General features: G+C 67.2%; 60 protein-coding genes (2 of these 60 running past the window's edge). 33 read left to right on the top strand and 27 right to left on the bottom strand.

The window, feature by feature from the left end; translation table 11 throughout:
* The 4 genes from H162_RS0108860 to H162_RS0108845 all read right to left on the bottom strand — a co-directional run.
* Positions 1–116 carry the 5' portion of a tripartite tricarboxylate transporter TctB family protein gene (locus H162_RS0108860; RefSeq protein WP_020653105.1) on the bottom strand. 346 nt of this gene lie to the left of the window's left edge, so 116 of the gene's 462 nt are visible here — the first part of the coding sequence; the start codon lies at positions 114–116; its stop codon lies beyond the left edge, outside the window.
* Between the two features lie 35 nt (positions 117–151).
* Entirely contained in the window at positions 152–1,288 is a 1,137-nt protein-coding gene (locus H162_RS32590; protein ID WP_020653104.1) for a porin, read from the bottom strand.
* A gap of 197 nt (positions 1,289–1,485) precedes the next feature.
* Positions 1,486–2,466, bottom strand: a complete 981-nt coding sequence (locus H162_RS0108850; RefSeq protein ID WP_020653103.1) for a Bug family tripartite tricarboxylate transporter substrate binding protein — start codon at positions 2,464–2,466, stop codon at positions 1,486–1,488.
* A 92-nt stretch (positions 2,467–2,558) separates the two neighbouring features.
* Positions 2,559–3,347, bottom strand: a complete 789-nt coding sequence (locus tag H162_RS0108845; protein ID WP_020653102.1) for an RraA family protein — start codon at positions 3,345–3,347, stop codon at positions 2,559–2,561.
* 291 nt (positions 3,348–3,638) lie between these two features.
* Between H162_RS0108845 and H162_RS0108840 the strand changes: the two genes are divergently transcribed.
* A complete protein-coding gene (locus tag H162_RS0108840; RefSeq protein WP_020653101.1) occupies positions 3,639–4,517 on the top strand; it encodes an IclR family transcriptional regulator in 879 nt (292 codons plus the stop codon).
* Between the two features lie 14 nt (positions 4,518–4,531).
* On the opposite strand, the gene H162_RS0108835 is transcribed toward H162_RS0108840, so the two are convergent.
* Positions 4,532–5,431, bottom strand: a complete 900-nt coding sequence (locus H162_RS0108835; RefSeq protein ID WP_020653100.1) for a LysR family transcriptional regulator — start codon at positions 5,429–5,431, stop codon at positions 4,532–4,534.
* Between the two features lie 228 nt (positions 5,432–5,659).
* On the opposite strand from H162_RS0108835, the gene H162_RS0108830 reads away from it, so the two are divergent.
* The 8 genes from H162_RS0108830 to H162_RS0108795 all read left to right on the top strand — a co-directional run bounded on the left by H162_RS0108830 (position 5,660) and on the right by H162_RS0108795 (position 13,589).
* The gene (locus H162_RS0108830) at positions 5,660–6,355 is read left to right on the top strand and encodes an RraA family protein (protein ID WP_020653099.1); all 696 of its coding nucleotides are present in this window, start codon (positions 5,660–5,662) and stop codon (positions 6,353–6,355) included.
* Positions 6,352–7,293 carry an NAD(P)-dependent oxidoreductase gene (locus tag H162_RS0108825; protein WP_020653098.1) on the top strand — a complete coding sequence of 314 codons (942 nt, stop codon included), beginning with the start codon at positions 6,352–6,354 and terminating at the stop codon, positions 7,291–7,293. Before H162_RS0108830 ends, H162_RS0108825 begins: the two co-directional genes overlap by 4 nt.
* 71 nt (positions 7,294–7,364) lie before the next feature.
* Positions 7,365–8,687, top strand: a complete 1,323-nt coding sequence (locus tag H162_RS0108820; RefSeq protein WP_026354423.1) for an MFS transporter — start codon at positions 7,365–7,367, stop codon at positions 8,685–8,687.
* Between the two features lie 49 nt (positions 8,688–8,736).
* Positions 8,737–9,708, top strand: a complete 972-nt coding sequence (locus H162_RS0108815) for a Bug family tripartite tricarboxylate transporter substrate binding protein (protein WP_020653096.1) — start codon at positions 8,737–8,739, stop codon at positions 9,706–9,708.
* 149 nt (positions 9,709–9,857) lie between these two features.
* Positions 9,858–10,910: a porin gene (locus tag H162_RS0108810; RefSeq protein ID WP_020653095.1), complete on the top strand. Its 1,053-nt coding sequence runs from the start codon at positions 9,858–9,860 to the stop codon at positions 10,908–10,910.
* 7 nt (positions 10,911–10,917) lie between these two features.
* Positions 10,918–11,379 (top strand): tripartite tricarboxylate transporter TctB family protein, encoded by a 462-nt coding sequence (locus tag H162_RS0108805; protein ID WP_020653094.1) that lies wholly within the window; start codon positions 10,918–10,920, stop codon positions 11,377–11,379.
* 10 nt (positions 11,380–11,389) lie between these two features.
* A complete protein-coding gene (locus tag H162_RS0108800) occupies positions 11,390–12,934 on the top strand; it encodes a tripartite tricarboxylate transporter permease (protein ID WP_020653093.1) in 1,545 nt (514 codons plus the stop codon).
* Positions 12,935–13,133: 199 nt separating this feature from the next.
* On the top strand, positions 13,134–13,589 hold the full coding sequence (locus H162_RS0108795) for a winged helix-turn-helix domain-containing protein (protein WP_020653092.1): 456 nt from the start codon (positions 13,134–13,136) through the stop codon (positions 13,587–13,589).
* A 91-nt stretch (positions 13,590–13,680) separates the two neighbouring features.
* On the opposite strand, the gene H162_RS0108790 is transcribed toward H162_RS0108795, so the two are convergent.
* Positions 13,681–14,166, bottom strand: a complete 486-nt coding sequence (locus tag H162_RS0108790) for an Lrp/AsnC ligand binding domain-containing protein (RefSeq protein WP_020653091.1) — start codon at positions 14,164–14,166, stop codon at positions 13,681–13,683.
* A gap of 101 nt (positions 14,167–14,267) precedes the next feature.
* Between H162_RS0108790 and H162_RS0108785 the strand changes: the two genes are divergently transcribed.
* Positions 14,268–15,560 carry a D-amino acid dehydrogenase gene (locus tag H162_RS0108785; RefSeq protein ID WP_020653090.1) on the top strand — a complete coding sequence of 431 codons (1,293 nt, stop codon included), beginning with the start codon at positions 14,268–14,270 and terminating at the stop codon, positions 15,558–15,560.
* Positions 15,561–15,565: 5 nt separating this feature from the next.
* Entirely contained in the window at positions 15,566–16,687 is a 1,122-nt protein-coding gene (alr, locus tag H162_RS0108780; RefSeq protein ID WP_020653089.1) for an alanine racemase, read from the top strand.
* A 16-nt stretch (positions 16,688–16,703) separates the two neighbouring features.
* On the opposite strand, the gene H162_RS0108775 is transcribed toward alr, so the two are convergent.
* The 3 genes from H162_RS0108775 to H162_RS0108765 all read right to left on the bottom strand — a co-directional run bounded on the left by H162_RS0108775 (position 16,704) and on the right by H162_RS0108765 (position 19,187).
* The gene (locus H162_RS0108775; RefSeq protein WP_020653088.1) at positions 16,704–17,669 is read right to left on the bottom strand and encodes a hypothetical protein; all 966 of its coding nucleotides are present in this window, start codon (positions 17,667–17,669) and stop codon (positions 16,704–16,706) included.
* Positions 17,670–17,770: 101 nt separating this feature from the next.
* Positions 17,771–18,844, bottom strand: a complete 1,074-nt coding sequence (locus H162_RS0108770; protein ID WP_026354421.1) for a DUF5694 domain-containing protein — start codon at positions 18,842–18,844, stop codon at positions 17,771–17,773.
* 103 nt (positions 18,845–18,947) lie between these two features.
* Positions 18,948–19,187 carry a hypothetical protein gene (locus tag H162_RS0108765; RefSeq protein ID WP_020653086.1) on the bottom strand — a complete coding sequence of 80 codons (240 nt, stop codon included), beginning with the start codon at positions 19,185–19,187 and terminating at the stop codon, positions 18,948–18,950.
* Between the two features lie 273 nt (positions 19,188–19,460).
* Here H162_RS0108765 and H162_RS35545 point away from each other — a divergent pair, with 273 nt between their 5' ends.
* Genes H162_RS35545 through H162_RS0108750 form a run of 3 tightly spaced genes read left to right on the top strand, consistent with a single transcriptional unit; the run spans position 19,461 to position 21,650 of the window.
* Entirely contained in the window at positions 19,461–19,595 is a 135-nt protein-coding gene (locus H162_RS35545; RefSeq protein ID WP_020653085.1) for a hypothetical protein, read from the top strand.
* Positions 19,582–20,322 (top strand): response regulator, encoded by a 741-nt coding sequence (locus H162_RS0108755; protein WP_020653084.1) that lies wholly within the window; start codon positions 19,582–19,584, stop codon positions 20,320–20,322. Before H162_RS35545 ends, H162_RS0108755 begins: the two co-directional genes overlap by 14 nt.
* A gap of 5 nt (positions 20,323–20,327) precedes the next feature.
* Entirely contained in the window at positions 20,328–21,650 is a 1,323-nt protein-coding gene (locus H162_RS0108750; RefSeq protein ID WP_026354419.1) for an ATP-binding protein, read from the top strand.
* A gap of 325 nt (positions 21,651–21,975) precedes the next feature.
* Here the strand turns inward: H162_RS0108750 and H162_RS0108745 are convergent, their stop codons facing one another.
* From H162_RS0108745 to H162_RS0108730, 4 genes are all read right to left on the bottom strand, one after another.
* Entirely contained in the window at positions 21,976–23,427 is a 1,452-nt protein-coding gene (locus tag H162_RS0108745) for an efflux transporter outer membrane subunit (RefSeq protein WP_020653082.1), read from the bottom strand.
* Positions 23,424–26,612, bottom strand: a complete 3,189-nt coding sequence (locus tag H162_RS0108740; RefSeq protein WP_020653081.1) for an efflux RND transporter permease subunit — start codon at positions 26,610–26,612, stop codon at positions 23,424–23,426. The genes H162_RS0108745 and H162_RS0108740 overlap by 4 nt, the downstream gene beginning before the upstream one ends.
* Positions 26,613–26,615: 3 nt before the next feature.
* Positions 26,616–27,794: an efflux RND transporter periplasmic adaptor subunit gene (locus H162_RS0108735; protein ID WP_020653080.1), complete on the bottom strand. Its 1,179-nt coding sequence runs from the start codon at positions 27,792–27,794 to the stop codon at positions 26,616–26,618.
* Between the two features lie 139 nt (positions 27,795–27,933).
* Positions 27,934–28,353 carry an Ohr family peroxiredoxin gene (locus H162_RS0108730; protein WP_020653079.1) on the bottom strand — a complete coding sequence of 140 codons (420 nt, stop codon included), beginning with the start codon at positions 28,351–28,353 and terminating at the stop codon, positions 27,934–27,936.
* Between the two features lie 155 nt (positions 28,354–28,508).
* Here H162_RS0108730 and H162_RS0108725 point away from each other — a divergent pair, with 155 nt between their 5' ends.
* The 10 genes from H162_RS0108725 to H162_RS0108680 all read left to right on the top strand — a co-directional run bounded on the left by H162_RS0108725 (position 28,509) and on the right by H162_RS0108680 (position 35,537).
* Positions 28,509–28,979 (top strand): MarR family winged helix-turn-helix transcriptional regulator, encoded by a 471-nt coding sequence (locus H162_RS0108725; RefSeq protein WP_020653078.1) that lies wholly within the window; start codon positions 28,509–28,511, stop codon positions 28,977–28,979.
* 289 nt (positions 28,980–29,268) lie between these two features.
* Positions 29,269–30,027, top strand: coding sequence for an alpha/beta fold hydrolase (locus H162_RS0108720; RefSeq protein WP_020653077.1), 759 nt, complete (start codon positions 29,269–29,271; stop codon positions 30,025–30,027).
* 203 nt (positions 30,028–30,230) lie between these two features.
* Positions 30,231–30,500 (top strand): BufA1 family periplasmic bufferin-type metallophore, encoded by a 270-nt coding sequence (locus H162_RS0108715; protein ID WP_020653076.1) that lies wholly within the window; start codon positions 30,231–30,233, stop codon positions 30,498–30,500.
* A gap of 4 nt (positions 30,501–30,504) precedes the next feature.
* Complete coding sequence (locus tag H162_RS0108710) at positions 30,505–31,287, top strand: alpha/beta hydrolase (RefSeq protein ID WP_156885523.1); 783 nt, start codon at positions 30,505–30,507, stop codon at positions 31,285–31,287.
* A gap of 71 nt (positions 31,288–31,358) precedes the next feature.
* A complete protein-coding gene (bufA2, locus tag H162_RS0108705) occupies positions 31,359–31,628 on the top strand; it encodes a BufA2 family periplasmic bufferin-type metallophore (RefSeq protein WP_020653074.1) in 270 nt (89 codons plus the stop codon).
* Between the two features lie 59 nt (positions 31,629–31,687).
* Positions 31,688–32,524 carry an MNIO family bufferin maturase gene (bufB, locus tag H162_RS0108700; protein ID WP_020653073.1) on the top strand — a complete coding sequence of 279 codons (837 nt, stop codon included), beginning with the start codon at positions 31,688–31,690 and terminating at the stop codon, positions 32,522–32,524.
* Positions 32,521–33,273, top strand: a complete 753-nt coding sequence (locus H162_RS0108695; RefSeq protein WP_020653072.1) for an HvfC/BufC N-terminal domain-containing protein — start codon at positions 32,521–32,523, stop codon at positions 33,271–33,273. Before bufB ends, H162_RS0108695 begins: the two co-directional genes overlap by 4 nt.
* Before the next feature lie 25 nt (positions 33,274–33,298).
* Positions 33,299–34,270, top strand: a complete 972-nt coding sequence (locus H162_RS0108690; RefSeq protein WP_020653071.1) for an alpha/beta fold hydrolase — start codon at positions 33,299–33,301, stop codon at positions 34,268–34,270.
* Between the two features lie 193 nt (positions 34,271–34,463).
* Positions 34,464–34,940 carry a DoxX family protein gene (locus H162_RS0108685; protein WP_020653070.1) on the top strand — a complete coding sequence of 159 codons (477 nt, stop codon included), beginning with the start codon at positions 34,464–34,466 and terminating at the stop codon, positions 34,938–34,940.
* Positions 34,941–35,144: 204 nt separating this feature from the next.
* The gene (locus tag H162_RS0108680; protein WP_020653069.1) at positions 35,145–35,537 is read left to right on the top strand and encodes a hypothetical protein; all 393 of its coding nucleotides are present in this window, start codon (positions 35,145–35,147) and stop codon (positions 35,535–35,537) included.
* Positions 35,538–35,560: 23 nt separating this feature from the next.
* Here the strand turns inward: H162_RS0108680 and H162_RS0108675 are convergent, their stop codons facing one another.
* Positions 35,561–36,085 (bottom strand): winged helix-turn-helix transcriptional regulator, encoded by a 525-nt coding sequence (locus tag H162_RS0108675; protein ID WP_026354417.1) that lies wholly within the window; start codon positions 36,083–36,085, stop codon positions 35,561–35,563.
* A gap of 110 nt (positions 36,086–36,195) precedes the next feature.
* On the opposite strand from H162_RS0108675, the gene H162_RS0108670 reads away from it, so the two are divergent.
* The 4 genes from H162_RS0108670 to H162_RS0108655 all read left to right on the top strand — a co-directional run bounded on the left by H162_RS0108670 (position 36,196) and on the right by H162_RS0108655 (position 39,995).
* Positions 36,196–37,383: an MFS transporter gene (locus H162_RS0108670; RefSeq protein ID WP_040786855.1), complete on the top strand. Its 1,188-nt coding sequence runs from the start codon at positions 36,196–36,198 to the stop codon at positions 37,381–37,383.
* Positions 37,384–37,562: 179 nt separating this feature from the next.
* A complete protein-coding gene (locus H162_RS0108665; RefSeq protein ID WP_020653066.1) occupies positions 37,563–38,306 on the top strand; it encodes an SDR family NAD(P)-dependent oxidoreductase in 744 nt (247 codons plus the stop codon).
* Positions 38,307–38,331: 25 nt separating this feature from the next.
* Positions 38,332–38,991, top strand: a complete 660-nt coding sequence (locus H162_RS0108660; protein ID WP_020653065.1) for a DsbA family protein — start codon at positions 38,332–38,334, stop codon at positions 38,989–38,991.
* Positions 38,992–39,026: 35 nt separating this feature from the next.
* A complete protein-coding gene (locus H162_RS0108655; protein WP_084676968.1) occupies positions 39,027–39,995 on the top strand; it encodes an enoyl-CoA hydratase/isomerase family protein in 969 nt (322 codons plus the stop codon).
* Between the two features lie 74 nt (positions 39,996–40,069).
* On the opposite strand, the gene H162_RS0108650 is transcribed toward H162_RS0108655, so the two are convergent.
* Positions 40,070–40,648, bottom strand: coding sequence for a CGNR zinc finger domain-containing protein (locus H162_RS0108650; protein WP_020653063.1), 579 nt, complete (start codon positions 40,646–40,648; stop codon positions 40,070–40,072).
* Between the two features lie 132 nt (positions 40,649–40,780).
* Between H162_RS0108650 and H162_RS0108645 the strand changes: the two genes are divergently transcribed.
* Positions 40,781–41,650, top strand: coding sequence for an alpha/beta fold hydrolase (locus H162_RS0108645; RefSeq protein ID WP_020653062.1), 870 nt, complete (start codon positions 40,781–40,783; stop codon positions 41,648–41,650).
* A 360-nt stretch (positions 41,651–42,010) separates the two neighbouring features.
* On the opposite strand, the gene H162_RS0108640 is transcribed toward H162_RS0108645, so the two are convergent.
* From H162_RS0108640 to H162_RS0108630, 3 genes are all read right to left on the bottom strand, one after another.
* Positions 42,011–42,403 (bottom strand): nuclear transport factor 2 family protein, encoded by a 393-nt coding sequence (locus tag H162_RS0108640; RefSeq protein ID WP_020653061.1) that lies wholly within the window; start codon positions 42,401–42,403, stop codon positions 42,011–42,013.
* A gap of 56 nt (positions 42,404–42,459) precedes the next feature.
* On the bottom strand, positions 42,460–43,014 hold the full coding sequence (locus H162_RS0108635) for a flavodoxin family protein (protein WP_020653060.1): 555 nt from the start codon (positions 43,012–43,014) through the stop codon (positions 42,460–42,462).
* 224 nt (positions 43,015–43,238) lie between these two features.
* Positions 43,239–44,192: a LysR family transcriptional regulator gene (locus tag H162_RS0108630; RefSeq protein ID WP_020653059.1), complete on the bottom strand. Its 954-nt coding sequence runs from the start codon at positions 44,190–44,192 to the stop codon at positions 43,239–43,241.
* 189 nt (positions 44,193–44,381) lie between these two features.
* Between H162_RS0108630 and H162_RS0108625 the strand changes: the two genes are divergently transcribed.
* The gene (locus H162_RS0108625) at positions 44,382–45,305 is read left to right on the top strand and encodes a LysR family transcriptional regulator (protein WP_020653058.1); all 924 of its coding nucleotides are present in this window, start codon (positions 44,382–44,384) and stop codon (positions 45,303–45,305) included.
* Here H162_RS0108625 and H162_RS0108620 read toward each other — a convergent pair whose 3' ends face one another.
* A complete protein-coding gene (locus H162_RS0108620) occupies positions 45,306–46,019 on the bottom strand; it encodes an SDR family oxidoreductase (RefSeq protein ID WP_020653057.1) in 714 nt (237 codons plus the stop codon).
* A 220-nt stretch (positions 46,020–46,239) separates the two neighbouring features.
* On the opposite strand from H162_RS0108620, the gene H162_RS0108615 reads away from it, so the two are divergent.
* A complete protein-coding gene (locus H162_RS0108615) occupies positions 46,240–46,884 on the top strand; it encodes a cysteine hydrolase family protein (RefSeq protein ID WP_020653056.1) in 645 nt (214 codons plus the stop codon).
* 75 nt (positions 46,885–46,959) lie between these two features.
* On the opposite strand, the gene H162_RS0108610 is transcribed toward H162_RS0108615, so the two are convergent.
* From H162_RS0108610 to H162_RS0108590, 5 genes are all read right to left on the bottom strand, one after another.
* Positions 46,960–47,211, bottom strand: a complete 252-nt coding sequence (locus tag H162_RS0108610) for a hypothetical protein (RefSeq protein WP_020653055.1) — start codon at positions 47,209–47,211, stop codon at positions 46,960–46,962.
* 30 nt (positions 47,212–47,241) lie between these two features.
* Positions 47,242–47,949 (bottom strand): glutamine amidotransferase-related protein, encoded by a 708-nt coding sequence (locus H162_RS0108605; protein ID WP_020653054.1) that lies wholly within the window; start codon positions 47,947–47,949, stop codon positions 47,242–47,244.
* A gap of 11 nt (positions 47,950–47,960) precedes the next feature.
* Complete coding sequence (locus H162_RS0108600) at positions 47,961–48,482, bottom strand: peroxiredoxin family protein (RefSeq protein ID WP_020653053.1); 522 nt, start codon at positions 48,480–48,482, stop codon at positions 47,961–47,963.
* Positions 48,483–48,515: 33 nt separating this feature from the next.
* A complete protein-coding gene (locus H162_RS0108595; protein WP_020653052.1) occupies positions 48,516–49,169 on the bottom strand; it encodes a MarR family winged helix-turn-helix transcriptional regulator in 654 nt (217 codons plus the stop codon).
* Positions 49,170–49,233: 64 nt separating this feature from the next.
* On the bottom strand, positions 49,234–49,713 hold the full coding sequence (locus H162_RS0108590) for a MarR family winged helix-turn-helix transcriptional regulator (RefSeq protein ID WP_020653051.1): 480 nt from the start codon (positions 49,711–49,713) through the stop codon (positions 49,234–49,236).
* 33 nt (positions 49,714–49,746) lie between these two features.
* Here H162_RS0108590 and H162_RS0108585 point away from each other — a divergent pair, with 33 nt between their 5' ends.
* Positions 49,747–50,478: a siderophore-interacting protein gene (locus H162_RS0108585; protein WP_020653050.1), complete on the top strand. Its 732-nt coding sequence runs from the start codon at positions 49,747–49,749 to the stop codon at positions 50,476–50,478.
* 25 nt (positions 50,479–50,503) lie between these two features.
* Here H162_RS0108585 and H162_RS0108580 read toward each other — a convergent pair whose 3' ends face one another.
* The 3 genes from H162_RS0108580 to H162_RS32585 form a co-directional block, all read right to left on the bottom strand.
* Positions 50,504–51,187, bottom strand: coding sequence for an SOS response-associated peptidase (locus H162_RS0108580; protein ID WP_020653049.1), 684 nt, complete (start codon positions 51,185–51,187; stop codon positions 50,504–50,506).
* Positions 51,188–51,330: 143 nt separating this feature from the next.
* A complete protein-coding gene (locus H162_RS0108575; protein ID WP_020653048.1) occupies positions 51,331–51,513 on the bottom strand; it encodes a hypothetical protein in 183 nt (60 codons plus the stop codon).
* A gap of 202 nt (positions 51,514–51,715) precedes the next feature.
* Positions 51,716–54,514, bottom strand: a complete 2,799-nt coding sequence (locus H162_RS32585) for a PAS domain-containing hybrid sensor histidine kinase/response regulator (RefSeq protein ID WP_156885522.1) — start codon at positions 54,512–54,514, stop codon at positions 51,716–51,718.
* Between the two features lie 135 nt (positions 54,515–54,649).
* Between H162_RS32585 and H162_RS0108565 the strand changes: the two genes are divergently transcribed.
* Positions 54,650–54,899, top strand: partial view of a LysR family transcriptional regulator gene (locus H162_RS0108565; RefSeq protein WP_020653046.1) — the beginning only. 674 nt of this gene lie beyond the right edge of the window; 250 of the gene's 924 nt are visible here — the first part of the coding sequence; its start codon is at positions 54,650–54,652; its stop codon lies off the right edge, out of view.

Genomic DNA, 54,899 nt, shown 5'->3' with positions numbered 1-54,899 from the left:
GCGCCCATGTCCGCGGCCGAGCCGAAGGCATACCGGGTGCCGAAGCCGGCGAACAAGAGTCCGAAGGCGGTGAACAGCAGGCCCGCCCAAAAGTCCTGTTGATTTTTGATCTGCATGATGTGATGTACGAACGAATCTCGCCCTGTGTCGCCTAGAAGGTGTGATTGATGCCGAGACGGAATTCACGCCGGTTATACGTATCCGTGGCGGCGATGCCCTCGGCAATCGACTTCCTGCCGCTGGACTCGGCCAGTTCGGTGTACAGGCGGGTGCGTTTCGACAGCGAATACAGGTAGGCAAAGCCAAGGACGCGCCGGTCGGCTTCGAAGGTCGAGGTCGCCGTCGTCCGGAACGGCTTGCCGTCGCGCAGCCGGTACGAGGCCAGGAAGCTGTGTTGCCGGATCGGGATGGTGACGCCCAGCAGGTAGGTGTCCGCATCGGGCCGCGCCGCAGGATCCACCGTGCTCACGACGCCGAGTTCCTCGGCGATCGGGGAATACACCGAGTGATCCTTCTGCTTCGCATAGGCGGCGTGGAGCTTCACGACCCCGGCGTCATAGGTGGCTCCCACCTGCAAGGTCTTCTGGGTCGGATAGGCACGACCTGCCAGCGGGCCCGTGGACAGGACCGCCGGCTTGATCATGTCAACCGTGATGACGGCATACACAGGCCCGGCCGTGTAGCTCAGGCCGGTGCTCACCGTCCGGGTGTTGTTCCGGCTGCCGGGAATTTCCGCCGTCGGCGCCAGGGCCGACTGGAACGAATACATGACGCCGGCCTGGATGCCGCCGAGCACCGGCGTCTTGTAGGCGACGGCGTTATCGAGGCGAATCGCGCCCGCGGAGAAGGTATTGTTCGAACCGGCGATGCCGAACGCCGTCTTGAACGGGTCGATCGTGCGCCACATGTCGTACACGCCCGCGCCGGCCGAGAATGGCGAGATGCGGCCCAGGGCGATGGCGCCGAGCGTCTTGCTGTCGAGGCCGACCATGGCCTGGCGGCCGAACAGCCTGCCGTTGTACAGCAAGGCGCCGGTGTCCATCCCGAAGCCGACCTCGAGCTGGTAAAAGGCCGACAGTCCGTCGCCGATGTTCTCGCTGCCACGGAAGCCGATGCGGGCCGACTGCCCGCCGCCGCTGTCCACGGCAAGCAGATGGCCGGCGGCGGCGCGCTTGTAGTCCGTGTAGTTCATGCTGGCGTCGGCAATGCCATACAGCGAAACGCTCGACTGCGCCGCGGCGCTGCCCGCGATGACCGCGCAGCCCAGGAAAGCCACTACTTTGTTCATGATGTTTGTCTCCATTATTTTATGTAAGAGAAAGCCTGTTCGTCTCGCGAGGTGTGACGCGTCCCGGTTTTCCCCGGTCCAGGCAACATTCAGGCAAAAAGCTCCCCCTGCATGCCTGTTGGCATGCATCGTGGATTCGGTCAGGAGTGAATCAGGGGTGAGCGCTACGCCGGCGACAGCGCGTTGCCGCGGGCGGCTTACTGCTCTACGGGAATTTTTCGATCACTAATGAGCTTGGCCCACTTCCTGGATTCGTCAGTGGTCATTTCCAGGAATTTTTCCGGCGTGCCCCCGTTCACGACGCCGCCGAGCGCATGGATGCGCTGCTTGACGCCTTCGTCCTTGAGGACCTCGTTGACTTCCCGGTTCAGTTTCGCGGTGATCGCGGCCGGGGTGGCGCGCGGTGCGAAGAGGCCGAACCAGCCGGTGGCGTCGAACTGCGGCAGCCCGCTTTCGGCGACGGTCGGCACGTTGGGAAGCACATCGCTCCTGTGGGAACCGGTCACCGCGAGCGCCTTCAGCTTGCCGCTCTTCACCATCGGCAGCAGGGTATTGGCGTCGCCGGACATGATGTCGACCTGTCCGCCGATGACATCGTTCGCCGCCGCGGCAGCGCCCTTATAGGGCACGTGCAGCATGTCGACGCCCGCCATCGCCTCGATCATCGCGCCGACGAGGTGGTTGGTCGTGCCATTGCCGGGGGAGGCATAGGTGATCGCACCCGGCGTCTTCCTGGCCAGCTTGACGAGCTCCGCGATGTTGTTCGCGGGCAGGGATGGATGCGCCACGATCAGGAAGGGAACCGAGGCGATGTTCGCGACCGGGACAAAGTCACGGGTCGGCGAATACGACAGCTTTCGGTACAGCGAGGGATTGATCGAAATCGGTCCATTGCTGCCGAGTAGCAAAGTGTAGCCATCGGCCTTGCTGTTGGCGACCAGGCTCGCGCCGAGCGAACCGCCGGCCCCGGGCCGGTTGTCCACGATGACCGGTTGCCCCAGCCGCTTGCTCAGGCTCTGGGCAATCACTCGGGCGATCACGTCCGTGCCGCCGCCAGGTGCGAATGGAACGACGATCTTCACGGGCATCGACGGATAGTGTGCGGCGCCTTGGGCGGAAGCCGCCGCCACAGGAACCAGGCATGCCAGGTAAAAGCCAAATTTCAAGAGATTCTTCATCGTGGTTCCACCATCAAACGTAAGGGTTCTTCAGGGTAATGCGTACTTGCGTGGCACCGGCGGCGCATGAGGACGCCGCCCGACGCCTTCGGTCAGTCGTAACGCTTGCGGAACAGCGGGCGCAGTTCGCTCAGCGGCGCCTTGCTGGCGATCAGGTCGCGCATCGTGTCTTCCGCCTTGCCGATGGCTTCGGCCTCGGTCACGACCTGCTCCGCCAGTTCGCCAGGCACCACGCAGATACCGGAGTCATCGGCCACGATCAGGTCGCCCGGATAGACGACGATATTGTGCACGGTGACCGGGCCGTTGATCTCGATCGCCTCCATCCGGAATTTTCCGGTGATCGGGGTCACGCCGGTCGCCCACACCGGATAGTCGAGTTCGCGAATCGCCGGGAGATCGCGCACCGCGCCATTCACGATGGCGCCGGCGAAGCCGGTGGTTTTCGCCACCATGCACGATTGTCCGCCCATGTTCGAGACATCCTTGTTGCCGCCGAAATCGGCGACCAGCACGTCGCCGGGTTCGGACAGGTAATAGATCTCGCGCGTCGACATCTTGATCGGCTCCTTGTCGAGATAGGCACGGGTCGGCGTCTTGCGTTCGGGGATCGAGCGCAGCGTGACGGCGGGACCGACGATCTTCTTGCCGGCCACCAGCGCCGGGATGTGGGAGCCCGCGATCACGCCGCAGATGCCCAGCGAGTCCAGCACGTCGGACACGGTGGTCGTCAGGTCCGGCAGCGCCAGGAAGCGTGCGACGGTCTCCGCGGAGGCGCGCTCGAACTTGATCTTCTTGATACGGTCAGCCGGCACCTGGCCCCAGATGCGGCCTGCCTCTGCATATTCTTCGTAGTCTTTCTTGACGTCGGATGTGCTCATGTGATTTCCATTTCGTAAGTGGAGGTTGAATTTCCGTGACCGGAACGTCAGTCCTGTCCGGCATCGTTTTTTCGAACTGGATCGATCTTAAGAGGTTTTTTCGCACATATCAAGAAAAAGTTTAATTCTCATATTTTGATAAATTGTTTGCGCAACACGGCATCCTGGTGCACACTCGGATGCGCTGGCGGTACGTTTACTGACGGAAAAATATCGATGGCCGGTGTCCCGACTCCCTGCTCCCACTACAATGGTGGCTCTGGACTAATTTTTGTAAGCACAACAAGACCGATGAAACTGGAAAAAGTCGCACTGACTGCCGACGACTCAGCCCCGCCCCTGTCGTCCGAGCCGAAATCCGCGGAACGCGAGAATTCCGCGAGTTCGTCGTCGAAGATCCTGAACATCCTCGACCTGTTCAACATCGATCGCACCACCTTGCATGTGCAGGATGTCGCCGCCCTGTTCGGCGTCAGCCAATCCACGGCCTACCGCTACCTGAAGGAGCTGTCCAGTGCGGGATTTCTTGCGCAGCTGGGCAAAGGAAATTATTCGCTGGGACCGAAGATCGTCGAGCTGGAGCGCCTGCTGCGCCTGACCGACCCCTTGTTCGTGGCGGGCACCCTGGCGATGTCGAACCTGCAGCAGTATTGTGCGAACCGCGCGCTGCTGTTGTGCACGCTGTACAACGATCGTGTCCTGTGCATCTACAAGACCGGTGCCGACGCCATCCGGACGGACAGCGAATCGATGCCGATCCTGCGCGACCGCGGCACCCCGTTTCCCTTGTTCCAGGGCGCGGGCTCCCAGGCCATCCTTGCGCATCTACCGGCGCATACGATCAAGTCGCTCTATCTCTCCAGCCAGGAAGCCATCGCCGATGCGCGACTTGGGTCGACGTGGAAAGAATTCAGGGACAAGCTGTCGCAGATACGCAAGAATGGCTACGCGATGCACACAGGGAAGATCAACACGAAGATGCTGGGCGTGGCAGTGCCCATCGTGCTGCAGTCGGGCGAGGTGACGGGAAGCCTGCTGATGTTGACGCAAAATACCAGCGAGGAAATCGACGAGCTCGGGAACATCGTGCCGCAACTGCAGGCGCAAGCCACCGCGATCAGCAAGCACATCGTCGTACTGCAGGAGGCGCAGGCCGCGCGCAATCCCTAAGTACTCGCCTGGCCCTATCCGAGCCCGCCCAATGACTCGGTCCCCTTGGCGCGCAGGATGGCCGAGATCCGTTGCATGACCGGGGAAATATAGCCCGTCTTTCGATACGTGAGCCCGAGCCGGCGCTTCATGGTCGTTTCGGGCAGTTCGACTTCGCGCAGGTTCGCCCTCTCCGAGCGCAGGTTGAAGCGCGACACGAAGCCCAGCAGATGCGTCTTCTCGATGATCGGAAGAATCATGTTCAAGACGTTCGATTCGATCTGGACGGTTGGCCGCGCCAGGCCCTTGCGGGCGAAGGCCTGGTCGAGGAACTGCCGGCTCGCCACCGTTGTCGCGGGCAATAGCCACTTGTAATCGAGCAAATCCTCCAAGGTATAGCTGCCCCTGAAAATGGGATGATCCTTGCTGGTCATGACAACGGCCTCGTCTTCGGCGAACTGTTCCGACTCCAGCTCCTCGTCGGCGTCGACCACCGGACCGACGACCAGGTCGAGCTGGCCATCCCGCAGCGCGCCGAGGATGGCATCGTTCATGGCCACCATCAGTTCCACATTCACCTCGGGCGCTTCCGCCAGGAGTTCCTGGAACACGACAGGCATCAGGTGTTCGGCGACCGTCGGGACACATCCCACGCGCAGGGTTCCCCGCAATCCATTGGCATGTTCCTGCATCTCGCGCGACGTGTCCTCGACCATGAGCGCGAGCTGGCGCGTCCGGGCAAGCAACACGGCGCCGGCCGCCGTCAGGCGCATGTTGCGTCCGCTCTTCTCGAACAGCTGCGCCCCCAGGTCCGCCTCGAGCCGGTCGATGCATTTGGTCAGCGCCGGCTGGGTCCGGAACAATCGTTCCGCGGCGCGCCCCAGGTTGGCCTCGGTCGCGATCACCTCGAAGTAGCGCAAATCCCGGAAATCCATGATCTATTCCTGAAAGTTTAAGAATTCAAAAAATAAGTGAATATTCATTATAGATCGCTCTTCCTATACTTGGCTCACATAACAAGCCGTGCCGCCGAAAGGCTGGATACGAGCGCCAGGCAGGAGACGCCATCGACCGCACACCGGGCCGCTTTTGCGCCGGTCCTCCTGTAGACGCACGTAGGCGGCACGGCAGGTTCAACCGTCCCAACTACTACAGGATCAACCATGAGTCATTCCACCCCTCCAGACGTCATCCGTGATTTCGAGCGTGTCGATTCCGGCCTGGTCAAGGCCGCCGCCCACTACCAGGCCTCGATCCTGGCCGACGTGGCCGGCCGCCGCGGCACCCTCGGCAGCAGGATCGCTCCCCTTGCTCCCGCCATGCGGATCGCCGGACCGGCGTTGACCGTCGAGGTCCGTCCCGGCGACAATCTCATGATCCATGCGGCGATGTCGCTGGCCAAGCCCGGCGACGTGCTGGTCATCGACGGCAAGGGCGATGAAACCTGTGCGCTGATGGGCGAGATCATGGTGTCCCAATGCATGGCGTTGGGAATCGCGGGCGTCGTCGTCTACGGCTCGGTGCGCGACACGGAAGCCATCCGCGAGCTGGGCTTCCCCATGTTCGCTGTGGGCGCCAACCCGAACGGTCCGACCAAGCTGGTGCCGGGACGGGTCAACCACCCGATCTCGGTCGGCGGCACGGTGGTGCACCCGGGCGACCTGATCGTCGCCGACGCCGACGGTGTCGTGGTCGTCGAAACCAGCAAGGTGCCGGCCGTGGTCGAATTGGCCGCGAAGAAAGTCGCTGACGAGACGGCCCGTATCCAGGGTATCCGCAGCGGTCAACAACTGCGCCCGAGCTGGCTCGACGACGCCCTGCGCAAGGCCGGCGTGGTGCTGGAAGGAGCCGCATCGTGAGCGCCCGACCAGCCGCCATCAACGCCAGGGACGTGATCCTGGTGACCGGGGCCGACCTCGCTCCACAGGCACTCGAGTTGCTGTCCGGCTTCGACGTCGTCTATGCCGGCAAGGAATGCGGCGAAGACCTGCTCGAATCCCTGTGCCGCCAGTTCCAGCCGGTCGCCCTGATCGTGCGCTACGGCCGCATCTCGGCCCGGGTCATCGCCGCGTCCCGGCGACTGCGGGTGATCTCGAAGCATGGCACCGGCATCGACAATATCGACGCCGCGGCCGCCAGGGCGCAGAGCATCGCGATCCGGGCCGCCGTCGGCGCCAATGCGGCGGCCGTCGCCGAACACACCTGGGCCCTGATCCTGGCCTGCGCCAAGGGCGTGGTGCACCTGGACGGTCGCATGCGCGCCGGCCATTGGGACAAGGCGGTCCACAAGAGCCTGGAACTGAAGGGACGGACGCTGGGCCTGGTCGGGCTGGGCGCCATCGGCCGGCAGGTCGCCGTCACCGGCGCCGCGCTGGGCATGCGGGTCGTGGCCTACGATCCCTGCGCCACCGCCGTCCCCGAGGGCATCGCACTGCGCGAGCTGGACGAGGTCATCGCCAGTGCCGACGTGCTGTCCCTGCACTGCCCGCTGACGCAACAGAACGCCAGGCTGATCAATGCCGGGACCCTGGCGACGATGCGCGATGGGGCCATCGTGGTCAACACGGCCCGGGGCGGCCTGATCGACGAAGCCGCGCTGGCCGAGGCACTGCGCAGCGGCAAGCTGCGCGCCGCAGGACTCGACAGCTTCCAGGTCGAACCCTTCACCGGCGGCCATGAATTCACCGGCCTGCAGAATGCGATCCTCACGCCGCACATCGCCGGCGTGACGGCGGATGCCTATGTCGGCATGGGCACCGGTGCGGCGCAAAACATCCTGGACGAGCTCGCACGTTAAGCCTGGCCGGTAGCGGAACAAGAATGCGCGCATCCGGGCGCATTCGAAGACAGGTAGTTTGGAGGAAAAGAATGAAGACAATGAAAAACGACGACGCCCTGGAAAAGGAGACCGTCAGCAGGGTCACCTGGCGCCTGATGCCCTTCCTGATCGTATGCTACCTGCTCGCGTTCATCGACCGCGGCAACATCGGCATGGCTGCCTTGCAGATGAACCACGATATCGGCGTCACCCCGCAGATGTTCGGCTTCGCCAGCAGCCTGTTCTTTATCGCCTATTTCTTTTTCGAGGTTCCCAGCAACCTCGCCCTGCAAAAGTTCGGCGCGCGCAAGTGGATCGCCAGGATCATGATCACCTGGGGCCTGATCTCGGCGAGCAACGCGCTGGTGCAGGGTCCGAACACGCTCTACGTCCTGCGCTTCCTGCTGGGCGCGGCCGAAGCAGGCTTCTTCCCTGGCGTCATGCTGTACATGACGTTCTGGATTCCCGCCGCCTACCGGGGCCGCTTCGTCGCCATGTTCATGATCGCCATCCCCATGGCCAGCTTCATCGGCTCACCCCTGTCCGCCCTGCTGCTCCAGGCCGATGGCGTGCTGGGCCTGCGCGGATGGCAATGGCTGTTCATCCTCGAAGGCTTGCCGACGGTCGCGATGGGGATCGCATGCCTGTGGTACCTCACCGACCGCCCCGAGCAGGCCACATGGTTGACGGCCGAGCAGCGCGAATGGCTGGCGGCCCGCATGCAGCGCGAACGGGCCGAGAAGAAGATGGTGGCGCATGTCTCGCTCTGGAAACTGTTCCGCAGTAAGGAAGTCATCGGGATGGCGCTGGTGTGCTCGACCGCCTCCGCCGCCGGCTCGGTACTGGGCGTGTGGCAGCCGCAGCTGATCAAATCCTTCGGCCTGAGCGTGATGGAGACCGGCCTGCTGAATTCGGTTCCCTACGCCGTGGCGGCGGTCCTGATGATCTGGTGGGGACGCCGTTCCGACCGCAAGAACGAACGCCGCTGGCATACCGTCATCCCGCTGGCGCTGATCGCCGTCGGGATGCTGAGCACCCTGGTGACCTCGTCGCTCCTGCCCACCATCGTCCTGCTGAGCTTCGTACTGATCGGTGTCTACTCGTTCAAGGGTCCGTTCTGGGCGCTGAGCACCGGCTGGCTCGCACCGGGCTCCGCCGCCGCAGGCCTGGCCGGCATCAATGCCGTCTCCAACCTGATCGGAGGCGGACTGATGGTCAACGTCTACGGCTGGATCAAGGCCTCGACCGGCAGCCACGCACTGGCCCTGTCGCCGATCGCGGTGCTGGCGGCAATGAGCATCACGGTGCTGCTGGTACTGAGCGCCAAGCCGCGCCAGGCTGCACCTGCTGTAAGCAACAAAATCGCGGCCTAAAGACCGCCCTCGGCAACACAACGTATATATATAACTTCAGGAGACAAGCATGACATTCACCGTTCGCAGCATCCTCGCCCTTGTCCTGAGCGGCATGAGCGCCCTGGCATCCGCCCAGCAAGCCTACCCGGCCAAGCCGATCCGCCTGGTGGTCCCCTTCCCGCCGGGCGGCGGCACGGACATCATCGCCCGCGTCGTCGGCAACAAGTTGACCGAAACCCTGAAATGGACGGTCATCATCGATAATCGCCCTGGCGCCGGCGGCAACATCGGCGTCGACCTGGTCGCCAAGGCGAAGCCCGACGGCTACACGATCGTCCTGGGGCAAACCAGTAACCTGGCGGTCAACCCGACCTTGTACACGAAATTGCCCTACGACCCAGTCAAGGACTTCTCCCCCATCGGCACGGTGGCCGACGCCCCGCTGGTGCTGGTCGTGGCCAGCACTTCCCGCTACAAGACGCTGGCCGATGTGGTTGCCGCAGCCCGTGCCAAACCCGGAATGGTGACCCTGGGTACGCCGGGCAACGGGACGGTGGCGCACCTGACCGGCGAACTGTTCCAGAAGGCAGCCGGCATCAGGCTGCAGCATGTTCCCTACAAGGGCTCCTCCCAGGCCATCACCGACCTGATCGGCGGCCAGATCGAGGTCTTCATGTCGTCGATACCGACCGCGCAATCGCAGATCAAGACCGGCACCATGCGCGCCCTCGCGGTCACCTCGGCGCAGCGCGCAGCCGACCTGCCCTCGGTCCCGACGATCAACGAATCGGGGTACAAGGGCTTCGACGCCCGCACCTGGTTCGGCCTGCTTGCCCCGGCCGGCACGCCGGCGCCGGTGATCGCCAGACTGAACACCGAGATCAACAAGGTGCTCGCCATGCCGGAAGTGCGCAAGAAAATCACTGTCGAAGGCGGCAATGTGCTGGGCGGCAGCCCTGACCAGTTCGGCACCCTGATCAAGGCCGAGATCCCGCGCTGGGGCCAGGTGGTCAGGGATTCGGGCGCCAAGGTCGACTAAGCCCCGCTCCATCCCCCAGGCTCCGCCGTCCGGCGGACCTCTACCCGAACACGACAACGATCCGTGCGACCGCGCGGAGGGGCCTTGCCGCGCCTGCCATCCGGCATGAGGGCCTGGCAATGCCCATGACAACAAGAGGAGACAGTGCGATGAAGAAGACCACCCTGATGTTTTGGTTGACCAGCATGGCGGCCGCAAGCGGCCACGCCCAACCCAATGTGACGGTGTACGGCTCGATCGATGCGGGCCTGCGTTACCAGACCAATGTCAACGCGGAGGGCGATGGCCTGCTGACCATGGGAACCGGCAACTATTATTCGAACCGGCTCGGATTCCGGGGATCGGAAGACATCGGCGGCGGCAACAAGCTACGCTTCACGCTCGAAAGCGGCTTCGTGAGCAAGAGCGGCGCGCTCGACAACAGCAACGGCGTCCTGTTCAACCGCACGGCATCGGTCGGGATCGGCGGCAAGTGGGGCAACATCGACCTCGGCCGCCAGTACACCATTGCCTTCCGGACGGAGAAGTTCCTGGATCCGTTCGACCATCACTACACCGGCATCGTGCCCCTGTCCTCGGGCGCCGGCACCACCCTGCCGGAAGCCGCCAGGACTGCCGGCCTGGGCGCATCGTCGTCCTCCGGCACCCGGTTCAACAACAGTGTGCTGTATTCCCGCACCAGCGGTCCGCTCACGCTGCAGGTGCAATATGCGGCCGGCGAGATCGCGGGCGATACGAGCAAGGGATCGGCCCAGGCGGCGGGCTTCATGTACGCCGGCGGGCCACTGTTGCTGGCGGCCACCTACACGCAAAAGGAAACTGCCGCCGGCTTCGACAACCATGCGTATGTCGCCGGTGGCGGATTCAAGGCCGGGAAGGCGACCGTCAAGATCGGGCAGTCGCGCGAACGGCAGGCGACGGCCAGCGCGGGTGAATACCGCAACCAGACCACCTGGGCCGGGATCAGCTACGACGTGACGCCGGCAGTCGAAGTGGCCCTGGCCGCCTACCGCTCGCGCTTCACCAGCCTGGCCGGCAACGGGCAGCGCGAACTGCTGATCCTGGGCGCCAGCCATGCATTCTCGAAGCGCACCAACCTGTATGCCGAACTGGACCTGAACCGCTACGAAGGCGCCCTGGTTCCCGCCAGCGGACAGCAGCGCCAGCGCGGCGCCTCCTTCGGCATCAATCACCTGTTCTGAGGGACTCATGAAAATACGAAACCAAAAGGATTTTTGGGCCGGCATCCTGTTCGTCGTCTTCGGCGGCGAGTTCGCGGGCATCGGCAGCAGCTACGCCTACGGCACGGCGGAACGCATGGGACCAGGCTATTTCCCGACCATCGTCGGCGTGCTGCTGGTCGCGATCGGTATCGGCGTCGCGCTGGGCGCCCTGGCCGCAAGCGCCGAGCTGGACAAGGTCAAGAAATTTTCCTGGTCAACCTTGCTGCTGATCCTGGGACCGGTGGTGCTGTTCGGCGTGCTGCTCGAGCCCCTGGGACTGGTCGCCTGCCTGTTCCTGCTGGTCTGCATTGCCAGCCATGCCAGCCACGAATTCGGCTGGAAGGCCGCACTGGGCAATGCGGCCGTGCTGATCGCGATCTCGCTCACCGTCTTCATCTACCTGCTCGACCTGCAGTTCCCGCTGTGGCCGGCAGTGTTCAACGTCTAAGGACACCAGCATGGATGCCTTCCTGTCCCATCTCTCGATCGGTTTCTCGGCCGTGCTCGCCATGGAGCCGGTCACGCTCCTGGGCGTCACCGCCAACATCCCGGTCAACCTGGTCTACTGCTTCGTCGGCGCCGTCATCGGCACCCTGATCGGCGTGCTCCCCGGCCTCGGGCCGGTCGCCACCATTGCCATGCTGCTGCCCGCCACCTATGCGCTGCCGCCGCTGGGCGGATTGATCATGCTGGCCGGGATCTACTACGGCGCCCAGTATGGCGGTTCCACCACGGCCGTGCTGGTCAACCTGCCCGGGGAAACCTCGTCGGTCGTCACCTGCCTCGACGGCTACCAGATGGCGCGGCGCGGGCGCGCCGGTGTCGCGCTCAGTACGGCGGCCATCGGATCCTTCCTGGCCGGCTGCGCGGGCATCCTGCTGCTGGCCGCCTTTGCCGTACCGATGGCGCAGATGGCCTTCAAGTTCGGTCCGGCCGAGTATTTTTCGCTGATGGTGCTGGGCCTGATCGGCGCCGTGGTGCTGGCCTCGGGCTCGCTGCTCAAGGCGATCGGCATGATCTGCCTGGGCCTGCTGGGCGGGGTGGTCGGCACGGATGTGAACTCGGGCGTATCGCGCTTCGCTTTCGATATCCCCGAACTGTCCGACGGCATCAGCTTCGTGGCGGTGGCGATGGGTGTGTTCGGTTTCGCGGAAATCATCAAGAACCTGGAACAGAAGGAAAGCCGCGAAGTCTTCACCAACAAGCTGACCACCATGTTCCCGACCAGGGAGGATTTCCGGCGCATGGTCGCGCCGATCCTGCGCGGGACCTTGCTCGGTTCGGCGCTGGGCGTGCTGCCGGGAGGCGGCGCCTCGCTGGCCGCCTTCGGCGCCTATTCGCTGGAGAAGAAAGTCAGCAAGCACAGCGCGGAATTCGGCAAGGGCGCCATCGAAGGGGTCGCGGGGCCGGAATCGGCCAACAATGCGGCCGCACAAACGTCCTTCATCCCGCTGCTGACCCTGGGCATCCCCCCGAACGCGGTGATGGCGCTGATGGTAGGAGCGATGACCATCCATAACATCCAGCCCGGCCCGCAAGTAATGACGACCAGTCCGACGCTGTTCTGGGGCCTGATCGTCTCGATGTGGTTCGGTAACCTGATGCTGGTGATCCTGAACCTGCCGCTGATCGGGATCTGGGTCAAGCTGCTGAAGGTGCCGTACAAGCTGCTGTATCCCGCCATCCTGGTATTCTGCTGCATCGGCGTCTACTCGGTGAACAGCAGCACCTTCGACGTCTTCCTGACGGCCGGCTTTGGCGTGCTGGGCTACCTGTTCACCAAGCTGGGTTGCGAAGGCGCTCCGCTCATGCTCGGATTCGTGCTCGGACCGATGATGGAGGAGAACTTCAGGCGCTCCCTGTTGCTGTCGCACGGCGACTTCACCGTGTTCTTCAGCCGCCCGCTGTCGCTGGCCCTGCTGGTCGCCACCGCATTGCTGATCGTGCTGGTCGCCCTCCCGGCGCTGAAGAAAAAGCGCGAGGAAGCGTTCCAGGAAGAATGACCATCCTCTGCGCACCTGCCGGCCGGACCGGCCGCAGGTGCGCTTGCGCATCCATGCTTGTCCGTCTGTCATGCCGATCATGCAATGACAGCAGATTTCTCCTAGTGAGACCGCCAGCCGCGTCCCATAATGAAGGAAGCGGCACTGGCGGACGACGATCCCCCGGGCCGTCTCCTGCTATTGATAGATGAGGACAATCATGGATACCGGCGCAACGGTTCCCCAAGCGATTTCATTTCTCGATTTCGACATGCGGCCAGCGCAGCGGCAGCTTTTCCGGCAGGGCGAGCGGGTCGCCATCGGCGCCCGCGCCTTCGACCTGCTCGCGCTGCTGGTCGAACACCCCGGCGAAGTGCTGAGCAAGCGCACCCTGATGGCAGGCGTGTGGCCGCGCACGGTCGTGGTCGAGGCCAACCTGCGGGTGCAGATCGCGGCCCTGCGCAGGCTGGTCGGCTGCGACGGGCCCTGCCCGCACATCGTCAACGTGGCCGGACGCGGCTATTGCTTCACCGCTCCGGTCAGGTACAGCGCGGACGAACGGGCGCTTCCTGTCGAGCCCGCGTACACCCGGGCGCCCCGCACGGCGCCCGACAGCCCCGGCAGGACCCGCCCCATGCCCGCATGGATGGCGCAGCCGGAGTTCGCCGCCCGCTGAGCGGCCGGGCGGCGATCGCGCCCGCCACGCTTGCGGCGTCGCGGGCGTGGCGCGCTGCGTTCCGCCACCGCCCTGCCGGGCGATCCGGGCGCTAGCGCTCGATCGACAGCGCCATGGTTTCCTTCAGCTCTTCCATCACCACATAGCTCTTCGACTGGCCGGCGTCGGCCACGTGCAGGATTTCGCCCAGCAGCCTGCGGTAGGCGGACATCTCGGGAATGCGCGCCTTGATCAGGTAGTCGAAGTCGCCCGACACCAGGTGGCATTCCATCACCTCGGGAATCGCGAACATGGCGCGCTTGAAGCGGTCGAAGGCCTTCTCCGACTTCTGCTGCAGCGTGATCTCGACGAACACCAGGATCTGCAGGCCCAGCGCCTGGGGCTGCACGCGCGCGTGGTAGCCCGTGATCACGCCGTCGCGCTCCATGCGCTTGACCCGTTCGATGCAGGGCGTGAGCGACAGTCCGACCTGCTCGGCCAGGTCCTTCATGACGATCCGCCCGTCCTGCTGCAGGATCGCCAGGATATGCAGGTCGATGCGGTCGAGGACGCGGTTTGACTCTTTTTGCACGCGCATAAGAAATTTCCGAAAACACGATCATTAACAGAAACAATTATGGCAGGGCTCGCGCTACGATGGAAACAATTTCTGAATCCCTAAAATAATTCGAGGAACATATGCGAGTCATCGTGCTGGGCAGCGGAGTGGTTGGAGTCACCACCGCATACTATCTGGCGAAAGCCGGGCATGCCGTCACCGTCATCGACCGCCAGCCCGGTGCGGGACTGGAGACCAGTTTCGCCAACGCCGGCCAGATCTCGCCCGGCTATGCCACGCCCTGGGCGGCGCCCGGCATCCCGCTGAAGGCGGCGAAATGGCTGTTCCAGCGCCATGCGCCGCTGGCGATCCGTCCCGACGGCAGCCTGTTCCAGCTCGAATGGATGTGGCAGATGTTCCGCAACTGTTCGAGCGACCGCTACGCGGTCAACAAGGAACGCATGGTGCGCCTGTCCGAATTCAGCCGCGACTGCATGCGCGCACTGCGCCGCGACACCGGCATCGCCTACGAAGGCCGCCAGCAGGGCACCATCCAGCTGTTCCGCACCCGGCAGCAGTTCGACAACGCCGCCAACGACATCGAAGTGCTGAAACAGGCCGGCGTCCAGTACGAACTGCTGGCCAGCGAGCAGCTGGCCCAGGCCGAGCCGGCGCTGGGCAACGTGCGCGAGAAGCTGGTCGGCGGCCTGCGCCTGCCGAACGACGAAACCGGCGACTGCCAGCTGTTCACCACGCGCCTGGCCGAGATGGCGCGCGCGCTCGGCGTGCGCTTCGAGTTCGACACCACGATCCACACCCTGACCGCGAACAGCGACCAGATCACCGGCGTGGTGACCAGCAAGGGCACCTACACGGCGGACCGCTATGTGCTGGCCCTGGGCAGCTATTCGCGCCTGCTGCTGCAGCGCTGGTTCCCGGTGCCGGTCTACCCGCTGAAGGGCTATTCGATCACGGTGCCGATCACCGACGCCAGCCGCGCGCCGGTGTCGACCATCCTCGACGAGACCTACAAGATCGCCGTCACCCGCTTCGACGACCGCATCCGCGTCGGCGGCATGGCGGAGATCGCGGGCTACAGCAAGGAACTCAACCCGCGCCGCCGCGCAACCCTGGAGCTGGTCGTCAACGACCTGTTCCCGGGCGGCGGCGACACCGCCAGGGCCAGCTTCTGGACCGGCCTGCGCCCGATGACGCCGGACAGCACCCCGGTGGTCGGCGCCACCCCGCTGGCGAACCTGTACCTGAACACCGGCCATGGCACCCTGGGCTGGACCATGGCGGCCGGCTCGGCCAGCGTGATCGCCGATCTGGTCAGCGGCAAGGCGCCGGCCATCCGCGCCGACGACCTCGCCGTGTTCCGCTACGCCGGCGTGGCCGGTTCGGCGCCGCAGGGCGAACTGGTCAAGGCGTGAATCCGATGCCCGCCTTCGCCGACGCCGCCCGCGCCGGGGCGGTCCTGACGCTCGACCTGGCCGCGGTGCGCGCCAACTACCGCCAGCTGCGCGCACTGGGCGGCAGCGCCGTCTGCGCGGCCGTCATGAAAGCCGACGCCTACGGCCTGGGCATGGAGCAGGTCGCGCCGGCGCTGGCGCTCGAGGGCTGCCGGGTGTTCTTCACCGCCCACCTGGGCGAAGGCATGCGCCTGCGCCAGCTGCTGCCGGCCGGCTGCGGCATCTACGTCCTGCACGGCCCTCCCCCCGGCACCGCGCACGACTTCCTCGAGCACGACCTGGTGCCGGTGCTGAACGATCCGGGCCAGCTGCAGGAATGGCGCGCTTGCGCCCGCCGGCTGGGCCGCGCACTGCCGGCCGCGATCCAGGCCGACACCGGCATGTCGCGCATGGGACTGGCGGCGGCCGACCTGGCCGCACTCAGCGCCGATCCTGGCTGGCTGGCCGGGGTGCGCCCGCAGCTGTTCATGAGCCACCTGGCCTGCGCCGACGAACCCGCCCATCCGATGAACGGCCTTCAGCGCCGCCGTTTCGAGCAGTTGCGCGAAGTCTTCCCCGGCGTGCCGGCGAGCCTGGCCAACTCCTCCGCCGTGTTCCTCGGGACGGACTACCACTACGACCTGCTGCGTCCCGGCGCGGCGCTGTACGGGATCAATCCGCAGCCCGGCGCGCCGAATCCGCTGCGCCAGGCGGTGTCGCTGGCCGCCCGCATCGTCCAGGTGCGCACGGTGCGCGAAGGCGACATCGTCGGCTACGGCGCGCGCTATGTGGCGGGCGGCACGCGCCGCATCGCCACCATTGCGCTCGGCTATGCCGACGGCTGGCAGCGCGCCCTCACCGGCCGCGGACAGGCCTTCGTGGATGGGATGGCGGTGCCGTTTGCCGGAACGGTGTCGATGGACAGCATCACGCTGGACGTCACCGGGATTCCCGAAGCGCGCGTGGCGCCCGGGCAGCTGGTGGAGCTGCTGGGTGCGCGGCAAGGCGTGGACGAGGTCGCGGCCCAGGCCGGGACCATCGGCTACGAAGTGCTGACGCGGCTGGGGAGCCGCTTCCATCGCGTCTACCGGGACGACGACCGCGGCTGAGCGGCAGCGCGGGGGGTCAGCGTATGCCGTCGACCTCCTGCAGCAACGCCCGCCAATCCGTGTTGTACAGCACCCCCACCAGGCGGCCCGTATTGGTGGTGGGATGCACCCGCTGGTGGACGATTTCCGAGGTCTCGGAGGACGACCTGCCCACGTAGACCGTCATGAACTGGATATCCGAACGCGGCCGCGAGGTATCGATCAGGTCGGGATTCATCACCTGGCCTCCCGATCCGTCGCTCACGTACAGCGGACGATCCGTGTTCGATATCGCCAGCATGTAGCCGTCCCGCAGGACCGTCATGCCGTTCCGGGTGCCGACCGGCTGGCGGCCCGCGAGCTCATCCGTATCGTTCACGGATATCACGAGGCTGGGGCCCTCGCCGGGGGTATGGAACGTACCGTCCGGGAATTTTTGCGTCAAGGGATCGGCAAGGTTGACCGGATAGGCGATCAAGCTCGCCTTGCCGGGCAGCGCATGTCCCATCGGTCCGCCCCGCCCGTGTCCGAAATAGGCGCCGGGCCGCAGGCTGGCGCCGCGGATGTTCGCCAGCGCCGGGTGCGCCAGCACGCGGGGAAACACCGCCTCGAGCTTGCGCCGCATCTCGGCCACGCCCGGCTGGTTCAGCTTGCCGCCAAAGCGAGACGGCATGGCGACGATGTTGCCGGGCGCATCGGCGGACGGTGTCGTACCGCGCGTCACGGCGTCCGGACGGCTCCAGTAGTCGGCCATGTAGTCGGCGTAGAAGATCGCTCCCTCGTCGAACCGGATGCGGGCGCGCGGCGGCGCCAGGGGCGCGCCGCCGGCAGCCCCGGAAGCGGCGGCGACGGCGGGGGCCGGCCTGGGCGTGCCTGGCTGGCCCGCCAGGACTTTCTGGAACGCGCTGTTGATCGCCTGTTTTGCCAGGCCGTTGAGGAAATCGTTGGCGGAGGCCGGCTGTGAGGCGGCCAGCGCGATCGCAAGGAGGAGTCGAGGTTTCATGCTGATCCGTGAGTAGAGGGCCGGGGGCAAGCTGCCGTCTGGTGCAGTTCAGTATGAAATCTACAGGCGCCGCCTGTGAAAAGATAACCCCCGCCCTGGGGTCAACGCAGCACGGTCGCGGCGTCGACGAGGCGGACGTCGTGCATCTGGTGCAGGTAGGCGTCGAGATAGACCTTGTGCGACGCCCCGACGATCACCAGCATGCGGATGCCGGGCCGCGCGCCCAGCACGTCGCGGATGTTCGCCGCCATGCGCAGGTTGCGTGTTTCCCAATAGCCGACATACTCGCGCCCGAAACGCTGCGGAGACGGTTCGTTGAGGGCCGCACCGAAATCGCTGTCGAAGACGAGCCTGCCCCGGTCGGGTGCGTTGACGGCGCGATACATCGCCAGCACACCGTCGGATGTGCCGAGCCGCTCGTCCAGCGCCTGGTCCAGGCGCTTGCGCTTCTCCGTGGCCGGGTTGCTCCAGGCCTTCCAGAGCGCCTCGCCATAGGCCTTCTGGTCCGTACTCACGCTGTCGGCGGTATGGTCATCCATGGGATAGACGCGCTCGTGTCCGAGCCGGGCCGCCAGGCGGGCGGCAACCAGGGTGCGTTCGTCGCGCCGGCGTTCCAGCGCCTGCAGCTGCCCGGCCAGCGCCGCATCGAGGCCGTCGCCGGCGCGCCGATCGGCTTCCGGCAGGCGCAGCCACTGGACGAGTGCCGAGGCCCGTTCGCCGCCTGCGAGGAACAGCGCCGCCAGGCGCCGGCGCTGGGAGGGACTGGGGTCGGCGGGCCAGGCGGCCAGCAGCTGCTCGGCCTGCGCCGTCGCCGCGGCGACGTCGAGTCCGGTCGCGGCTTGCGCGGGCGCCAGGTCCCAGCAATAGGAATCGACCGTGTCCTTGTAGCGGTGCGGATGGCGGCGCAGGAAATCGCATTGCGCTCCGGACAGCGCTTCGATCGCGATCGCCTGCGGCCGCCAGCCGGCGAGGCGATCGTTTAACAACTGCAACGTGGCCGCGTCGAAGGAAGACGGCAGCTGGGACAGGTGGGGCGAGCCGAGCACCAGCACCTCGTTCTGCGTGCCGGACGCCGGGCCTTTCAGGGTGCTGGGATCGAAATCGGGACGATGGCCCTGGGCAGCGGCCAGGCCTGAACAAGCCATCGAGATCAACAAACATACCAAGCGGCGCATGCACTTTCTCCCTGTTCATATTGATGATCGTTTCATCATCACATGTTCACGGGGAAAAGTCAGAACTACTTGGTATGCATGCAAGCATCCCGGGGCAGATCGTTCACGACGAATCCCTGCTGCTTCTCAGCCAGTCGCGGCCTCTGGCGTCCATGGCGGCGGCGATGACGTCGGGCGGCAGGCTGTACACCGTGGCCCAGGTGGCGCGCCCGTCGGCGGCGTTGGACGGGAAACTCGTGGTTTCGATCGGCCAGTGGTACTTGCGCTTCAGGATGCGGACGATCGCGGCCAGCGTGACGCGTCCGCGCAAGGGTTCGGCGCCGGTCTGGTCGGTGTTGGACAACAGGACCGCGAGGACGGCGCCACGGGCCGTACGAGGGCCGGGGAAAATGGGAGACTTGCTTGGCATACCGACATTCTAGCTGGGCTCGTCAGTTCACTGCGCCGGAAAGAATTTTGAATGCTACTGTATCCCTCGCAGGCCCATACACAGTAAGAAACAATTCAGCTGCAGCATTGGGCTAAATTCCTTTTTTGAAAGGAATGCGCCAATGTCCCACACCCTTCCCCACCCGCTTGTTTCCCGCACCGCGCCAGCCGGCGGCAGGAGCCGGCCATGAGGCGCCTGCTGGTCTGGCTCGCGCTGATGGCCGGCGCCCTCACCTGCGAAACCGTGCCGGGTCCCTGCCCGCTCACCCCGGCGCGCCACCGCGTGCTCACCGGCGGGGAGGACGACGATGCGCGAAAGTGAACACGTCCTGATCGTCGACGATGACCGCGGCATCCGCGAAATGGTCGGCGCCTACCTCGAAAAGCAGGGGCTGCACTGCACCCTCGCCGCCAGCGGCAGGGAGATGTGGAGCGCGCTGCAGCGCGCCACGCCCGACCTGATCATCCTCGACATCATGCTGCCCGGTGACGACGGCCTGGTGCTGTGCCGCGAACTACGCTCGGGCAAGCACCGCGCGGTGCCCATCGTGATGCTGACCGCGCGCGACGACGAGACCGACCGCGTGGTCGGGCTCGAGATGGGCGCGGACGACTACGTGCCGAAACCCTTCGCGGTGCGCGAGCTGCTCGCGCGCATCCGCGCGGTGCTGCGCCGCACGCGCATGCTGCCGCCCAACATGCAGATCACCGAAGCGGCGCGCCTGCTGGCCTTCGGCGACTGGCAGCTCGACACCGCGGCGCGCCACCTGATCGACAGCGAGGGCGTGGTGGTCGCGATGAGCGGCGCCGAGTACCGCCTGCTGCGCGTCTTCCTCGACCATCCGCAGCAGGTCCTGAGCCGCGACCAGCTGATCGGCCTGACGCATGGCTACGGGGTCGACCTGTTCGACCGCTCGATCGACATCCTGGTGAGCCGCCTGCGCCAGCGCCTGCTGGACGACGCGCGCGAGCCGCGCTACATCAAGACCCTGCGCAGCGAGGGGTATGTGTTCTCGGCCGCCGTCACGGTGCTCGAGGCCCAGGCGTGAGGCGGCTGTCCGCCTTTCTTTCCCGCCTGTGGCCGGACAGCCTGTTCGCCCGGCTCGCCCTGATCCTGTTCGCCGGGCTGGCCGTGGCCCATACCCTGTCGTTCACCCTGACCGTCACCGAGCGCAACAGGGCGACGATGGACGTCATGATGGGCTACATCCATCGCGAAGTGATCAGTTCCGTCGCCCTGCTCGACCTGCTGCCGGCCGAGGAACGCCCGCAATGGCTGCCGCGCCTGGCGCGCAACAGCTACCGCTTCATCCTCGGCCCCGGCGAGAGCGGCGGTACGCCCGATGCGGAGCTGTCGCGGCGCGCCGCCGCCTCCATCAGCGAGGCGATCGGGCGCGACTATCCCTTGAGCGTCAACGCCGTGCCGGGCGAACGCGAACGGCTCCAGGTGCACCTGAACCTGAGCGACGGCACGCCCCTGACGATCGACCTGATGCCGATGCGCGGGCTGCCGCTGTCGAACTGGCTGCCCTACGTGCTGGGCGCGCAGCTGGCGATCCTGCTGGCCTGCTGCTGGCTGGCGGTGCGGGTGGCGACGCGTCCGCTGCGCACCCTGGCCGACGCCGCCGACGCGCTGGGTCCCGACCTGCGGCCGGTCGCGGTGTCCGAAGAAGGCCCGTCCGAGGTGCGGCGCGCCGCGCGCGCCTTCAATGCCATGCAGCGCCGGATCGCGGCCTATATCGACGAGCGCATCCGCATCCTGGGCGCGATTTCCCACGATTTGCAGACCCCGATCACCCGCATGCGCCTGCGCGTGGACCTGATGGATGACGACAATTCCCAGGACCGCCTGCGCGAAGACCTGCTGGAACTGGAGGACATGGCCAAGGAAGGCCTGCAGTACGCGCGCGCCATGCATGGCGAGCGCGAGGCGGCGTGCGTGGTCGACCTCGACAACCAGCTCGACAGCCTGGTGCTCGACTACACCGATTGCGGGGCGGCCGTCGTGCTGGCGGGGCGCGCCGGTGCACCGCTGCGCACGCGGCCGAAGGCGCTGCGGCGGATCCTGAATAACCTGGCCGGAAATGCGCTCAAGTTTGCAGGGTATGCCGAACTGGTCGTGGCGCGCAATGCGGATGGCGGAGTCGTCATCCGGGTGCTCGACCGCGGGCCGGGTATTCCCGAGGACATGCTGGAAGCGGTGTTCGAGCCGTTTTTCCGACTGGAGTCGTCGCGCAACCGGGCCACCGGGGGCAGCGGACTGGGGCTGGCGATCGCGCGGCAGCTGGCGGTATCGATCGGTGCGACGCTTACCCTGCACCGCCGCTCCGAAGGCGGCCTCGAAGCGCGCCTAGTTCTTCCTGCGGTCTGTCCCTGACCGGGCCAGCCAGCATCCGCGGCATTCAGGGTCAGGTCTGTCATTCGGACACCGATCGAGCACCTTTGCTCTATCTCAAAGTGCTGGTCGGTTTATCCCAAACTCGTCAATGCTCGGCTCACATTTGTCACCGCAAGCCGCGCATCACGGGCCATGTCGGAAAGAGGGAAAAAATCTCAGTATACTTAAAGCCGTTCTGAGATTTCGCAAGGGTTGTGCGCCCATGTCCGAATGACAGACCTGACCCTGAATGCCGTTTGAAGAACCCAAAAAAAGCGGCGGGCACTGGGGTGCACCGCCGCGGATGGAGACGCTTCCGGACCGGTCAGGCGCCGCCTTCCCTCCAGTCGCCACCCAGCGCGCGGATCAATGCGACCGTCGCGAGCACGCGCTCCCCACGCAACTGCACCGCGCTGCGTTCCGCCAGCGCCAGCTGCCGCTGCGCGTCGAGCAGTTCCAGGTAACCCGAACGCCCCGCCTCGTAGCGCTTCTGCGCCAGCGAGGCCGCGCGCCGCGCCGAGACCACCGCCTCGTCGATCCGCACGCTTTGCTCGCCCAGGATGCGCAGGCCGGCCAGGTTGTCCTCGACCTCGGCAAACGCCACCAGCACGCGCTGGCGGTAGCTGCCGACCGCCTCTTCGAGCACGGCTTCGCTGCGCTCGACGTTGGCGCGGTTGCGGCCGCCGTCCAGCAGCGGCAGTTGCAGCAAGGCGCCCAGCACCCACGAACGCGTGCTCCAGCTGAACAGGCTGCTCGCAGCCCCGGCCACGCTGCCTCCTCCCGCATTCAGGCTGATGGCCGGGAACATCGCCGCGCGCGCCACACCGATGCGGGCATTCGCGGCCCGCATCGCGTGCTGGGCGGCGGCGACGTCGGGACGGCGCTCCAGCAGCGCCGAGGGCAGGCCGGACGGGACCTGCGGCAGCGTCCCCGCCGCCGGCAGCGGATCGGCCTGGAAGCTGAAGTCCGGCGCCGGCCTGCCCAGCAGGACCGCAAGCGCATGCTCGCTGTTCGCGCGCTGGCGCTGCAGGCCGATCGCCTCGGCGCGCGCGATCGCCAGTTCGGTGCGGGCGCGCTCCACATCCAGTTCGCCGATGTCGCCCAGGGCCAGGCGGCGCTCGGTCACCTTCAGGGTCTCCTCGCGCAGCGAGACGGTCTGGCCCAGGTTGGCCAGTTCGGCGTCCAGCGAACGCAGGCGGAAATAGGCCTGGGCCACGTCGGCCTGCAGCGACAGCAGCAGCGAGCGGTAGCTGGCCGCGCTGACCAGGGTGTCGCTGCGCGCCGCCGCCACGTTCGAGGACACCCGTCCGAACAGGTCGACCTCGTAGCTGGCGCTGAGGCGCGCGGTGTAGCTGCTGGCCGGCGCCGGCGCGCCGCCCTGCCCGGGAACACGGCCGCGCTGCGCGCCGGCCCCGAGGTCGAGCTGCGGACTGCGGTCGGCCTGGGCCGCCGCGAACAGCGCGCGCGCCTGGCGCAGGCGGGCGTAGGCCGCCGCGTGGTCCTGGTTGTTGGCGTCCGCTTCCTCGATCAAGTCGTCGAGGCGCGCATCGCCGAACACGCGCCACCATTCGCCGCGCGCGAATTCCCCAACGGGCCGGCCGAGCTTCCAGGTGGTGCCGTCTGGCGCGGTATGCACCGCGCCGGCGGCGGGTTGCTGCGATTCGCGGAAGCGCCCGGGCACGGCGACCTCGGGCTGGTGGAAGCCTGGGGCCGCGCAGGCCGACAGCAGCATGGCCGCGGCGATCGCGGGCGCCCGGACACGGAACATCGCTTTCATTTCGTGACTCCTTCCGACTCGGTGTGGGCGGCATGGGCCGCATGGGCCGGCCGGCGTTCGAAGCGCTGCGCCAGCATGCGCAGCATGACGTAGAACAGCGGGGTCAGGAACAGGCCGAAGACGGTCACGCCCAGCATCCCCGAGAACACGGCCACGCCCATGGCATGGCGCATCTCCGAACCGGCGCCGCTCGAGAACACCAGCGGCACCACGCCGGCGATGAAGGCGATCGAGGTCATCAGGATCGGACGCAGGCGCAGGCGGCTCGCCTCGAGTGCGGCCTGCACCACGCTGCGGCCGTGTTCCTCCAGCTCGCGGGCGAATTCCACGATCAGGATCGCGTTCTTCGAGGCCAGCCCGACCAGCACGAACAGCGCGATCTGGGTGAACACGTTGTTGTCGCCGCCGGTCAGCTTCACGCCGATCAGCGCGCACAGGATCGACATCGGCACGATCAGGATCACCGACAGCGGCAGGGTCCAGCTCTCGTACTGGGCGGCCAGCACCAGGAACACCAGCAGCACGCACAGCGGGAACACGTAGATCATGGTGTTACCGGCCAGGATGTCCTGGTAGGTCAGCTCGGTCCATTCGTAGCTGACGCCCTTCGGCAGCGTTTCCTTCGCAATCTGCTCCATGATGGCCTGGGCCTGGCCGGACGAGACGCCCGGGGCCGGGCCGCCATTCAGCTCGGCCGCGACATGGTTGTTGTAGCGCTGCACGCGGTCCGGGCCATAGGTGTCCTTGATGCGCATGATCGAGGACAGCGGGATCATCTCGCCCTTGTCGTTGCGGACCTTGAGCTGCTCGATCTGCTCGGGGTGCGAGCGGAACTGGGCGTCCGCCTGCACGCGCACCTGGTAGGTGCGGCCGAACTGGTTGAAGTCGTTCACGTACAGCGAACCGAGGTTGATCTGCAAGGTCTGGTTGATGTTGGCCAGGGGCACGCCCAGCTGCTTGGCGTTGACGCGGTCGATGTCGGCGAACAGCTGCGGCACGTTGATCTGGTAGCTGGAGAACACGCCCGCCAGTTGCGGCGTCTGCGCAGCCTTGGCCTGGATCGCCTGCATCGCCTTGTACAGCTCCTCGTAGCCGACGTTGCCGCGGTCCTCGATCATCATCTTGAAGCCGCCGGTGGTGCCCAGGCCGTTGACCGGGGGCGGCGGCAGCACCAGCACGAAGGCATCCTGGATGGCTTTCATGCGCTTGTTGATCTCGGCCGCGATCTCGGTCGCGCTCTGGCCCTTGCCGGTGCGCTGGTCGGCGGGGTTCAGGCCGGTGAACACGATGCCGGCGTTCGGCGCGTTGGTGAAGCCGTTGATCGACAGGCCCGGGAAGGCGATGGCGTTTTGCACGCCGGGGATTTCGTTGGCGATGTCCGACATGTGGTGGATCACGGCGTCGGTGCGGTCGAGCGAGGCGGCGTCCGGCAGCTGGGCGAAACCGATCAGGTAGCCCTTGTCCTGCTGCGGCACGAAGCCCGGCGGCACCGCCTTGAACATGAACACGGCGGCGACGGCCAGGGCCAGGTAGACGCCGATGGCGGCGGTCTTGCGGCGCAGGACGCTCTTCACGCCGCCTTCGTACTTTTCCGACGAGCGGCCGAAGAAGCGGTTGAAGGGGGCGAAGAAGCGGCCGAGCACGGCGTCGATCATGCGGGTCAGGCGGTCCTTCGGTGCGCCGTGCGGCTGCAGCAGGTTGGCCGACAGGGCCGGGGCCAGGGTCAGCGACGCGAAGGCCGAGATCACGGTCGAGATCGCGATGGTCAGGGCGAACTGGCGGTAGAACTGGCCGGTCAGGCCGGAGACGAAGGCGATCGGCACGAACACGGCGCACAGCACCAGCGCGATCGCGATGATCGGGCCGCTGACTTCCTTCATCGCCTGGATGGTGGCGTCGCGCGGCGACAGGCCGTTGGCGATGTTGCGCTCGACGTTTTCCACCACCACGATGGCGTCGTCGACCACGATGCCGATCGCCAGCACCAGGCCGAACAGCGACAGGGTATTGATCGAGAAACCGAAGCCCAGCATCACGGCGAAGGTGCCGACCACCGAGACCGGCACCGCCAGCAGCGGAATGACGGACGCGCGCCAGGTCTGCAGGAACACGATCACGACCACCGCGACCAGCACCACGGCCTCGAACAGCGTGTGGATCACGGAATTCACCGATTCCTTCACGAACTGGGTGGGATCGTAGGCGATCCGGTATTCGATCCCGTCGGGGAAGTTCTTCGACAGCTCTTCCATCGTGGCGCGCACGTCGCCCGAAAGCTGCAGCGCGTTCGCATTCGGCGCTTCCTTGATCGGCAGCGCGACCGCGGCCTCGTTGTCCAGGCGGGCGCGCAGCGCATACGAATTCGAGCCCAGCTCCAGGCGCGCGAGGTCCTTCAGCAGGGTGACGGCGCCGTCCTCGCCCGTCTTGACGACGATGTCGCCGAATTCCTCGGTGCTCTGCAGGCGGCCCTGGGTGTTGAGCGTCAGCTGGAAGTCCGCATCCTTGGCCGGCCCCTGCCCGACGACGCCGGCCGCGACCTGCACGTTCTGCTCGCGGATCGCCTTCACCACGTCGCTCGCGTTCAGGTGGCGCGCCGCCACCTTCTGCGGGTCGAGCCAGACCCGCATCGCGTAGTCGCCGGCGCCGAACAGCACCACCTCGCCCATGCCCGGCAGGCGCGCCAGCTGGTCCTTGATGTTCAGGACCGCATAGTTGCGCAGGTACAGGTCGTCGTAGCGGCCGTCCGGCGAGACCAGGTGCACCACCATGGTCAGGGTCGGCGAACTCTTGAGGGTGGTGACGCCGATCTGCCGCACTTCCTCCGGCAGGCGCGGCAGCGCGCGCTGCACCCGGTTCTGCACCTGGGTCTCGGCCTGCTCGACATTCGTGCCGATCTTGAAGGTCACCGTCAGCAGCAGGGCGCCGTCCGAGGTGTTCTGCGAGGTCATGTACAGCATGTTCTCGACCCCGTTGATCTCCTGCTCGAGCGGCGTGGCCACGGTCTCGGCGATGACCTTCGGATTGGCGCCCGGGTACTGGGCGCGCACGACCACCGACGGCGGCTGCACGTCGGGGTATTCGGAAATCGGCAGCAGGAAGATCGAGATCAGGCCGGCGACGAAGATCAGGACCGAGAGCACCGCCGCGAAGATCGGCTTGTCGACAAAGAAGCGCGGGAAGTTCATGGTTTACCCCTTCGCGCCCGTAGTGACTGTCGCGTTGGCCGGGGCCGCGGCGGTGCGCATCGGCACCAGGGTGGGCTGGACCGGCACACCCGGGCGCACCCTCTGCAGCCCGTTGACGACGATCTTCTCGCCCGGCTTCAGGCCGCTGCGCACCACGCGCAGGCCATCCACCAGGGGACCGAGCGTGACGTCGCGGTGCTCGGCCTGCCCCTTGGCGTCGAGGACATAGACGAATTTGCGGCTCTGGTCGGTGCCGACCGCACGGTCGCTGATCAGGACCGTCTTGCGGGCCTCGCCGCCGCCGATCTGCACGCGCGCGAACAGGCCGGGCGCCATCCGGCGCCCGGCGTTGGCGAACACCGCGCGCATGCGCACGCTGCCGCTGCGGTCGTCGAGCCGGTTGTCGACGAATTCGAGCTTGCCGGCATGCGGGAAGCCCTCCTCGCCGCCCAGGCCGACGCGCACCGTGACCGCCTCGCCGCGGTGGGCGCGCTGGCTGACGCGCAGGTAGGTCGACTCGTCGCCGTCGAAGCTGGCGTAGATGCGCTCCAGCGAGACCACCGAGGTCAGGACGGCCGACTGGTCGACCAGGTTGCCGAGGGTGATCTCGGCCTTGGAGACGCGGCCGTCGATCGGCGAGGTCACGCGGGTATACGACAGGTTCAGCCTGGCCAGCGCGGCCTGGGCCTCGGCGGCGCGGGCGCCGGCGTCGAGTTCCTTCCGGCTGGCGGCGCGCTCGTCGTATTCGCGCTGGGCGATCGCCTTGTCGGCCACGAGCTTCGCGGCGCGGTCCAGTTCCAGCCGGGCCAGTTCGGCGCGCGCGCGGGCCGCGGCGGCGGCGGCGCCGGCGCGCTCGGCTTCGGCCTGGAACGGACGCGGATCGATCTCGAACAGCACCTCGCCCTTCTTCACTTCGGCGCCCGGACGCAGGTTCACGGCCGTGATGAACCCGGCCACGCGGGGACGGATCTCGACCCGGTCGATCGCCTCCAGGCGTCCCGAGAATTCCTGGGTTTCGGTGACTGCCTGTTCGACCACCAGCGCCGCCGATACCGGCGGACCGCCGGCGGCGGCCGGCCTGGCCTCGCTCCCCACCACGTCCGAGCAGCCCGCCAGCGCGGCAGCCACACCCGCCAGCGCCAGCGCGATACCCGCGGCCTTCGCTTTGTTCAGTGCTTGCATGTCAGATCTCCGTCTTGCTCTCCCATCCGCATGGGGACGGGTTTTCTTCAAATGACAACGCGGCATCGAGGCCGTGACCGGCGCCGATGCCGCGCTCCACGACGCGGCGCAGGATGCACGGCGTCGTGGTTCCGCTGGATTACACCAGGCGGGTGCTGATGTTGATGTTGCCGTGCAGGGCCTTCGAGTACGGGCAGGTGGCGTGCGCGCGGTCGACCAGTTGCTGCGCCACTTCCGGCGCCAGGTTCGGGATGCTGACGTTCATGCGGGCCTGCAGGACGTAGCCGGTGCTGGCCTTGGCCAGGTCGACTTCGGTGTCGACGCTCACGTCGTCGCCGATCTTGACCTGCTGCTCGCCGGCGGCGATGCGGATCGCGCCCAGGAAGCAGGCCGACCAGCCGGCAGCCAGCAGCTGCTCCGGGTTGGTGCCCGGACCTTCGGCGTAGAAGCCGGTCAGCTGGACGTCGAGACGGCCGTCGTCGCTGCGCGAGACGCCGTCGCGGCCGCCGCCGACGGTGCGGGTCTTGCCGGTGTAGAGAACCTGTTCGATGGTGTGCATGGAGATCTCCTTGTGATGTCGTGTGAAAGAGTGTTTAATCTAATGCGATTACGTCGCATGCGATTGATATTACCACAGACCAGCCAAAAAACCAGAGGATCTTGAAGAATCGCGTTCGAGCTATAATATTTCCTAATGTATCCAGGAGAAGATCGATGAAAACCGCCACCCGCCCGCGTCCCGACGACCCGAGCATCCCGAAGCTGTCGCAATACCTGTGCTTTGCCATCTATTCGGCCAACCTCGCGCTGGGCAAGGCCTACAAGCCGCTCCTGGAAGAACTGGGCCTGACCTACACGCAGTACATCACCATCATTGCGCTGTGGGAGGAGGACGACCAGACCGTCAGCGGCCTGGGCGAGAAGCTGTTCCTGGAATCGAACACGCTCACGCCGATCCTGAAGAAGCTCGAGTCCATGGGCTACCTGCGGCGCCAGCGCGACCCGGCGGACGAACGCCAGGTCCGGGTGGCGCTGACCGAGGCCGGCTACCGCCTGCGTGAAAGCGCGCTCGGCAAGGGCCTGAAGGACGAGACCGCGCTCACTCCCGAGGAATTCGCGGCGCTGCAGGGATCCATCGCCGCCCTGCGCGACCGGCTGATCAAGGTCGTCAAGGCGCGCGGCTAAGCGTCCGGCGCCGGCCTACCTGGCCGTGCAGCCGCGCGGCCGCCCACCGGGCCCGGCCGGCGTCGTTCCCGCCGGTCGTCGCACGACGGCCGCTCCCCTCCTCCACCTCCGCCCGCCCCGCGGCGCCACGCCGCATCGCCATTCCCGCGAGCCTATTGATCGCATGCGATGTGATCGAAGGCGCTTGACATGATCGGATGAGCTCATTACTCTTGCTCGGCAATTTATATCGCATGCGATTCTAGCCAGTCCGATATAGATGCATTCACCTCAACCGAGAAAGTCATCCATGAACATGATCAAGACCGCCGCCCTCGCCGTGGCCTTCACCCTGCCGGCCATCGCCAGCGCCCTTCCGCTCACCGTCACCTCCGGCGCGAAGAACGTCGTCCTCGTCCACGGTTCCTACGTGGACGGCTCGAGCTGGCGCGCGATCCACGACCAGCTCTGGATCAAGGGCTACAAGGTCACCGTGGTCCAGCAGCCGCACAACAGCTTCGACGACAACGTGGCCGCCACCCGCGCCGCGATCGAAGCCCAGGACGGCCCGGTGATCCTGGTCGGCCACGACACCGGCGGCGCCGTGATCTCGGCCGCCGGCGGCAGCGGCAAGGTCAAGGGCCTGGTCTACGTCGCCGCGCTGCAGCCTGCCGCCGGCGAAAGCGCCGCCCAGCTGATCGCATCCAGGCCCGCGCTGAACCAGGAGATCCAGGTGCGCGACGGCCGCCAGTTCATCACGCCCGGGAAGTTCCAGGCCGTGTACGGCGCCGACCTGCCGCCGAACCGCACCAACTTCATGTCGGTCGCCCAACCCGGGATTCCGCAGAAGGTGCTGGGCGCCAGCGCGAAGGCGGCCGCATGGCGCGACAAGCCGAGCTACGCGATCGTCGCGACCGAGGACCTGGTGCTGAACCCGGAACTGCAGCGCTGGATGTACAAGCGCGCCGGCTCGAAGGTCACCGAGATCAAGGCCAGCCACGCACTGCAGCTGTCCAAGCCGGAAGAAGTCGCCCAGGTGATCGTGCAGGCGGCGCTCGACGCCAAGTAAGCGGACAGGCCGGGACGATATTTGTGTCGGCGTGTTTCGGTCCCGGCGTTCGACACGATAGGTCCGAAAACCGGGGCAAACACGACATAGCAGGGATACACGGGACCCCTAAGCTGTGAATCATGCGCCACACAAGGCGCACCGAGGAACAGCTCCAGGCGGCCCGCCCGGACTTCCACCCACCTGACAGAAGGAGTATCGCCATGAACCGCAAGTACGCAAGCATCGCCGCCACCCTCGCCATCGCCCTGTGCGCAGGCGCCGCCCAGGCCGAGCCGGCCAAAAAGGCCATGGAGAAGTGCTACGGCGTCTCGCTCGCCGGCCAGAACGACTGCGCCGCGGGCGCCGGCACTTCGTGCGCGGGCACCTCGACGGTCGACTACCAGGGCGACGCCTGGACCCTGGTCGAGAAAGGCACCTGCACCACGATCAAGACCCCGAAAGGTTTCGGCTCGCTGAAGCCAAGGGCCTGAGGCAATGCAGCGCACTCATTCCGTGAGCGTGGTGCGATTCGCCGCTCTCGTCGCCGTCGCGGCGGCCGTTGCCGCACCCCAGGCCATGGCGGCTCCCAGCGCGCCGCCGGGCGCCAGGAACATCGTCATCGTTCCAGGCGCCTTCGGCGACGGCTCGGGCTGGCGGGTGGTGCACGACATCCTGTATCACAAGGGCTACAAGGTGACCGTCGCCCAGCCGCCCCATACCTCGCTCGACGACGACGTGGCGGTGGCCCGCAAGACCGTGTTCCAGCAGTTCGGCAACGTGGTCCTGGTCGGGCACGGGATCGGCGGCGCCGTGATGTCGAACGTGGCCACCGGGGCCAAGGTCAAGGCCCTGGTGTATGTCGCGGCGCTGGTGCCGGAAATCGGCGAGACCTCGCAGCAGCTGATGGATTCGATGCCGGGCGCCACCGACGCGATCAAGGCCGACCGGGCCGGGTTCCAGTTCTTCGACGCCGCGAAGTTCCATGCGGACTACGCGCACGACATGACCGTGAACCGCGCCAACTTCCTGGCCGCCTCGCAGGTCCCGGTCAGCACCGTCCTCCTCGGCACGCCGAGCACCTTCGCGGCCTGGCACAAGAAGCCCAGCTACGGGATCGTCGCCACCCGGGACCGGATCATCAACCCCGACCTGCAACGCTGGATGTACAAGCGCGCCGGCGCGAGGATCACCGAGATCGGGGCCAGCCACGCGGTGCACATCTCGCAGCCTGAAGAGGTGGCGAAAGTCATCGAACAGGCGGCGCTCGGCGCCAGATAAGTTTTTTTACACGGCATGCGTCGCGCTGCGCCGCCCTGCCATCCACCCGCAGTACCCATTAGGAGAATCGCATGAACGCTCAACTGAAATCCCGTCTCAGCTTCGCCGGCGCCGCCGCCATGATCGCCCTGGCCACCGTCGGCATGTCCACCACCGCGCACGCCACCCAGAAGGAACAGCCGGGCCGCTGCTACGGCGTCAACACCTGCAAGGGCACCAGCCTGTGCGCCACCGCCAAGAACGACTGCAAGGGCCTGAACGAGTGCAAGGGCCAGGGCGTCATCGTCAAGACCCCGACCGAGTGCAAGGCGGCCGGCGGCACCCTGACCGAAAAAGGCTAAGCCTTCGCCGCCCGCCCCCGAGGGGGCGGGCTCTTCTCCAGCCAACCCTCAGGTACATCATGTCCGCTCAATCACTACCGCAACGCTTCCCCGGCTTCGGGCTGGGCCTGCGCCGCGAGCATTACCAGGATTTCCTCGAGACCGGCGTGCCGGTCGACTTCGTCGAAGTCATCTCCGAGAATTTCATGATCGACGGCGGACAGCCGCGCCACATCCTGCGCCAGGTGCGCGAACGCCATCCCGTCGTGCTGCACGGCGTGTCGATGTCGATCGGCTCCGCGGACGGACTCAGGGACGACTACCTGGCGCGCCTGAAGGCCCTGGTCGACGAGATCCAGCCGCTGTTCGTGTCCGACCACCTGAGCTGGTCGCGCATCGGCGGCTTCAATTCGCACGACCTGCTGCCGGTGCCCTACACCGAGGAAGCGCTGGCTGTCGTCTGCGACAACATCGACAGGGCCCAGAACGCACTCGGACGCACGATGCTGTTCGAGAATCCATCCAGCTACCTGAGCTTCGCCGGCGCCGAGATGCGCGAATGGGAATTCATCGCCGAGATGAGCCGGCGCACCGGCTGCGGCCTGCTGCTGGACGTGAACAACGTCTACGTGAGCGCCGCCAACCACGGCTTCGACGCCCATGCCTTCCTGGAAGGCATGCCGGCCGAGCGCGTGCGCCAGATCCACCTGGCCGGCCACAGCCGGGGACCCGAACTCCTCATCGACACCCACGACAGCCCGGTGGCCGACGGCGTCTGGGACCTGTACGCCAGGGCGGCCGCGCTGTGCGGTCCGGTGGCGACCATGATCGAGCGCGACGGCGACATCCCGCCGCTGGCCGAACTGCTGGCGGAACTCGACACCGCACGCCGCCTGGCGGCCAGGGAGCACGCATGACACTCGGCGACCTGCAACGCGATTTCCGCCTGTGGCTGGCCAGCGGCGCCCAGGATGCGGCCGGGCGCCTCGCAGGCGCCACCGGCGCCGGCCTGGCGGTCTACCAGAACAACTACCGCGCGCAGCTCGTCGGCTGTCTCGAGGAGAGCTATCCGCAGCTGCGCGCCCACATGGGCGAGGAAGCCTTCCTGCACGCCGCGGTCCGGCACATCGGCAAGTACCCGCCGCATGCCTGGACGCTGGACGCCTATGCGGACGACTTCGACGCCACCCTGGCGGCGCTGTTTCCCGCCAACCCCGACATCCACGAGCTGGCCTGGATCGAACTGGCGCTCGGCGCGGCCTTCATCGCCGCCGACGCCCTGCCCGTCGGCCCCGCCGATTTCGCCGGGGTCGACTGGGACACCGTGCACCTGCGCCTGAGCCCCTCGCTGCGCATGCGCGCCGCCACCACCAATGCCGCCGCCATCTGGCGCGCCCTGGGCAGCGGCGCCACGCCGCCGGAAAGCGCAATGCTGCCCGAGCCGGGGGCGCTGATCGTCTGGCGCAGCGGCTACGTGTCCTGCCTGCGCGCGGCCGACCTGCTGGAGCTCGACGCGCTCGCCACCTTGCAGGTGCACGGCAGCTTCAGCGCCCTGTGCGAGATGCTGGTCGGCCGCCTCGGCGAGGACGAGGGCATCGCCCGCGCCGGCGCGCTGCTGGCCGACTGGATCGGCGCCGAACTGATCACCGGCATCACGGCCGACTGACGCACGTATTCACAAGGAGAACCCCATGTCCCAGCAATTCCCGGCGCGGCGCGCCTTCCTGCTGTCCGCCTCGGCCGGACTGGCCGGGCTGGCCCTGCCCTCGCTGCATGCCGCTCCTGCCGCGGGCGACGCCAAGGGCGCGCTCGCGCTGCAGCGCCTCTCGACCGACCACCTCGATATCGCCTATTACGCGGCCGGCCCGGAAGACGGACGCCCGGTCGTGCTGGCGCACGACTTCGGCTACGACATCCACAGCTACACCAGGGTCGCGCCGATCCTGGCCGCCGCCGGCATGCGGGTGCTGGTGCCGCACCTGCGCGGCCATGGCGGCACCCGCTTCAAGGATCCAGGCGCGCCGCGCTCGGCCCAGCAGGCCGCGCTCGGCAAGGACCTGATCGATTTCATCGACGCCCTGCACTTCCCGGAAGCCGTGTTCGCCGGCTTCGGCTGGGGGGCGCACGCCGCCTATGCCGCTTCGGTGGTGCGCCCGACCCGCTGCATCGGCCTGGTGCTGGCGGGCCTGGACCGCATCGACGAGGCGACGCCCTGGCACCGGCACGTCTTCGGCACCGAAGCCGGCCGCCTCGACCTGGACAAGAACCGGCGCGCGATCGCCCGCAGCCTGTGGAAGAAGCATTCGCCCAGGGCGCCTTTCGACGAAGCGCTGTTCAGGCGCGCCACGGCCAGCTTCGACAACCCGGACTACGTCGGGATCCTGGTGCACGCCTGGCGCCGCCGCCATGGCGGCGCCGAGGCCGACCCGCACTATGAGGCGCTGGAAAAGAAATTCGCGCAGCAGCCGACCACCGGCGTGCAGGCCATCACCCTGGCCGGCGCGGCCAGCGGGGTGGCGGCGAGCAGCGCCGGCATCGCCTTCACCGGCGCACACAGCCACCGCCAACTCGAAGGCGTGGGACACCACCTGCCGTTCGAGGCGCCGCAGGCCTTCGCCGACGCGGCGCTGGAACTGGTCCGCAAGGGCAAATGGCGCACCTAGTGGGTCACTTGGCGACGGGAGTGGCCAATAAAAGCGATGGATTTTTGCGCCAGGCCAGGCGCAAACCGCAGCGATAGCTGGCTATCGCGAGGATTTGCAACAACGCCTGGCGCAAAAAGACGCGCTTTTATGCCACGCTCTGTTGCCAAGTGACCCACTGGTACACACCTACACATCCGATCAAGAGCTCACCATGCATTCCAACACCCATCCCCTGTCCGCCATGTCCACCATGGCCGAACGTCTGCTTCCGCCCGCGCTCCTGCTGCTGGTCGCCCGCCTCTCGGTCGCCGCGATCTTCCTCCGGGCGGGACGCACCAAGGTCGAAGGCCTGTTCTCGATCAAGGAGGGAACCTACCAGCTGTTCGAGTACGAATACGCGCTGCCGCTGATCCCGCCCGAATTGGCCGCCCAGCTCGCGACCGTGTCCGAGCACCTGTTCCCGCTGCTGCTGGTGCTCGGCCTGTCGACCCGCTTCGCGGGGCTGGCCCTGCTGGGCATGACGGCGGTGATCCAGCTGTTCGTCTATCCCGACGCCTGGCCGACCCACCTGAGCTGGGCCGCCCTGCTGTTGCCGCTGGTCGCGCGCGGCGGCGGCGCATTCTCGCTCGACCACCTGCTGCGCCGCGCACCAAACGAGCCGGCCGGCCACTGGCGCGCCCGGCACTAAAGAACACGGCCAGGGTCACGGGGCGGCAGTCCGCCTCGTGCCCGCCGCCGTGTCGTATCGCCGCTTTCTTGTTTCTCAATGTGTCGGCGCGGCCATCCGCTACAGAGCGTCGCCATGCCGGCACGCTGCTGGTGTGTAATCGTGGCCATGCAAGCATTCACCGCGCCCGGGCCGCGCGGGCAACCTGATGGAGGAAGTAATCATATGGAAAACAAGGCAATGTGGGCCGTGCAGGCCTGCCTGCTGGCGGCGGCCGCCTTCGTGGCGGCGGCGCCGGCGAGCGCCGGGGACCGTTCGGTATGCGACCTGGTGTCGTGCAGCGCCAGCGGCGTGTCGTCGGCAGCGGTGTCCGAGGCGCTGAAGGGCCAGGCCAGCACCCAGGCGGCGTCCCGCCCCGCCAGCCGCGAGGCGGGCAAGTCCGCGCAGGTCGCGCGCGACCCGTGGGTGCAGCACCTGGGAGGCGCGGCCGGCAAGGAAGACTATTCGTGCCTGCTCAGCGTGGGCGTGGGCGGCGAATTCGCCAAAAACGGCTTCTTCGCCACGCGCGCGCTTGGCCGGACGCTGGTATTGGGCGGCAAGGAAAGCGAGCGGCGCTAGAGGCGCCTTCGGCCGCAGGCCGGCTACCCCTGGTCGGCCTGCGTTTCAAGCCCCAGGATCGCGCGGTTGCGCGCGGCCAGCACCGCTTCGGTCCTGGCCGTCGCCCCCGGCCCGGGCTCCAGGCGCACTTCGCGCAGGCCCAGCACCTTCCCCGCCGGCGACACCGGGCCGACCGGCCCCACCGCTGCGCCGCTGGCATGCTCGACCAGCTTCAATGACGGGCAACTCTCCGCCGATCCCCACTTGTCTCCCCACTGGAGCAGGGCCACCAGGACCGGAAACAGCTCCTCTCCCTTTTGCGTGAGCCGGTACCCGGACGCGCGCTCGCTCTCGCCGAGGGCGAACTTCTCCAGGATTCCCACTTCCACCAGCCGCTTGAGGCGGCTCGCCAGGATATTCCGGGCAATGCCCAGCCGCTCCTGGAACTGGTCGAAGCGGGTCGTCCCGAAGGTGCATTCGCGCACGATCAACAGGCTCCACCACTCGCCGATCTGGTCGAGCGCCTTGGCGATCGAGCAATTCATTTCGCTGAAGTCTTTTCGTTTCATGGATTCAGTGTAGCCGAAGGGGTTGCATCATGCAACCGACCGTGTTAAGTTTCATCTTGAAACTGAAATCCGGTCCCGACAAGGGACCCTCAACCCAAAGGAATCCTCACATGGACCGTCGTCTCCTCGTTCTCGCGGCTGGCATGTTCGCCATCGGCACCGACAGCTTCGTCATCGCCGGCATCCTGCCGGAAGTGGCGCAGTCGCTGGATGTCTCCATCGCCCTCGCCGGCCAGATGGTGACCCTGTACGCGCTCAGCTATGCCCTGCTGTCGCCCGTCATCGCGGCGCTGGCGGCGCACTGGCCGCGCAAGACCCTACTGCTGGCCGGCCTGCTGGTGTTCGTGGCCGGCAACCTGATCACCGCCATCGCCCCGACCATCGAATGGGCGCTCGCCAGCCGCCTGCTGGCCGGCCTGGGCGCGGCCATGTTCAGCCCGACCGCGACCGCCACCGGCGCCTCGCTGGTGGCGCCCGAGAAGCGCGCCAGCGCGCTGGCCATCGTGATCGCCGGCCTGACGAGCGCCACCGCCCTGGGTTCGCCGATCGGCACCTTCATCGGCGGCCTGGCCAGCTGGCGCGCGACGATGTGGTTCGTGACCATCGTCGGCCTGGTGGCCATGCTGGCGGTCTACCTGCTGTTGCCGCGCATCGCCCCGCTGCCCGCGATCTCGCTGCGCCAGCGCCTGTCGCCGCTGAAGGACAAGCGCATCGCGCTGACCCTGCTCACCACCCTGCTCGCCTATGCCGGCCTGTTTACCGTCTACACCTATGTCGGCGTGGCGCTCGGCGGCGCGACCGGCGGCAAGCCCGGCGTGCTGGCCGGCCTGCTGCTGCTGTGGGGCGTGGCCGCCACCGTCGGCAACCTGGTGGCCGGCAAGCTGACCGACCGCTACGGCAGCCGTGCGATCATCAATGTCGCGCTGGCCGCCGCCGCCCTGAATTTCGTCGCGATGCCGCTGCTGGCTTCCCACCTGTGGGGCGCGGCGCTGGTGATGGCGATCTGGGGCCTGTGCGGCTGGGGCCTGCTGGTGCCGCAGCAGCACCGCCTGATCGGCCTGGCGCCCGCGGCGGCCCCGCTGCTGCTCGGCCTGAACTCGGCGGCGCTGTATGTCGGCGTCTCGTCGGCGGGCCTGATCGGCGGCGTCGGCGTCAACCTGCTGACCGGCGCGCAGCTCGGCTATCTCGGCGCGGCCTTCCTGGCGGCCGCCCTGGGCCTCGCCCTCCATACGAGCCGGCTGATCGGCGGCCAGGCCGCGCGCGCCGCGGCGCCGGTCGCGGAAAAAGCCGTGTCCTGAACACAGCCCGGCTCTCCGGTGGCGCGCAGGATCTGCGCGCCAATTTTTTCACCTCACTCTTTACATGATGTATCAATTCTCTTGAGCCAAAGCCCATTTATCTCCTCCGGGCGCAAAAGTATAGTTTCCCCATCGCAGCAACGAACGCTGCGCTGACCCTAACCCCGAAGGAGAAACAAATGAGCTCGAACCAAAAGACTGTCATCGTCACCGGCGCATCCAGCGGCATCGGCTTCGCGATCGCCGAAGCCTACCTGGCGCGCGGCTACAACGTGGTCGGCAACGCCCGCAGCATGGAGCGCCTGGACGAAGCCGCCGCCCAGCTGGGCAACCCGGCCAACTTCCTGCCGGTGGCCGGCGACATCGCCGACCCGCAGACCGCGAAGGACCTCTTCAGCCGCGCCATCGCCGCCTTCGGCCAGGTCGACATCCTGGTCAACAATGCCGGCATCTTCATCGCCAAGCCGGTCGCCGACTACACCAGCGACGACGTGGAAGCCATCGTGGGCACCAACCTGAAGGGCTTCTTCTATCCGTCGCAGCTCGCGGCCGAGCACATGGCAGAGCGCAAGCAGGGCCACATCGTCAACATCACCGCCAGCATCGCCGTGCAGCCGAACGCCAAGGTCCCGGCCCTGCTGCCGGTCCTGATCAAGGGCGGCCTGAACCAGGCGACGCGCGCCCTGGCCCTGGAACTCGCGCCCTCGAACGTGAAGGTCAACGCGGTGGCGCCCGGCATCATCCAGACCCCGCTGCACAGCGACTATGAAAGCACGCGCGCCTTCTACAACACCCTGGCGCCGAGCCACACGACCGGCGTGGTGCAGGACGTGGTCGATGCCGTGCTGTACCTGACCGATTCGAGCTTCACCACCGGCATCGTGCTGCCGGTCGACGGCGGCGCCACCACCGGCGTCTTCTGATCCACTTACCCGACGGGAGAACGACATGAAACTCATCTATGTAGGCGATCCGATGTGCTCCTGGTGCTACGGCTTCGGCAAGGAGATGACCACGCTGGTGGAAAAGCATCCGGGCCTGGAGCTGGAGATCGTGGTCGGCGGCGTGCGCGCCGGCGCCACCGACATCCTGGACGACGACGGCAAGCAGTTCCGCCTCGGCCACTGGGAACGGGTGGAAGCCAACAGCGGCTTGCCGTTCAACCGCAAGGCCTTCCTGGCGCGCGAGAACTTCGTGTACGACACCGAGCCGATCTGCCGGACCGTCGTCAGCGCGCGCCGCATCGCCCCGCAGGCGAACCTGCTCGCCGTGTTCCGCGCCCTGCAGCACGCCTTCTATGTCGAAGGGCTCGACACGACGGACGGCCGGGTGCTGTCGGAAGTGGCGGTCGCCACCCTGAAGGCGGACGGCTACGACGTCGAGGTCGCGGGCTTCCACGCCGAGTGGGCCTCGCAAGCCGCGATCGAGGAAACCCGCGCCGACTTCAAGCGCGCCCGCCTGCTCGGCGTGCGCAGCTTCCCGGCGCTGCTGCTGGACACCGGCAAGGGCATCGTCGAAGTCAGCCCGGGCTACGCCCACGCCCAGCTGCTGGACATGCGCCTGCGCGCGGCGATGGACAAGTACGCCGAGGCCAGGGCGGCCGCCTGAACCACCCGATGGATGACCACCAACAAGGAATTGACATGAAAACGACTGTCTCAAGATTGGCCGCAGCGGCTGTCGCCGCAGCGTTCGCACTCGGTTCCGCCCACGCGGCCGACAACCAGCCCGCGACAACCGCAGCCCCTGCCGCCGTCGCGGCGGCAGGCGGCGATGCCGAGGCGCCCGGCGCCCGGATCCGCCTGGCCCGCATCACCCCGACCTACTGGAAGGTCACCTTCGCCAGCCCGCCGTTCAACATCGTCGGGCCGAAGGAAGTGCGCCAGCTGGTGCGCATTATCGAGAAGATCGAGGCCGACCCGAAGGTCCAGGTGGTGGTGTTCGACAGCGCCGTGCCGGGCTACTTCATCGCCCACTACGACCTGCTGTCGGCGGTCGAGGAATCGACCGGGATGGAGCCCGGCCCGACCGGCATGCATCCGGTGCCGGACCTGATGGTCCGCCTGGCGCGCCTGCCGGTGATCACGATCGCCTCGATCCGCGGCCGCGCCACCGGCATCGGCAGCGAACTGGTGCTGGCATCCGACATGCGCTTCGCCAGCCGCGAGAAGGCCATCCTGTCGCAATGGGAGGTCGGCGCCGGGCTGGTGGCCGGCGGCGGCCCGATGGCCCGCCTGCCGCGCCTGGTCGGCCGTGGCCGCGCGCTGGAAATCCTGGTCGGCGCCGACGACATCAGCGGCGACGTGGCGGAGCGCTACGGCTACGTGAACCGGAGCCTGCCGGATGCCGAGCTGGATGCCTTCGTCGACAGACTGGCGCGCCGCATCGCCTCGTTCGAACGCGAGGCCATCGTCGAGACCAAGAAGCTGGTCGACCGCGCCAGCCTGCCGCCGGACGCCGAGATGCAGCCGGGCTGGGACGCCTTCATCGCCTCGGTCGGCCGTCCGGCCACCCAGGAACGGCTGAAGTCCCTGGTCGGCCAGGGCTTGCAGAAGTCTCCCGAGGTCGAGCGCAAGCTGGGCGCCGCCACCGCGGCCTACCGGAAGCAGTAAGCCAGGCCGGTGCGGCGCTCCCGCCGCACCCGATCATCGGGCCGGACCGCGCAGGCGCTCCGGCCCTTGCCGTGTCAGGCGGCGGCCTTGCGCTTGCGGAAGCTCGACACCTTGTGGCGATTGCCGCACAGCGCCATGCTGCACCAGCGGCGCTGCTGCGACTTCGAGCGGTCGAGGAACCACAGGGTGCAGGCCGGGTTCTCGCAGCGCTTGACGCGCTCGAAGCGCTCTTCGGTCAGCAGGTGGGCCGCCGCCTCGACCACCGGGGCCAGCAGCGCGTCATGCGGCTCGCCGGCGAAGCGGCGCCCCAGCCGCGCGGCGCCGTCCTTCTCGCGCACCAGCAGCTGGCGCGGCGCCCGTTCCAGCAAGCCATTCAGGAGCGCGAGGTCGGGCGCGCCGCCATCCTTGTGCGCCATCACCAGCGCGCGCAACTGCTCGCGCAGCAGGCGCGCGGCGGCCAGCGAACCGGGCGCCGCGTGCGCGGGAAGCTCGACCGCGGGATCGAGCGCGCCGCGCAGCCAGGCCAGCACCTCGGCATCGCTTTCCCAGCGCTCCACCTTGTTTCCGTCCACGGTCATGACCGTATTCATCAGGTCCAGCACCAGGTGGTCGCCATACAGCTCGATCCCGGCGCCCGGGGACTGCTTGTCCATCGCATCTCTCCCTCATGCATGTAACCACTTAAAAACATATTGACAGGTTACTTGAATCGTATAATCTGGAGCCTGTAACCTGTAAAACCGATTTTAACAGGTTTCCATCGAACCCCACCCAAGGAGTCCCTCATGCCGAACATCCGCCCCGCCTTCCATACCGTCGAAGCCGACGGCGTCCATGTCTTCTACCGCGAAGCCGGTCCGAAGGACGCGCCGGTCATGCTCCTGCTGCATGGCTTCCCGACTTCGTCGCACATGTTCCGCGAGCTGATTCCCCTGCTCGCGACGAAGTACCGCGTGATCGCCCCGGACCTGCCGGGCTTCGGCTTCACCGAGGTGCCGGCGGGACGCGACTACGTGTACAGCTTCGACAGCCTGGCGCTGACGATGGATGCCTTCACGCGGGCGCTGGGCCTGGAGAAGTACGCGCTCTATGTGTTCGACTATGGCGCCCCGACCGGCCTGCGCCTTGCGGCCGCCCATCCGGAGCGTGTCACCGCGCTGGTCTCGCAGAACGGCAACGCCTACCTGGAAGGCCTGGGCGACGCCTGGGCGCCCTTGAGGAAGTACTGGGCCGAGCCGAGCGCGGAGAACCGCGATGCGATCCGCGTCATGCTGACCCTCGAGACGACCAGGTGGCAGTACGTGCACGGCGTGGCCGATCCTTCACAGGTGGCGCCGGAAACCTGGCAGCTCGACCATGCGCTGATGCAGCGTCCGGGCAACGGGGAGATCCAGCTCGACCTGTTCCTGGATTACGCCAGCAACCTCGCGCTGTACCCGCGCTTCCAGGCCTTCTTCCGTGAGACGCAGGTGCCGACCCTGGTCATCTGGGGCAGGAACGACCCGTTCTTCATCCCGCCGGGCGCCGAAGCCTTCCGCCGCGACAATCCGAACGCTGTCGTGAAACTGCTGGATACCGGCCACTTCGCGCTCGAGACCCACGTCGACACGATCGCGGCCGAAATCCACGTCCTGCTCGAGCGCGCAGGCGTATGAACGCCCCAAAAAGGGCTTCACGGACGAGTGGGAAGTCAAGGCGGGGCATTCAGGGTCAGGTCTGTCATTCGGACACCGATCGAGCACCTTTGCTCCACTTCAAAATGCTGGTTTTTTGATTCCAAACTCGTCCATGCTCGGCTCACATTCGTCACCGCAATCGGTGCGTCACGGACCATGTCGGAAAGAGGAAAAAAGTCTCGGCATGCTTAAAACCGTTCTGAGATTTCGCAAGGGTTGTGCGTCCATGTCCGAATGACAGACCTGACCCTGAATGCCGCATGTCTTCCCGTTCATCCATGAAGAACCAGGAAAAAAGGACCCGAACGGGTCCTTGATTTGTTGCCGGAGCGTGAAACCTTACGCTTCCTTGCCGCCAACCAGCACTTGCTGCGGCACATCGGCAAACACCTTGTTGACGATGACCCAGATCCCATCCTCGCGCACCAGGGTGAGATGGTTGTAGTAGTTGAAGCCCAGCGCCGGCACGTGCACCTTGGCGGTGGCGATGTTGTGGGTCACGTCCAGCGACACGACCTTCATCTGGTAGGCCTCGCCCAGCTCCTCGGGCGACTGGCGGTGCTCGACGCCGTCGAGGTAGTCGTCGAGCCGCTTGTAATAGGGCTGGCCGCGCACCTGCGCGAACAGCGCGGCTTCCGGATGGAACACCGAACGCAGCAAGGCGGTGTCGCCGGTGTACAGGCCGTTGAAGTAGTCGGCCAGCACGATCAGGATGGATTGGTGGTCTTGCATGATGGTCTCCGGTCGGGCGCGGCGGCGCTGCCGGCCGCCGTCGCGCCGGTTCTGGCTCAGGCCACGCGGGCGACGCTGTCGCGCACGCGCTGGCCGAACAGGATGGCGGTCTGCAGATCGCCCCGCACCATCTCGTCGGCCGAGGCGTCCGAGGGCGTGGCCGTCGCCAGGCCGGCGAACGAGGACAGGTAGTTCACGTCGTCGCGCCGCGCCGCCTTGGCGTTGCTCGGCATCATGCCGGTGCCGACCCACATCATGCCGTGCTGCTGGGCCAGGGTGAACATGGTGTACAGCGTGGTCTGCTTGTCGCCGGCCACCGAGGCCGAGTTGGTGAAGGCCGCCCCCAGCTTGTCCTTCCAGCCCTGGGCGCCCCAGACCTTGGAGGACTCGTCGGCGAATTTCTTGAACTGCCAGCTCACATTGCCCATGTAGGTCGGCGAGCCGAAGACGATGGCGTCGGCCGCCGCCAGCGACTCCCAGCCGCCTTCCGGCAGGTTGCCCTCGGCGTCGATGGCGAGCAGCTGGCCGCGGCTGCCCTCGGCGACCGCTTCGGCGATCTTGCGGGTGTGGCCGTAGCCGCTATGGAATACGATGACGATCGATTTGTTCATGATGCTCTCCTGCGTAGTATCGGATGACTTGAATAGCCGGTTGATCAGGTGACGAATGGTGTTCACGACGTTCTCCTACAGCATTACCAGGTGCCGGCGGCAACGCGCCGTCCTTGGGTTGCACTATAGGGAGTCGTGAGATTCGGAAAAAGATGGAGGCAGGCAAGACAATCGATACATCATGTAACGAATGCAGTCGGCACTGGCGGGTGCCGTGGAAAGAATCAGACGACGGCCTTGACCTTGCGCGCGGCCTGTTTGGCAGGCTGGTCACGCAAGGCATCGACCAGGAAGTCGACGAAGGCGCGCACGCGCAGGGCGACGTGGCGGCCATGGGGATAGAGCAGGCAGAACGGACGCGAGCGCCCGCCATACCGGGGCAGCAGCTCGACCAGCCGGCCCTCCTCGATGTCCTTGTCGACGATGAAGCGGTAGGTCTGGAAGATGCCGCCGCCGGCGCGCACCAGGGTCACCGCCCCGAGGATATCCTCGGCGCAGCCGTACAGGCCGGTGGTCTGCATCTCGATGTCCTCCTCGCCGTCGCGGAACAGCCAAGGGATGTTGCGGCCGGTGCTGGGCAGGGCGAACTGGATGCAGTTGTGCTCGCGCAGCGCCTCGGGCGAGTCCGGCGTGCCGGCCTGCTTCAGGTAGGCGGGCGTGGCGACCACCACCAGTTCGGCATCCTCCAGCTTGCGTGAGATCATGGTCGAATCGGACGGGGCGCGGCCGCGGATGGCCAGGTCGAAGCCCTCGTCGCCGAAATCCACGTTGCGGTTACTCAGGTGGAACTCCACCTTCACCTCCGGGAACTGGCGCGTGAATGCCGGCAGCAGCGGCAGCACCCGGTAGTGGCCATAGGGCGTGGGCATGCTGATGCGCAGCAGCCCGGCCGGCGCGCTCTGGCGTCCGGTGACCAGGCGCTCGGCCTCGACCAGCTGGTTGAGCGCCTCGCGGCACTGGGTGAAGTAGTCGCGGCCCGCCTCGGTCAGGTTCAGGGTGCGGGTGGTGCGCACGAACAGGCGCACGCCGAGGCGCGCCTCGAGGCGCGACACCGCGCGGCTCACCGCGGCGGGCGTCACCGCGGCCGCCGTCGCCGCCGCCGTAAAGCTGCCCAGTTCGGCAGCAGAGCAGAACAGCTCGATGCTGCCCAGCAGGATATCGTCGAATTGCCGGCTCACGGATTGGCTACATGGTTGGTGGTTTGACACGAACCGATCATACTGGATTTACCCCGCGGCCGTGCACCACCGCCCTTCCCGCCTGCCGCTGGACAGGGGCGTCCTGTCCGGTGGACAGGGGGCGCTCTGTCCGGTGGACAGGGCGCCGGAACCCGAGAATAATCCCTGTGTCCAGTACCTGGCCCGCCCATGGAACCGCACCGCCTCGGCGACATCGCCGCCTTCGTCACCGCCGTCAAGGCCGGCAGCTTCACCGCCGCCGCCGACGTGCTCGGCGTCACCCGCTCGGCCATCGGCAAGAGCATCGTGCGCCTGGAGTCCTGGTTCGGCGTGCGCCTGCTGAACCGCACCACGCGCAGCCTCAGCCTGACCGACGAAGGCAAGCTGGTGGTCGAGCGCTACCGCCAGGTGCTGGAAGACCTGGACGAGATCGACGCCACCATCGCGCAGCGCCGCGCCCGGCCGACCGGCACCCTGCGCCTGACGGCCCCGCTGTCCTTCGGCCAGCGCCACATTCTGCCGCTGCTGGACGCCTACCTGAAGCAGTGGCCCGAACTGCGCGCCGACATCGCGCTCACCGACCGCTTCATCGACCTGGTCGAGGAAGGCTTCGACATCGCGATCCGGATCGCCGCGCCCCGGGACGATACCCAACTGCTGACCCGCACCATTGCCCGCCAGCAGTTCATCACCTGCGCCGCCCCCGGCTACCTGGCGCGGCGCGGCGCCCCGCTGCAGCCGCAGGAAGTGGCCGCGCATGACGCCATCGTGCTGGTCGCCGGCGGGCGGCCGCGCGGCTGGGACTTCATCACGCCCGACGGTCCCTGGCGCTTCGACGGCCCCGGGCGCCTGCACATCGACAGTTCGGAAGCGCTGCGCGCGGCGGCGCTGGGCGGCTTCGGCCTGGTCACCCTGCCGACCTATATCGTCGGCGCGGACCTGCGCGCAGGCCTCCTGGTCGAGGTGCTGGACGACTACCGTCCCGCCCCGGATCCGATCGACCTGCTGTACCCGAGCAAGCGCCACCTGTCGCCGCGCATCCGCGCCTTCATCGACCTGCTGGCCGCGCGCTGGCAGGACGGCGTGCCCTGGGAAACGGCGGCCGCGCGCTGATCAATGGATCGGCGGCGGATTCAGGTAGGCCGCGCCGGGCGAGCCCAGGCTGTGCTTCACGGCGCGCGTGCCTTCGTCGGCGATGATCTCGGCCATGCCCTGTTCCAGGCCGTCGAGTGCGATTCTCACCACATCCTGCGGCGACAGTTTCACGACCTCCATGCCGCGGGTCAGGTCGGTGTCGACGAAGCCCATGTGCAGGGCGCTGACCTCGACCCTGGTATCGGCCAGCTCGATCCGCAGCGCATTGGTGAAGCTCCATTCGGCCGACTTGGAGGCGGAGTACGCGGCCAGCGCCGGTCCCGCGATCCACGAGGCGATCGACAGCACGTTGAGGATGGCGCCGGGCGCGTTGCGCAGCAGGGCGGGCGCGAAGGCCTGGGTCACGCGCATGGTGCCGAAATAGTTGGTCTCGAACATCGCGCGCGCATCGGACAGGATCGCGGGGTCGAGCACCGATTGCGCCACGTAGGCGACGCCCGCGTTGTTGATCAGGAGGTTGACGTCGCCGCAGCGGTCGGCGGCGGCCATGACGCTCTCCATGTCGTGCAGGTCGAGCGCGACCGGGACCACGCCCAGTTCGCTGAAATGCGAGGTTTCGCGCATCCCGGCATAGACCCTGGCGGCGCCGCGCAACAGCAGCGCACGCGCGAACTCCAGGCCGATGCCGCGGTTGGCGCCACTGACAAAACACACCGAATCCTGAATCTTCATGATCGCTCCTTCAGGTTGCATGGTTGGCGGGCGCCCGTCGCGCTCTGCGGCGCATGGCGGGACGATCCACATCGTAACGCCGGATGCTGCCCGGCGGTGTGAAATTGTGTGAAGCCGCCATGCAATCCTGGCGCCATGTCTCTCTTAAGCCGCATGAAGCGCGGGGAGCGGCGTGCTATAAAGATCCCTGCTGCTGTCCAGACCAACCGGAGAGACGATCATGGCTGCCACCGAGCTTGCTCCGCAACACACTGCCCTGCTGCTGGTCGACCCCTACAACGATTTCCTGTCCGACGGCGGCAAGCTGTGGCCGCGCATCGCCGCCACCCGCAACGCCGCCGGCCTGCACGCCAACCTGCGCGCCGTGCTGGACGCCGCGCGCGCGGCCGGCGTGCCGGTCGTGATCGTGCCGCACCACCGCTACGACCACGGCGACCTCGACGGATGGAAGTTCATGACGCCCTACCAGGCAGGCAGCGCCAGGGCGCTGGTGTTCCAGAAGGGCGAATGGGGCGGCGAGTGGCATCCCGACTTCGCACCCCGGCCGGGCGACATCGTGGTGAAGGAACACTGGGCCAGCAGCGGTTTCGCGAACACCGACCTCGACCTGCAGTTGCGCCAGCGCGCCATCACCCACGTGGTGCTGATCGGCCTGGTCGCCAACACCTGCATCGAAGGCACCGGACGCAATGCCTCGGAACTCGGCTACCACGTGACCCTGGTGCGCGACGCCACGGCCGCGTTCAGCGACGAAGCCCTGCATGCGGCGCACGAGATCAATGCCGCCAGCTTCGCCCACCAGCTGGTGAGCACCGAACAGCTGGTGGCACAGCTGGCCGCCCTCGGCGACGCAACCAGGCCGTGAGGACGGGCGGCCGGACGGCGAGCGAACCCGCCGCCAGCCGCGCCGTCGCGCCAGGATGGCCGGCAGGGCAGCGCGTCAGTGCGCGCCGGCGGCCAGTTCGGCCAGGGTCGAGTGCTCGCTGACCGGCAGCAGCTCGCCGTCGGCCAGCAGGCAAGGCAGCACGGTCACGCCCAGCATCTCGGCCTCGGCCACGCGCCCGGTCTCCTTGCTCAGGTCGACGATCTCGAGCGCCGGCATGGCGCGCCCGAGGATGGAGGCGATCTGCAGGCAGGTGGAGCAGCCGTCGTGGTACAGGGTGGCGGGCAGCGACTTGTTCGTTTCATTCATGTTTCGGTTCCTTTGTTTCGTTAGTGTGGGTTAAATGTCGATTCCGTCCAGCCAGCGGCGCAGCAGCAGCGCCCCGCCCTGCTCCAGATTGGCCGCATGGCGCGCCGTGTCCGCGCGCAGGCGGGCCAGCTCGACGCCGGCGTGCGCCAGCTCCACCGCGTGGCCGGTGAGCCAGGCTTCCAGCGCCCTGCCGGCGAATTCGGCGTGGAACTGCAGGCCCAGCGCGTAATCGTCCAGCGCGAAGGCCTGGCAGGGCGTGCCCGGCGTCGAGGCCAGCGCCGCCAGGCCCGGCGGCGGAACGATGTTGTCGCCGTGCCAGTGCAGCACCGGCAGTCCTGCAAGCCCCGCCAGCACGCCGTCCGGCGCGGCCAGCGCCAGTTCGCCCCAGCCGATCTCGCTCTGCGGCCGGCCGCCAGGGCCGCTGCGGCGTGCGATGGCGCCGCCAAGGGCCACCGCCATCAGCTGGGCGCCGAGGCAGATGCCCAGGGTCGGACGGCGCAAGGCCAGGCGGGCGCGGATGCCGGCCAGTTCGTCCGCCAGCCACGGGTACAGGGCGGTGTCGCCCGCCCCGATCGGGCCGCCCAGCACCACCACCAGGTCGGCCCGTCGCCATTCCTCGGGCGTGAGCGGTTCGGCGCCGGCATGCCGGTAGCTGATCCCGTAGCCGCGTTCGCGCAGGGGCGCGGCGAAGCTGCCCAGGTCCTCGAAGGCGACGTGGTAGACCGCGATGCATTCCATGCCGTCCTCCTTCAGGGCAGCAGGCAGCCGACGCTGTCGCAGCCGGCCGCCGGCGGCGCCTCCGCCAGCAAGCGTCCGATCAGCGCCCCGACCTGCATGTCCTCGGCGGCGCCGAACAGGCTGTGGCGCAGCACGCCGGCGCGGTCGAACAGCAGCAGGGTCGGCGTGCCGCGCATCTGGTAGCGCGCCATGGTGCGCGGCACCGGGCCGTGCTCCGAGGGCTGGTCGACGCCGACCGGGAAGCCGATCCGGTATTCGTGGATGAAGGCCGCGAGCGCGCGTTCGTTCATCGCGTCGTGGTGCTCGAACACGGTGTGCAGGCCGAGCACCGCCACCTCGTCCTGCGCGAACAGCTGGCGGATCGCCTTGGCCTGCGGGATGCCGTGCGAGACGCAGCCCGGGCACAGCATCTGGAAGGCATACACGGCCGCCACCTTGCCGCGCAGCGAGGCCAGGCTCACCGGTTGCGGGGCGTTGAACCAGGCCGAGACCTCGAACTCGGGCGCGGCTTGCTGCTGGACTTGCATGTTCATTGTAGGACTCCTAACTATTGATGGCAAAAAAAATCAGGCGAAGCTTTCCCAGTTGCGGCGCTGGCTGGCCGGGTCGGTCGGTTCGTGTTCCGCGCAATCGATGCGCAGGAAGGAGATCGGCAGCGGCGCATTCACCAGCGCGCAGTGGTGCGGCACGGCCTGCCCCGGATACTTGTTCGGTTCGAAGTGCCGGCACGACAGGCAGGCGCGCAGCTCGGGAAAACGGTCGGTCTTCTGCAGCTGGGCGATCAGCCGGAACAGGCCGGTGAGCAGCTGGACCTGCTGCTCCTGCGGCAGGCTCGATGCCGCCGCATCCGCGAACGACAGCGCATACCCCAGGCGCAGCGCGACCCGCTCGCCTTCCTGGGTCAGGTGCAGCGCCGTGGCGCGGCCGTCGTCCTCGGCGCGCGCCTTGCGCACCAGGCCCTTGGCCACCAGCGCGGCGACCGAGTCGCTGGCGCTGGCCGCCGAAATCGACAGCTGCTTCGCCAGCCAGGTCAGGCGCACGCCGCGGGTGCGGTGCTGCAGCAGCTGCAGGATCTCGGCCTGGGCCGGATTCAGGTTCTCGCTGGTCGACACCTCCCACATCCCCGAGCGCAGCACGGTGGCGATGCGCGCGATGGCGGTGACGATGCGCGCCGAGACGTCCGGCGTGCTGTCCCAGGGGGTTTCGGGTGTGATGTCCATGGCGGGCAGATTAGCACACCGCCGGGATATGTCAAGGAGTCCTACATATTTCACCAGCGGCCAGTCATGCGTCCCGGCCGGCCGCGCTCAGGCTGGCCTGCACGCGCTCCAGCAGCGCCCGCAGCTGTTCCCGCTCCGGCGGCGCGAGCGCGGCGAGGGCGAGGTCGGCCAGCCTGAGGCGCTGCTCCGCCACCCGCGCGTGCAGCGCTTCGCCCTCGGCACTGAGCTGCAGCCGCGTGCTGCGGCGGTCGGATTCGTCGGCGCTGGCCGCCAGCAGGCCCTTGTCGCGCAGGCCGCGCACCAGGCGCGTGAGCTGCGCCTTGTCGCGCCCGGAATGCAGCGCCAGCTCGCTCTGGGTCGCGCCGGGGTGGCGCGCGAAGAAACCGAGCACCTTGCTTTCCATGTGCGTGAGGTCCAGCTCCGCCACGCCCGGCGCCCGCAACTGCTGCGAACGCACCATGTGCATGATCGAATGGATGGCTTCGAGGACATCGTCGGCCTCGGTCGCGCGATTTTGGTTGACTTTATCAACTGGTTTTTTCATAATAGGTGACATTATCAACTATCTGGAGCAAGCATGGAAGCGAGTAAACACAGGGCCGTGCAGCGGGTCCGCCACGAACTGCGCCGGCGCGAGGTCGTCGTCACCGAGGTGACGCAGGTGGGGGCCAACTTCGTCAGCGTCACCTTCAGGGACGACTCGCTGGCCGACTTCGTCTCGCTGTCCTTCGACGACCACGTCAAGTTCATGATTCCCGACGGCAGCGGCGAACTGGCGCGCCGCGACTATACGCCGCGCCGCTACGATACGCAATCGCGCGAACTGACGATCGAATTCGCCCTGCACGGCGAAGGCGCGGCCTCGGACTGGGCGCGCCGGGCCAGGCCGGGAGACAGCGCCACCATCGGCGGGCCGCGCGGCTCGATGATCATTCCGCTCGACTACGACTGGCACCTGCTGGTGGGCGACGCGACCGCCCTGCCCGCGATCCGGCGCCGCCTCGAGGAATTGCCGGCGTCGGCGCAGGTGATCGTGGTGGCGGCCGCCGCCGAAGGCGACCACCTGGAACTTGCCAGCCCGGCAAAGCTGCAGCAGTACTGGGTGGCCGATGAGGATGAACTGATCGCGGTGGTGCGCGCGCTGGCGCTGCCGGCGGGCGAGGGTTTCGCCTGGGGCGCTGGCGAGGCGGGCGCGATGCGCCGCCTGCGCGACGTGCTGGGCGCGGAGAAGGCCGTGCCGAAGGAAGCGATGCGGGTGTCGGCCTACTGGAAGAAGGGCGTCGCGGATCACCACGAGAACCTGGACTGATGCCGCCGCCAGCCGGGACAGGCTCCTAGAACAGGGAGCCGGTCTGGGGCAGCGCGGCGGCCTTCGCCACCGTGCGCGGGGCCGGCCAGGCCTTCATGCGCCCGGCCGGATAATCGCGCAGGAAGCTGCGCGCGACCTCGATGTCCGGGCAGGCGAGCCAGGCTCGCACTTCGTCGTCGGGAAGGATGACCAGCGAGCGCTTTTCGTCGCCGGGCTTGTGCATGCGCCGCATCAGCGGATGCTGGTCCGCGTTGATGGTGATCTGGGTGAACGAGGTCTGGATGCTGCCATCCGGCTCGCTCCATTCGCGCCACAGGCCGGCCACGTAGAACAGCGCGTCGTCGCGCATGCCGATGCCGACACGCTCCGCACGCCCGCTCTCGTAGCAGGGTTCGTAGAAACATGTCATCGGCACGGCGCAGAACTGCAGCCTGCGCCAGGCCGGCGCGAAGGATCGGCGTTCGCCGAGCGACTCCGCGCGCGCATTCATGGTGTCGAATGGCTTGACACCGGGCGGGATGTGCCGGCGCGGCACCATCCCGTAGCTTGCCAGGCAGGCAAGCGGCTGCCCTGCCCGCTCCGAACGGAGGATGGGCGCGGCGTAGTCCTTCCAGGTTTCGTCCGGCCAGCGCCAGTCGCCGGGCAGGTCGCTGAAGGCTTCCAGCGCATGCAGTTGTTCGGGAGTGGGCGGACGATAATTAACGCACATGGAAAAGGACCCTGGACACGCGACGCCCGATGATAGCAGCTTCCGTGGCGGATGCCGCCCGCCGGGGCCCCGGACGCCTGCCCAGGACCGCACCGGCTGCAGCCCCGGTGCATCGGGGCCGGTGTGGCGGTGTGCCGGAAGGCTTACTGGGACTTGCCCAGGCGGGCCAGGCGTGCGTTCACGGCCGGGCGCACCGAGTCGGAGCCGCGCGACAGGCGGTACAGCTGCGACAGCTCGCTGGTGTCGCCGTGGGAAGGCGACACAACCTGCAGCACGGTCTGGGCAAGGCGCAGGGTGGAGGACAGGAAGTTGGTAGCGGTAGTCATTTGAATTTCCTCGATAAACTGTTTCTGTGCCTCTAGTATGGACTCTCCCAGATAAAAATCAAATTGAGGTTCATGATAATCGCCATTCATAAACAGAATATCTTGAAGGCACTAACGGCGATAATCCTTATTCACAGGAAATATATCTTGCGGGCAGCATTGCGCCTCTGGCAAGCGTGTCGACGGACCCCTTGAAACGGTGTCAACGCCGCAGCTGCGCGATCAGGTGCTCGATGTCTTCCATCCCCGCCGGCTTGGTCAGGTGGGCGTCGAACCCCGCCCCGAGCGCCCGCGCGCGATCGTCCTTGGCGCCCCAGCCGGTATGCGCCGCCAGCAGCGCATGCCGCATATGGGGCAGCTTGCGGATCTCCGCCGCCGCCTCGTAGCCGGTGAGGCCGGGCATGCCGATATCGAGGATCAGGAGCTCGAAACATCCGTCCCGGGCCGCGCGCAGCGCGGCATGGCCGTCATGTACCACGGTGACCGCGTGCCCGGCGGTCTCGAGCAGGGCCGCCAGCATGGTGGCGGCATCGACGTTGTCGTCGGCGATGAGCACGCGCAGCTTCACCGCGCCGCCCGCCGGCAGGCTGCGGGCGCCCTGCCGCCCCGGCCCCGGTTCGCTCACGGCCATGACCGGCAGGCGCACCGTGACCGTGGTGCCGTGGCCCGGCCCGGCGCTGTCGGCGGACACCGCGCCGCCATGCAGCCGCACCAGGCTGCGCACCAGCGCCAGGCCGATCCCAAGCCCGCCCTGGGCGCGCCCCATGTTCTGCGATACCTGGCTGAACATCTCGAACACCTCGTCCAGCGATGCGCGCGGGATGCCGATGCCGCTGTCGCGGACCGCGATCACCAGGCCGGCGTCGCCCTCGAGATGCATGGTCAGCGCGATCAGCCCGCCGTTGGGGGTGTACTTGCAGGCGTTGGCGAGCAGGTTCACGAGGATCTGCGCCAGGCGGGTCGGATCCGCATCCAGCCATATCCCCTGCTCCGGCATCACGACGTCCAGCTTGTGGTGCGCGCTTTCCACCATCGGCAGCACGCTTTCGATGGCGCTGGCGACCACCGCCTTGATCTCGACCCTGGTTCGCTTCAGTTCGATCTTGCCGCTGTTGATCCGCGAGATGTCCATCAGGTCGTCGATCAGGTGCACCATCTGGCGCAGCTGGCGGTCCATCATGTCGTGCGCCTTGTCCAGCACGGTGCCGTTATGGTTGGCAAGCCGCATCAGGTCGAGGCCCGTGCGCAGCGGCGCCAGCGGATTGCGCAGCTCGTGGGCCAGGGTCGCGAGGAATTCCGTTTTCCGGTTGTTGGCGGCCGACAGGTCGGTCGCCAGATGGCGCAGCTGTTCCTCGCCCAGCTTGCGTTCGGTGATGTTCCGGCTGACGGTGCCGTAGCCGTCGATCTTCCCGTGGACGTCGAACAGGGCGTAGACGCTGTAGATCATCCAGATCGGCTCGCCCGTCACGAAGTGCCGGAAGCGGATCTCCGCTTCCGCATGGCCGTCGCGCGCCACCTGCGGGAAGAAGCTGTCCATGATGAAGGCGCGGTCGTCGGGGTGCATGAACTGGTCGACCGTGATACTCAGCAGCATTTCCCTGGCGCCGCCCACCATGTCGATGGCGGCCTGGTTGAGGAAGAACGGCACCATGTCGGCGCCGCACATGCCGATGAAATCGGTGCTGCGCTCGGCCAGCGAGACGAAGCGCTGGCGGTCGATCTCGGCTTCCTTGCGGTCCTGGATATCGGTATGCGTCCCCACCCATTCGCGGATCGCGCCGTCCGGGTGGAACAGCGGCACCGCGCGCACCAGGGTCCAGCGGTACTGGCCGTCAAAGCGCAGCAGGCGCTGCTCGGTCTCGTAGGGCCGCTTTCCGGCGACGCATGCGCCCCAGTGGTCGACGCTGCGCTGGCGGTCGTCCGGATGGATCGCGTCGCGCCAGCCGAAGCCCGCCATCTGCTCCTGGGTCCGCCCGGTGAAGGCGCGCCACGACGGGGAATCCTCGTGGACGGCGCCATCGCCGCCGCATTGCCAGACGATCTGGGTGCTGGCCGTGACCAGGGAGCGGAAGCGCTCTTCGTTGAGCTTCAGCGCCATCTCGCTTTCCTTGCGCTCGGTGATGTCGCGGGTGGTGCCGGCCACCGCTTCGACATCCCCGTTCGGCCCGATGACCGGGACCAGGATGTAATCGTAGATGCGGCGGCCGAAGGTGCCGTTGAACGGCACCTCGCCCTGGACCGGCGCCCTGGTCGCCTTGACCTGCTCGATCTCGCGGCCATGCATCTCGGCGTGCCAGGGTTCATAGCCGATCTCGAGGCAGTTCCTGCCGATGGCCTCGTCCCAGCTCATGCCCCACATCTTGAGCAGGACTTCGTTCGCATAGGTGAAACGGTGGTTCAGGTCCCATACGTAGGCCAGGTCGGGCGTGTTCGACAGGATCGTCTCGTACAGGCGGCGCCGCTGCTCCGACTTGCGGCTGAGCTCGAGCAGCTCGCGCTCGGTGCGCTCCTGCCGGGTGATGTCGCGGTACACGACCGCGATGCCCTCCTCGTCGGGATAGGCATGGATGTCGAACCACAGCTCGCGGTCCTTGTGGTGGTAGCAGTTGCGGACCACGGCCGGCTCGCGCTCGCGCATCACCCTTTCGTAGACCTTGCCGATTTCCAGGTGCTCGGATCCCGGCCACAGCTCCCAGTGCGTGCGCCCGACGATCTCGGACTCGGGACGGCCGTCGATCGCGATGCCCGCCGCATTCACCTGCAGGACCCGGAAGCCGTGGTCCATCAGCACGAAGCCATCCTTCAGGCTGCGCAGGAAGCGGTTGCTGCGCCGCTGCTCGAGCGCGAGCATGCGCTCGGCGCGTTCGCGCGCCGCCACCTCTTCCTGCAGGCGCCGCTCCAGTTCGCGCAGGCGCGCCAGCATTGCCTGTTCCCCGGCGGCGTCCCCGGCCGGAAAATCGGTCGACAGGGAAGTTTGGTCAGCGGAATCGGCGTCAGTCATGGGGGAATGATCATTTTTGCAGTAACAGGTCCGCAGTATATCGGACTCGCCCCCGGCGTTTGCCGGGTAGCGCGTGCGGTATCTTCCTCGGATACACTGCGGTATAGTCATTCCAACCACATTCCAGGATTCCCGATGCGCAGCCAGATTAGCGAAGAGATCACGTTCCGCAAGCTCGAGATCCTGATTGCCTACATGGATGGCGGCAGCCTGAACAGCGCAGCGGAAACCCTCGGGATCAGCGTGGTCAGCGTGCACCGGGCCCTGCATTCGCTCGAAGAAAGCATGGGCTGCACCCTGTTCGGCCACAAGGGGCGCAGCCTGATGCCGACCGATGCGGCGCGGGTGCTGGCCGACGTCAGCCGCGACGTCATCAAGCTGATGG

It is taken from the genome of Massilia niastensis DSM 21313 (assembly GCF_000382345.1).
In the GTDB taxonomy this organism is placed as follows: domain Bacteria; phylum Pseudomonadota; class Gammaproteobacteria; order Burkholderiales; family Burkholderiaceae_D; genus Telluria; species Telluria niastensis.
Note: the sequence above shows the minus strand (reverse complement) of the source record. Positions and strands in the feature narration are given on the sequence as shown.

Coding starts and splice junctions, on each gene's coding strand:
- H162_RS32590 (WP_020653104.1), bottom strand. CDS start 1,288: ATGAACAAAGTAGTGGCTTTCCTGGGCTGCGCGGTCATCGCGGGCAGC.
- H162_RS0108850 (WP_020653103.1), bottom strand. CDS start 2,466: ATGAAGAATCTCTTGAAATTTGGCTTTTACCTGGCATGCCTGGTTCCT.
- H162_RS0108845 (WP_020653102.1), bottom strand. CDS start 3,347: ATGAGCACATCCGACGTCAAGAAAGACTACGAAGAATATGCAGAGGCA.
- H162_RS0108840 (WP_020653101.1), top strand. CDS start 3,639: ATGAAACTGGAAAAAGTCGCACTGACTGCCGACGACTCAGCCCCGCCC.
- H162_RS0108835 (WP_020653100.1), bottom strand. CDS start 5,431: ATGGATTTCCGGGATTTGCGCTACTTCGAGGTGATCGCGACCGAGGCC.
- H162_RS0108830 (WP_020653099.1), top strand. CDS start 5,660: ATGAGTCATTCCACCCCTCCAGACGTCATCCGTGATTTCGAGCGTGTC.
- H162_RS0108820 (WP_026354423.1), top strand. CDS start 7,365: ATGAAGACAATGAAAAACGACGACGCCCTGGAAAAGGAGACCGTCAGC.
- H162_RS0108815 (WP_020653096.1), top strand. CDS start 8,737: ATGACATTCACCGTTCGCAGCATCCTCGCCCTTGTCCTGAGCGGCATG.
- H162_RS0108810 (WP_020653095.1), top strand. CDS start 9,858: ATGAAGAAGACCACCCTGATGTTTTGGTTGACCAGCATGGCGGCCGCA.
- H162_RS0108805 (WP_020653094.1), top strand. CDS start 10,918: ATGAAAATACGAAACCAAAAGGATTTTTGGGCCGGCATCCTGTTCGTC.
- H162_RS0108800 (WP_020653093.1), top strand. CDS start 11,390: ATGGATGCCTTCCTGTCCCATCTCTCGATCGGTTTCTCGGCCGTGCTC.
- H162_RS0108795 (WP_020653092.1), top strand. CDS start 13,134: ATGGATACCGGCGCAACGGTTCCCCAAGCGATTTCATTTCTCGATTTC.
- H162_RS0108790 (WP_020653091.1), bottom strand. CDS start 14,166: ATGCGCGTGCAAAAAGAGTCAAACCGCGTCCTCGACCGCATCGACCTG.
- H162_RS0108785 (WP_020653090.1), top strand. CDS start 14,268: ATGCGAGTCATCGTGCTGGGCAGCGGAGTGGTTGGAGTCACCACCGCA.
- alr (WP_020653089.1), top strand. CDS start 15,566: ATGCCCGCCTTCGCCGACGCCGCCCGCGCCGGGGCGGTCCTGACGCTC.
- H162_RS0108775 (WP_020653088.1), bottom strand. CDS start 17,669: ATGAAACCTCGACTCCTCCTTGCGATCGCGCTGGCCGCCTCACAGCCG.
- H162_RS0108770 (WP_026354421.1), bottom strand. CDS start 18,844: ATGCGCCGCTTGGTATGTTTGTTGATCTCGATGGCTTGTTCAGGCCTG.
- H162_RS35545 (WP_020653085.1), top strand. CDS start 19,461: ATGAGGCGCCTGCTGGTCTGGCTCGCGCTGATGGCCGGCGCCCTCACC.
- H162_RS0108755 (WP_020653084.1), top strand. CDS start 19,582: ATGCGCGAAAGTGAACACGTCCTGATCGTCGACGATGACCGCGGCATC.
- H162_RS0108745 (WP_020653082.1), bottom strand. CDS start 23,427: ATGAAAGCGATGTTCCGTGTCCGGGCGCCCGCGATCGCCGCGGCCATG.
- H162_RS0108740 (WP_020653081.1), bottom strand. CDS start 26,612: ATGAACTTCCCGCGCTTCTTTGTCGACAAGCCGATCTTCGCGGCGGTG.
- H162_RS0108735 (WP_020653080.1), bottom strand. CDS start 27,794: ATGCAAGCACTGAACAAAGCGAAGGCCGCGGGTATCGCGCTGGCGCTG.
- H162_RS0108730 (WP_020653079.1), bottom strand. CDS start 28,353: ATGCACACCATCGAACAGGTTCTCTACACCGGCAAGACCCGCACCGTC.
- H162_RS0108725 (WP_020653078.1), top strand. CDS start 28,509: ATGAAAACCGCCACCCGCCCGCGTCCCGACGACCCGAGCATCCCGAAG.
- H162_RS0108720 (WP_020653077.1), top strand. CDS start 29,269: ATGAACATGATCAAGACCGCCGCCCTCGCCGTGGCCTTCACCCTGCCG.
- H162_RS0108715 (WP_020653076.1), top strand. CDS start 30,231: ATGAACCGCAAGTACGCAAGCATCGCCGCCACCCTCGCCATCGCCCTG.
- H162_RS0108710 (WP_156885523.1), top strand. CDS start 30,505: ATGCAGCGCACTCATTCCGTGAGCGTGGTGCGATTCGCCGCTCTCGTC.
- bufA2 (WP_020653074.1), top strand. CDS start 31,359: ATGAACGCTCAACTGAAATCCCGTCTCAGCTTCGCCGGCGCCGCCGCC.
- bufB (WP_020653073.1), top strand. CDS start 31,688: ATGTCCGCTCAATCACTACCGCAACGCTTCCCCGGCTTCGGGCTGGGC.
- H162_RS0108695 (WP_020653072.1), top strand. CDS start 32,521: ATGACACTCGGCGACCTGCAACGCGATTTCCGCCTGTGGCTGGCCAGC.
- H162_RS0108690 (WP_020653071.1), top strand. CDS start 33,299: ATGTCCCAGCAATTCCCGGCGCGGCGCGCCTTCCTGCTGTCCGCCTCG.
- H162_RS0108685 (WP_020653070.1), top strand. CDS start 34,464: ATGCATTCCAACACCCATCCCCTGTCCGCCATGTCCACCATGGCCGAA.
- H162_RS0108680 (WP_020653069.1), top strand. CDS start 35,145: ATGGAAAACAAGGCAATGTGGGCCGTGCAGGCCTGCCTGCTGGCGGCG.
- H162_RS0108675 (WP_026354417.1), bottom strand. CDS start 36,085: ATGAAACGAAAAGACTTCAGCGAAATGAATTGCTCGATCGCCAAGGCG.
- H162_RS0108670 (WP_040786855.1), top strand. CDS start 36,196: ATGGACCGTCGTCTCCTCGTTCTCGCGGCTGGCATGTTCGCCATCGGC.
- H162_RS0108665 (WP_020653066.1), top strand. CDS start 37,563: ATGAGCTCGAACCAAAAGACTGTCATCGTCACCGGCGCATCCAGCGGC.
- H162_RS0108660 (WP_020653065.1), top strand. CDS start 38,332: ATGAAACTCATCTATGTAGGCGATCCGATGTGCTCCTGGTGCTACGGC.
- H162_RS0108655 (WP_084676968.1), top strand. CDS start 39,027: ATGAAAACGACTGTCTCAAGATTGGCCGCAGCGGCTGTCGCCGCAGCG.
- H162_RS0108650 (WP_020653063.1), bottom strand. CDS start 40,648: ATGGACAAGCAGTCCCCGGGCGCCGGGATCGAGCTGTATGGCGACCAC.
- H162_RS0108645 (WP_020653062.1), top strand. CDS start 40,781: ATGCCGAACATCCGCCCCGCCTTCCATACCGTCGAAGCCGACGGCGTC.
- H162_RS0108640 (WP_020653061.1), bottom strand. CDS start 42,403: ATGCAAGACCACCAATCCATCCTGATCGTGCTGGCCGACTACTTCAAC.
- H162_RS0108635 (WP_020653060.1), bottom strand. CDS start 43,014: ATGAACAAATCGATCGTCATCGTATTCCATAGCGGCTACGGCCACACC.
- H162_RS0108625 (WP_020653058.1), top strand. CDS start 44,382: ATGGAACCGCACCGCCTCGGCGACATCGCCGCCTTCGTCACCGCCGTC.
- H162_RS0108620 (WP_020653057.1), bottom strand. CDS start 46,019: ATGAAGATTCAGGATTCGGTGTGTTTTGTCAGTGGCGCCAACCGCGGC.
- H162_RS0108615 (WP_020653056.1), top strand. CDS start 46,240: ATGGCTGCCACCGAGCTTGCTCCGCAACACACTGCCCTGCTGCTGGTC.
- H162_RS0108610 (WP_020653055.1), bottom strand. CDS start 47,211: ATGAATGAAACGAACAAGTCGCTGCCCGCCACCCTGTACCACGACGGC.
- H162_RS0108605 (WP_020653054.1), bottom strand. CDS start 47,949: ATGGAATGCATCGCGGTCTACCACGTCGCCTTCGAGGACCTGGGCAGC.
- H162_RS0108600 (WP_020653053.1), bottom strand. CDS start 48,482: ATGAACATGCAAGTCCAGCAGCAAGCCGCGCCCGAGTTCGAGGTCTCG.
- H162_RS0108595 (WP_020653052.1), bottom strand. CDS start 49,169: ATGGACATCACACCCGAAACCCCCTGGGACAGCACGCCGGACGTCTCG.
- H162_RS0108590 (WP_020653051.1), bottom strand. CDS start 49,713: ATGAAAAAACCAGTTGATAAAGTCAACCAAAATCGCGCGACCGAGGCC.
- H162_RS0108585 (WP_020653050.1), top strand. CDS start 49,747: ATGGAAGCGAGTAAACACAGGGCCGTGCAGCGGGTCCGCCACGAACTG.
- H162_RS0108580 (WP_020653049.1), bottom strand. CDS start 51,187: ATGTGCGTTAATTATCGTCCGCCCACTCCCGAACAACTGCATGCGCTG.
- H162_RS0108575 (WP_020653048.1), bottom strand. CDS start 51,513: ATGACTACCGCTACCAACTTCCTGTCCTCCACCCTGCGCCTTGCCCAG.
- H162_RS32585 (WP_156885522.1), bottom strand. CDS start 54,514: ATGACTGACGCCGATTCCGCTGACCAAACTTCCCTGTCGACCGATTTT.